Below are 56,065 nucleotides of genomic sequence, written 5' to 3'. Positions count from 1 at the left end.
CCAGCCTGGTGATCGGCGGCTCGGGCGACGACACGCTGACCTTCACCGGCGGCAAGGCGATCTATTACGGCCTCGACGGCGACGACGAGATCACCACCAGCAACGCCGCGAGCAACGTGTTCGGCGGCGCGGGTGACGACAGGATCGTCGGCGGCAACGGCAATGACCATCTCTACGGCTTCGATCTGACCGGTGACCCGAGCGCCGATGGCGACGACTATATCGACGGCGGCGCCGGCAACGATTATATTCAGGGCAATGCCGGCGACGACACGCTGCTCGGCGGCCTGGGCAACGACCGCATCAATGGCGGTGCCGACGACGACCTGATCTTCGGCGGCGAAGGCAATGACATCGTCAACGGCAACAAGGGCAACGACACCATCTCTGGCGGCGAAGGCAACGACATCCTCCGCGGCGGCCAGGGCAACGATCTCGTCCAGGGCGACGAAGGCAACGACATCCTGTTCGGCGACCTCGGCAAGGATACGCTGGTCGGCGGCACCGGGATCGACGTGCTGACCGGCGGTGCGGGCGACGACCTGTTCCGCTTCGCCGCGGGCGACGCGGCCTTCGACACCACCGGCGCGCTGGCCTATTTCGCCGACCAGATCACCGACTTCGCTATCGGCGAGGACAAGGTCGACATCGGCGGCTCGATCGGCATCGGCACCGGCAACATCGTCTATGCCCAGGCCGGCATCACCATCGCCTCGGCCGAGGCCGCCTATACCTATGCGCAGGGCCTCATCGACGGTGGTTCGGTCAACAAGATCGCGGCGATCCAGGTCGGCAGCGACACCTATCTGTTCTATGACGACAATGGCGGCGTGGCTGCGTCGATCAACGCCATGATTAAGCTCGACGGCATGACCGCTACCGACTTCACCGCTGATTCGATCTTCTCGGTCTAATCGAAAGGGGCAGGTCCGGGGGCTCGACCCTGGACCCACCCGGAGCGTGGTACCGCGTTTCCCTCCAGTTTCGCGGTATCACGCTCACCTCTTCCGGCCACGAAAGCGGCCGAAGCGATATACGAAGGTCTAGCCTATAACCTTCCACAACCGGAACGGGGAATTTTCCGGCAACCCGACTGGCTCCAGCCAGCCGGGTATTTTTCCGTCCATCAACTGCGCATAGAACCCGTTCGGCGACTGCGCCTTGTAGATGGTCGATTCGGCCATGCCGGGGCAGAGCAGCAGCATCGTCGCGCCGCGGCGCCTCATCACCGCGTGCGCCACCTCCGGCGAGGTCGCGCGGAAGCTGTGCTGGACGTCGAGGATGGCGTCGCCGTTGCGATGATAGGGGCCGGCGACCGCGCTGTGCTTCGTGATCGTGATCAGCCGCGGTCCGAGGTCGACGAAGGTCAGCATCGTCGCGGGCGGTAGTCGGTCGAGCTGGGCGAGCGAGGGAATGGTGGCGCAGCGGCGCGGCTGGCGATCGGTCAGCGCGCGTGCCTTCTCCTTGCGGACCTCCTTCGCTGGCCTGGGGATCATCGCCACGAACTGGGCGATCTGGCCCGACAGCGCGAAGAAGGCGAGCAGGGTGCCGCCGACCCGCACCAGCGCCGATCCCGAGTCGAGCAGGCGCGGCAGCAGCCACCAGCCGAGCGCAGTCGCGCCATAGACGCCCATCAGCTGCGCCTGCGGGCCGAAGCGCGACTGCCAGGCCAGCCCCGCCGTCGCCAGCAGGCTGAGCAGCGCGATCGTCGCCCAGGCCGGAGCCTGCGCGGTGCGGCGCGCGCGCCAGAAGGCGATGATCGCGCCGGCCGTGCCGATCAGCGGCAGCCAGGCGGTCAGCAGCGCGTCGCGCCACGGCTTGGTGGTGAGCGGCTTCACCTCGCGGATATTGGCGAACCACAGCCGATCGAGCTCGGGCGAGATCGCCTCGGGCCGGCCCAGGCATTGCGGGAAGTTCAGCGCGAAGAAGGCGGCGATGATGCCGCCGGCGACGGCGAGCGCGGCGAGGCGCCACCAGCGGCCCCGGATGGTGACGAGGCCGAGCAGCAGCATCAGCGCCGACGTCAGCAGCAGGGTCGACAGATAGACCGGCGACAGCACGTCGCACAGCATCTGCCGGTTGTCATGGGATGCGAAGCCGGCGTAGGCGAGTGCGCAGCCCCCCCCCAGCGCCACCGCATAGGCGCGCAGCCGGGGCGCCTGTTCCCGGTCCCAGGTCCAGCGCAGCGCGATCGATGCGCCCGCCACCGCCATCATCGGGATCAGCTCCAGCCCGATGCCGAGCGATACCGCGGTGGCCAGGCCCGCCGTGGCGCCGCCGCGCTGCGGGTGGCGGTCGGCGATCCCGGCGACGACGAGCGTCAGCATCGCCAGCTGCCAGCCATGATGGTCGATGCGCAGCGGCATCCACATGAACAGCGTGGTCTGTGCGCACAGCAGCACCGCGAAGGCGATCGGATAGGCGCGCGGATGGACGATCCGCCGCACCGTCAGGATCAGCGCCCACAGCGCCGGCGCCAGCGCCAGCATCGGCGCCACCGCGCAGGCGATCCGCTCGGCGGTGAACTCGCCGACCAGCGGTCGGAAGATCAGGATCAGCCCGGCGATCGGCAGGTCGACGATCCGCGACCAGTGGACGTTGAGCCCGCCGGGCGGTGCGAGCTTGTACTGACGCAGGTCGAACCAGCCCTGTCCGGCGAGCCAGGCCTTCACCTCGGCCAGCCGCAGATTGTCGTCGGTATCGCTGAGCCCAAGCCAGCGGACCTGGCCCCATTTATAATAGAGGAAATAGGCGCAAGCCCCGGCGAACATCAGCCAGAAGGCCGTGCGCCAGCGGTGCTCGACCCAGGCCATCAGCCGATCTTCGAACTGCGCGTCGTTCTCGTCCTGCATCGGCTCTCGATTAGGCCGCCCGGCCGCCCGCCGCAATCGACGAAAATCGTGCCCCGTTTCGCATCCGTTCGGGCGAGGTTCAGCTTCGTCATGCTGTCTTCGCCGCATCCGGGAACGGATACGGGGGGACCGGACTGGCAATTTCCGCCCCACGGGAGGCGCTCCTTCGGGGTTCCCTTTCCCCGGGGAGCGTGTTCCCCATGCCATCGTCAGGCGAGAGAGCGCTTCAGCTCGTCGATGGGGACGCTTGAGCCGCTTCCGCTTTTGTGGAATGGCGCGGCGATGCCGGAGGCGCCCTTCATACCCCGCGAGCGCATGCTCCTCCTCGGCCAGCTGGTCCGCTATGCGATCACCGGGATGCTCGCCTCCCTGGTCAACATCGGGATCTACCATGGGCTGGTGAAGCTGGCCGGCTGGGATCCCAACCTCGCCTGGACCGCGGGTTTCATCGGCGCGGCGAGCACCGGCTATGTCGCCCATGGCCAGTGGAGCTTCCGCGGCCATGGCGGGCGCGACCGGCAGGGGGTCCGCATCTTCCGCTTCGCCATCGTCTCGCTCGTCAGCTTCGCGCTCAACAGCCTGTGGGTCTGGCTGCTCGTCCGGCATCTGGACCTTCCGATCTGGTCCCCCTATCCTCTGGTGCTGGGCGTGACGCCGCTCCTCGTCTTCTGGCTGAACCGCCAATGGGTATTCGAATGAGCGGACCCGTCCTCTCGATCATCGCGCCGGTGAAGGACGAGGAGGAGGCGATCGTCCCCTTCGTCGCCCGGATGACGCGCGTGCTCGACGCGCTGCGCGATCCCGCGGGGGCGCCCATCGGCTGGGAGATCGTCTTCATCGACGACGGCAGCACCGACCGGACGATGGCGGCGATCCTCGTCGCGCACGATGCCGATCCCCGGGTCACCGCGCTGTCGCTGTCACGCAATTTCGGCAAGGAAGCCGCGCTGTCGGCGGGGCTCGATCATGCGCGCGGCGCGGTAGTGGTGCCGATCGACGTCGACATGCAGGATCCGCCCGAGGTGATCGGGGCGATGCTCGACAAATGGCGCGACGGCTATGAGGTCGTCTATGGCGTGCGACGCAACCGCATGACCGACTCGCTGCCCAAGCGGCTGACCGCCGACCTCTATTATCGCGCGCACAACTGGCTCTCGATGGACAAGATCCCCGAGCATGCCGGCGACTTTCGCCTGCTCGACCGCAAGGTCGTCGAGGTGATCAAGCGCATGCCCGAGCGCAACCGCTTCATGAAGGGCCTGTTCGCCTGGTCGGGCTTCCGCCAGACCGCGGTCGAATATGACCGCGCCGAGCGCGCCGTCGGCACCACCAAGTTCAACTATTGGAAGCTCTGGCAGCTCGCGATCGACGGCATCACCTCGGCCTCGACCGCGCCGTTGCGGGTCTGGTCCTATGTCGGCGCGGTGATCGCCATCGTCGCGCTGGTCTATGCGGTCTATATCGGCGTGCGCACCCTGATCTACGGCGCCGACGTGGCGGGCTATCCCTCGCTGATGGTCGCGACCCTGTTCCTCGGTGGCGTCCAGCTGCTCTCGCTCGGCATTCTCGGCGAATATGTCGGTCGCATCCTGGTCGAAACCAAGAAGCGGCCGATCTACATCGTCCGCCAGCGGATCGGCTGTGCCGATCCCGAAGCGAAGGGCGACGACTGATGGACCGCGCCACCTACGACCGCATGGCGGAGATCGACCAGGACCATTGGTGGTTCGTCGCCCGCCGCCGGATCATCGCCGCCCTGATCGAGCGCCACCGGCCGAAGCCGGGGCCGATGCGCATCCTCGAGGTCGGGGCGGGCACCGGCTCGAACCTGGACCTGCTCAAGCGCTACGGCACGGTCGACGCGATCGAGCCCGACGACGGCGCCCGGGCCTTTGCCGAACGGCGCAGCGGCCTGCGGATCAAGGGCGGCTATCTGCCGAACGTCCCGCTTGACGACGGCGCCTACGACCTGATCGTCCTGCTCGACGTGCTCGAGCATATCCCCGGCGACGTCGAGGCGCTGGCTCATCTGCGCGGCAAGCTTGCGCCGGGCGGCCGCATCCTCGTCACCGTGCCCGGGGCGCCATGGATGTGGAGCGCGCACGATGTCGCCCACCATCACCAGCGCCGCTATACCGGCGCAGGGCTGCGCGCCGTGTTCGGGCAGGCGGGGCTGAAGCCGCGCTTCATGACCCATTTCAACAGCGTGCTGTTCCCGCTGATCGCGGCGGTGCGGCTGATCCGCAAGGTCGGCGGCAAGGAAGGGGGCGACGACGCGATGCCGTCCCGCCCGGTCAACGCGATCCTGAAGGGGCTGTTCGGCGCCGAACGCTTCTGGGTCGCCAGCATGCCGCTTCCGTTCGGCGTCTCGATCGCGATCGTGGGCGAGCCGAAAGTCTAGGTCTTCGATAGGGCGCGCAGCCGATCGATCAGCGTACCGGCTTGAACCGGAAGGGCTCGGCGTCCTCCTGGATGCTGTAGAGCGCGCCGCGCTCGCCGCCGTTCCAGATCAGCTTCAGCGACGGATCGTTGATCGGCCAGTGCTCGCGCGAGGCGTTGATCAGCCAGAGATAGTCGAAGGCGTCGCGCGGGAAGAGCGCGATCGAGCTTTCGATGCTCCGCGAGCGAGGCGCCCGGCAGCGGCGCGGGCGCATCACCTGGGTCGGATCCTCGGCATAGCCCTTGGCGGGGGCATATTTGATCGACAGCAGCTGCGCGCCCGCCATCGTCCACTGGCCGTTGACGAAGGATTCGCGCCGGACGATCGCCATCGCGCCGAGATGTTCGAGTCGCGGCGACTCCCAGCGCGACAGGCAGGGCAGCTCGACCAGCGCGAAGATGCGGCTGTTGCGGTCGACATGATCGAGCGCGGCGAGCTGCTTCTCCTGATAGGCGGAGAAGCCGGCGAATTGTTCGGTCGCCTGCCAGACGCGGACACCGAAGACGAGCAGCGCGAACAGCGCGACGAGATTCAGCGCCGCCCGGTCGGTGAAGCGCGGCACCAGCCCGATCACCCCGATCGCCACGACATAGGGGGCGAGCCGCATGTCGGCATAGGCCGACCCGATGACGATGCGCGGCATCAGCGCATAAGCGATGATCAGCACGAGGGTGGCGACGCCGAGGGTGCGGCGCATGTCGACGCCGATGCCGCGCCAGCCGATCGACCCGATCCCGAACAGCACGAGCAGGATCAGCAGCGACACCAGCCCGATGTCGAACTCCATCCACTGGGTGCGCAGCGAGGAGACCAGATAGACATATTTGGCCTTCCAGTTGAACCAGTCGGCCGTTTCGCCCTGTACGTCGCCCGACCGCCACAGCACCATCAGCAGCATCGGCGGGGCGAGCGGCAGGCAGTGGAGTACCCCGCGCCACAGCGATTCGAGGAAGCCGCGTCCCTCGACGTCGCGCATCCGCACGATCTCGGCCGAAAAGGCCAGCAGGCCCAGCACGCCCCAGGCGAAGCCGTGCGCGAGCCACACCAGGCAGCCGATCGGCACGAACAGGACGGCGCGCAGCCGGATGCGCCCGATCCTTGCCAGATAGAGCCACAGCGCGAAGGCGTTGAGCGCCAGCGCCATGGCGAGGACATAGTTGATGAACCCCCATTGAAAGGGCCAGCAATAGGCGAAGGGCGCGACCAGCGCGGCGGTCGCCGGCAGCCGCCCGTGCACCTCGCGCGCGATCAGCAGCAGGCCGGTCAGGGTCAGCGCCGGCACGGCCATGACGATCAGCTTCACGCCGAGCTCGAGGCCGAAGATCTTGGCCATGGGCACGATCAGCAGGTCGACGCCCAGATTGCCCATCAGCGCCCATTGGAAGCTGAAATATTCGGTCAGCAGCGGCGAGGAGGGATCGGACAACTCGACCCTGTAGCGCCCCATATGCCCCATCAGGTCGACGAGCGGCGGCACTTCGGGTCGGATCAGCGGAACGATCGACAGGATCGCAAGGGCAGCGATATACCAGGGTCGCGTCCACCAGCCGGACGGCGGCGTTACGGGTGGTGTGGACCGGAACATCGAGTTTCGGCCTTATGTCGGGCGCGCGGGGACGGCAAGGGGCTCGCGCGATTCCGCCATGGAATATCGGCGCGCGCGGCTTGGCGGCGGGCCGGCGGGAACAAGCGGCCCGCGCCGCCCCGGCTCAGACCGTGAAGCTCTCGCCGCAGCCGCAGCTGCCCTTGGCGTTGGGGTTGTTGAAGACGAAGCCGGCGGTGAAGTCGTCCTCGACCCAGTCCATCGCCGATCCGATCAGGTAAAGGATCGACCCGCCGTCGACGTAGAAGGTGCCGCCCGGAGTCTCGATCTTCTCGTCGAACGGATCGGCCTCGGTGACATAGTCGACCGAATAGGCGAGTCCCGAACAGCCTCGGCGCGGGGTCGACAGCTTGACGCCGATCGCACCCTCGGGGGCATCCGCCATCAGCCTGGCGATACGCGCCTCGGCCGACGGCGTCAGCGTCAGCGCGGCGGGGCGCGGGCGGGCGGTGGTGGTCGTCATCGGCTCAAACTCCAGACCTGCCATCCCCGCACGAACGATGTGGGGTAGGCTTTCATCCTTACAACATTCCCAATTCTAGCTTCGCTTCGTCCGACATCTTGGCGGGATCCCAGGGCGGATCCCAGATCAGGTTGACCTCGGCCGAACCGACCCCCGGCACCGCGCCGACCCTCAGCTCGACCTCGCCCGGCATCGACTCGGCGACCGGGCAGTGCGGCGTGGTCAGCGTCATCGTCACCACGACATGGTGGTCGGGGGTCACGTCGACTCCGTAGATCAGCCCCAGCTCGTAGATGTTCACCGGGATCTCGGGATCGTAGATTTCCTTGAGCGCGCTGATCACGCCCTCGTAGACATCGCCGCCCGGCTCGCCCGCGCCCGCCTCGGCCGGCTTCTGCGACAGGAAGCCGTCGAGATAGTCGGGCTTGCGCTCCGCCCCACCGGCGTTGTTGTCCTCGTCGGCCATGTCGACCCGCGCCTTGGGCGGCGGCGCCACGGCGTCGACCTCCTCGACCACGATCTTTCCCGTCTCGCTCATCGAATCATCCATCGTCATCCGAAAATCCGCGTCACCCGTTCGATTCCCCGCGCCAGCGCCGCGACGTCGTCATCGTCATTGTAGATGCCGAAGCTCGCCCGCGCGGTGGCCGGAACGTCGAGATGCTCCATCAGTGGCTGGGCGCAGTGATGGCCGGCCCTGATCGCCACATCTTCCTCGTCCAATATGGTGCCGATGTCGTGCGGATGCACCCCCTCGATCGCGAAGGAGACGATGCCGGCAGAATCCTCGGGCCCGAACAGCCGCACGCTGTTGATCGCCGACAGCGCGGCGCGTGCCTTCGTCACCAGCGCCATCTCGTGCGCATGGATGAAGGCCAGGCCGATCGCGTCGACATAGTCGATCGCGGCGTGGAGGCCGAGCGCGCCGACGATGTTCGGCGTCCCCGCCTCGAAGCGCTGCGGCGCCGGCGCCCAGGTCGTCCCTGCGAAGCTTACCTTGTCGATCATCGATCCGCCGCCCTGCCAGGGCGGCATCGCGTCGAGCAGTTCGCCTTTCGCCCAGAGCACGCCGATGCCGGTCGGCCCATAAAGCTTGTGGCCCGAGAAGACGTAGAAATCGCAGCCGATGTCGGCCACGTCGACGGCGATGCGCGGCACCGCCTGGCAGCCGTCGATCAGGATCCTCGCGCCGACCCGGTGCGCCATTTCGGCCGCGCGCTTCGCGTCGAGCATCGATCCGAGCACGTTCGAGACATGGGCGAGCGCGACCAGCTTGTGGCGTTCGGTCAGCATCGCCTGCATCGCGTCGAGATCGATCCGGCCGTCGGCGGTGAGCGGACAGACGTCGATGGCTATGCCGGTGCGATCCTGGATCAGCTGCCAGGGCACGATGTTCGAATGATGCTCGAGCTGCGACAGCAGGATGCGGTCGCCGGGCTCGAGGTTGGCGATGCCCCATGTCTGCGCGACGAGGTTGATCGCCTCGGTCGCGCCGCGCACGAAGACGATCTCGTCGGCGGTGCGCGCACCCAGGAAACGGGCGACCCGCTGGCGCGCCGCCTCATAGGCGATCGTCATGTCGGCCGAGCGGCGATAGACGCCGCGATGGACGGTCGCATAGTCGCGGCCATAGGCCTGGGCGATCGCGGCGATCACCGCCTGCGGCTTCTGCGCGGTCGCGGCGGTGTCGAGATAATGCCAGCCCGCCGGAATCGCCGGGAAATCGGCACGGCGGCTGACCTCGGCGATGTCGATCACCTCGCTCATGCGTGCTTCCCCAGCCAGCGTTCGGCCTCGGCCTGGAAGACGTCGCGGACGGCGTCCTCGCCGATCCGCGAGACCGCGTCGGCGATGAACGCCTGGGTCAGCAGCGCCCGGGCGCGATCGGGGGTGATGCCGCGCGAGGTCATGTAGAACAGCGCCTGCGCGTCGAGTTCGCCGACCGTGGCGCCATGCGCGCACTTCACGTCGTCGGCGAAGATCTCGAGCTCGGGCTTGAGGTTGATCGTAGCGGTGCGCTTCAGCATCAGTCCGCGCAGCGATTGCTCGCCGTCGGTCTTCTGCGCGTCGCGCGCCACCTCGACCCGCGCCGCCATGCTCGCGATCGCCTGATCGTCGGCGACCGCGCGCCACAGCTGGCGGCTGGTGCCTTCGGGGCGGGCGTGGCGGACGACGACCGCCGCATCGTGGCGCTGGCTGTCGCGCGCGAGCAGCGCGCCACCATGCTCGGCGAAGGCGCCGGGGCCGTCGAGGGTGATCATCGCGTCGAGCCGGCTGCCCGCCGCCCCCGCGGCGAGGAGCGTGGTGACGAGGCTTGCGCCCGCACCGACCGTCGCCTCGTCGCGCAACGACACGAAGCCGCTCGCCTGGCTCAACCGGATCGCGCGCATCAGCCGTGCCGAGCGGCCGAGCTCGATCGTGGTGAGGCGGTTGGCCCAGCCGTCGCCGACATAGGTCTCGACGATGCTCGCCTGCGCGTCCTCGGCCAGGACGATGCGCGCGGGGACATGGCTGGCGCCGCCGGTGGCGACATGGACGATCTCGATCGGGCCGGGCGGGGTGGCGCCGTCCTTGTGGACGGTCAGCGTCCAGCCGGGCGCGGTGGCGAGGCGGCCGAGCGGGTGATCGGATCGCGCCTCGGTCAGGCCGACCGCGACCGGGCCGAGCCGGCTATGCTCGTCCTCGAAGGTCCCGTCGACGAACAGCAGGCGGGGGCCGCCCGAGTCATCGGCACCGATCCAGTGCGAATCGAGGCCGCTGGTCGTCCCTGTAGCAGGTGCTACGGACAGCGCTTCGAGCCCCGAAAGATCGGACCAGCGCCAGGCTTCCTGGCGGGTCGAGGGGAGGGCGAGGGTCACGCCGCGATCGCCCCATATCCCTCGCGCTCGAGCTCGTGCGCCAGCTCGGCGCCGCCGGTGCGAACGATGCGGCCCGCCGCGAGGACGTGGACGAAGTCGGGTTTCACATAGTCGAGCAGTCGCTGGTAATGGGTGATCAGCAGCACCGCCCGGTCGGGCTTGCGCATGATCGTGTTGATGCCGTGCCCGACGGTGCGCAGCGCGTCGATGTCGAGGCCGCTGTCGGTCTCGTCGAGGATGGCGAGCCTTGGGTCGATGATCCCCATCTGCACCATCTCGTTGCGCTTCTTCTCGCCACCCGAGAAGCCGACGTTCACCGGGCGCTTGAGCATGTCCATGCTCAGCCCCAGCGCATCGGCCTGCGCCTTGGCGCGCTTCAGGAAGTCGCCGCCCGACAGCGGCTCCTCACCCCGCAGCCGCCGCTGCGCGTTGAGCGCCTCGCGCAGGAACTGGACGTTCGAAACCCCGGGGATCTCGACCGGATATTGGAAACCGAGGAAAAGGCCGGCGGCGGCGCGTTCGTGCGGCGCCTTGTCGAGCAGGTCCTCGCCCTCGAAGGTCACGCTGCCTTCGGTCACTTCATAGCCGGGCCGGCCGGCGAGGACATAGGAGAGCGTCGACTTGCCCGCACCGTTCGGCCCCATGATCGCATGGATCTCGCCCGGATCGATCGTCAGCGACAGTCCCTTGAGAATCGCCTTGCCGTCGATTTCGGCGTGGAGGTTTTCAATCTTGAGCATCTTGAATCCTGTCGTCACCCCAGCGCAGGCTGGGGTCCATGTCTCTATCCACGAACGGCACCTGGCGAGATGACAGACATGGGTTCCAGCCTTCGCTGGGATGACGGAAAAGAATATCAGCCAACGCTGCCCTCCAGCGAGATGCCGAGCAGTTTCTGCGCCTCGACCGCGAACTCCATCGGGAGCTGCTGGAGCACCTCCTTGGCGAAGCCGTTGACGATCAGCGCGACCGAGGCTTCCTGGTCGAGCCCGCGCGACATCGCGTAGAAGAGCTGGTCGTCGCTGATCTTCGAGGTGGTCGCCTCATGCTCGATCTGCGCCGACGGATTCTTCACCTCGATATAGGGCACGGTATGCGCGCCGCACCGGTCGCCGAGCAGCAGGCTGTCGCACTGGGTGAAGTTGCGCGCGCCCTCGGCGGTCGGCGCCACGCGGACGAGGCCGCGATAGGTGTTGTCGCTGCGCCCGGCCGAAATGCCCTTCGACACGATGGTCGACTTCGACCCCTTGCCGAGGTGGATCATCTTGGTGCCGGTGTCGGCCTGCTGGCGGTTGTTGGTGACGGCCACCGAATAGAATTCGCCGACCGAATTCTCGCCGGCCAGCACGCAGCTCGGATATTTCCAGGTGATCGCAGAGCCCGTCTCGACCTGGGTCCAGCTCACCTTGCTGTTGCGGCCCTGGCAGAGCGCACGCTTGGTGACGAAATTATAGATCCCGCCCTTGCCCTCGGCGTCGCCCGGATACCAGTTCTGGACCGTCGAATATTTGATCTCGGCGTCGTCGAGTGCGACCAGCTCGACCACCGCGGCGTGGAGCTGGTTCTCGTCGCGCATCGGTGCGGTGCAGCCCTCCAGATAGGACACGTGACTGCCCTTGTCGGCGACGATCAGCGTGCGTTCGAACTGGCCGGTATTCTCCGCATTGATGCGGAAATAGGTCGACAGCTCCATCGGGCAGCGGACGCCCTCGGGAATGTAGACGAAGGTGCCGTCCGAGAAGACCGCGCAGTTGAGCGCGGCGAAATAATTGTCGTGCATCGGCACGACCTTGCCGAGCCACTTCCGGACCAGATCGGGATATTCTCGAATCGCCTCGCTGATCGAGCGGAAGATGACCCCCGCCTTCTCCAGCTCGGCACGGAAGGTGGTGGCGACCGAGACCGAGTCGAACACCGCGTCGACCGCGACCCTGCGGCTGCCCTCGACCCCGGCGAGCACCTTCTGCTCCTCGATCGGGATGCCGAGCTTCTCGTAGACCCTGAGGATCTCGGGATCGACCTCGTCGAGCGAGCCCAATGCCTTCTTCGCCTTGGGCTCGGCGTAATAATAGGCGTCCTGATAGTCGATCGGCGGGACGTTGAGCTTCGCCCAGTCGGGCGGCGTCATCGTCAGCCAGTGGCGATAGGCCTTGAGCCGCCATTCGAGCATCCAGGCGGGCTCGTTCTTCTTGGCGGAGATGAAGCGGACCGTGTCCTCGCTCAGCCCCTTGGGCGCGAAGTCCTGCTCGATGTCGCTGGTGAAGCCCCACTCATAGTTGGACGCCTTGTCGGCGGCGTCGATCGCGGCGCGATTCTTCTCGGTGCGGTCGCTGTCGATACGCGTGTCGCTCATGCCGGCACTCCCCTGGACGCGCCCGACAGCGTTGCGAGGCTGACGCCGTCAAGCGCCCCCCGGATGGTGGTGTTGACGACGCCCCAGTGCGGCTTGACCCGGCAGGCGCCTTCGAGCCCGCAGTCATGGCGCTGGTCGTCGACGCAGGCGGTCATCGCGATCGGCCCCTCGACCGCCTCGACGATGTCGGCGAGGCTGATCGCGCCGGCGTCGCGCGACAGGCGAAATCCGCCGCCGGTGCCGCGCGCCGAGGCGAGCAGCCCGGCCTGGGCCAGCCGGCCCATCAGCTTCTGCGCGGTCGGCAGCGGCACGCCGGTCTCGTCGGCGAGCAGGGTCGCGCTCAACCGCTCGCCCGGCGCATGGCGCGCGGCGGCGGAGAGCATCACGACCGCATAATCGGCTAGGCTGGAGAGGCGCATCGCGGTTTGGTTTCCAATCGGACGGATTCGATCCGATTGGGCAGATGGGCGCGCGAGGCCGCGAGGTCAAGGGGTCGATAGGCCGGTCGGGCCGCCCGGCCGGTCATTTCATCAGCACCAGTTCCTCGGCCATCGACGGATGGAGCGCCACCGTCTGGTCGAACTGCGCCTTGGTGAGCCCCGCCTTCACCGCGATCGCGGCGGCCTGCAGGATTTCCGGCGCGTCGGGACTGATCATGTGGATGCCGAGCACGACATCGGTGTCGGGATGGACGACCAGCTTGTAGAGCGAGCGCTCGTTGCGTCCCGCCAGCACGTTGCGCATCGGCCGGAAGTCCGAAGTGAAGATCTTCGGCGTGCCGAACTGCTCGCGCGCCTGCAGCTCGGTCAGGCCCACGCCGGCCATCGGCGGGTTGCTGAACACCGCGTTGGGAATCGCGCCATAGTCGACCCGGTGGGGCTTGTCGCCGAACACCGTGTCGGCGAAGGCCTGTCCCTCGCGGATCGCGACCGGGGTGAGCTGGACCCGGTCGGTGACGTCGCCGACCGCGTAGATCGACGGCACCGAGGAGCGGTTGTCCTCGTCGACGACGATCGCGCCCTTGTCGTTCATCGTGACGCCGACCGCCTCGAGGCCGAGGCCATCGGTCTTCGGACGGCGGCCGATCGCGTAGAGCAGCAGATCGGTGTCGCACCTCTCATGGTCCTTGAATTGGACGCAGAGCGATCCGTCCTCCTGCTTCTCGATCTTCTCGAAGCTGGCGTTGAAGACGAATTCGATCCCCTTCTGGGTCGAGATCTGGAACAGCCGGTCGCGGATCTGCTCGTCATAGCCGCGCAATATCTGGTCCGAGCGGTTGGCGACGGTGACCTTGCTGCCGAGCGCATGGAAGATGCCGGCGAACTCGTTGGCGATGTAGCCGGCGCCGGCGATCACCACCCGCTTGGGCAAGTCGTCGATGTAGAAGACCTCGTTCGACGTGATGCCGAGCTCCGCGCCGGGGACGTCGGGCACCACCGGCCAGGCACCGGTCGCGATCAGGATATATCTGGCGGTGACCTTGCGGCCGCTGGCCAAGGTCACCTCATGCGTGCCGGAAATGGTCGCGCGCTCGTGGAAGATCTCGACCTTGTTGTTGTCGAGCGTGTTCGTATAGAGCCCTTCGATCCGGTCGACGTCGGCGTTGACGTTGTCGCGCAGCACCTTCCAGTCGAAGCTGGTCTCGCCCAGCGTCCAGCCGTAGCGGGCCGCGTCGTGCAGGTCCTCGGCGAAGTGCGATCCGTAGACCAGCATCTTCTTGGGCACGCAGCCGCGGATCACGCAGGTGCCGCCGATGCGATGTTCCTCGGCCACGGCGACCTTCGCGCCATAGGCGGCGGCGACGCGCGACGCGCGCACCCCGCCCGATCCCGCACCGATCACGAACAGATCATAGTCGAACTCGGCCATCGGCCTTCCATCCTCCGGATAATGTGCGGCCGATATGGCGACTGTGGACCGCGGGCGCAAACCGATCCTGCCGATGAGAGTGATCGACCGGACGTGGAGTCACATCCTTCCCCGCAGGTACCGGATGGGCTTAGCCCAAGGCTCGCGCGATCAGGGCGCGGGTCGAGGGATCGAAGCGGTCGGTGCCCTCGCTCTCGATCGACCTGGCGATCTCCTTGCCCAGCTCGACGCCGAACTGGTCGAACGGGTTGATCCCCATCAGCACCGCATTAGCGAAGGTGCGGTGCTCGTAGAAGGCGAGCAGCGCGCCGAGCCGCGAGGCATCGACCCGGTCGAGCAGGATCGTCGTCGACGGCCGGTCGCCCGCATAGGCGCGCGCGGGATCGTCGTTGTCGCGCCCCGCCATCAGCGCGGCGCCCTGCGCGAAGCAGTTGACCAGCAGGGTGCGGTGGTGCGCCTCGTCGAGCAGGTGGTCGGGCTCGATCGCCGCCACGAACTCGACCGGCACCAGCCGCGTGCCCTGGTGGAGCAGCTGGAACACCGCGTGCTGCGCGTCGGTGCCGACCCCGCCCCAGGTGATCGCGGCGGTCGGGCCGTCGACCGGCGACCCGTCGGCCTTCACGCTCTTGCCGTTCGATTCCATCTCGAGCTGCTGGAGATAGGAGGGCAGCAGCCGCAGCCGTTCGTCATAGGCGAAGACGGCGCGGGTCTCGGCGCCGCGCACCAGCGAATAATATTGGTCGACGAAGGCCGCCAGCAGCGGGACGTTCGCCGCCGGCGGGGCGAGGCGGAAGTGGCGGTCCATCGCGGCCGCGCCCTCGAGCAGATCCTCGAACGCGTCCCAGCCGAGCGCGAGCGCGGCCGGGAAGCCGATCGACGACCACAGCGAATACCGACCGCCGACGCTTTCGGAAAAGGGCAGGATGCGGGTCTCGTCGACGCCCCATTCGACCGCCTTGTCGGGCGAGGCGGTCAGCGCGATCACGCGCGAATAGGGGTCCTCGACATTGTCCTCCTCCATCCAGGCCAGGACGCTGCGCGCGTTGAGCATCGTCTCGGTGGTGGTGAAGGTCTTCGATGCGACGACCAGCAGGGTCGCCTGCGGATCGAAGCGGCGGAACACCTCGTCGAGCGCGGCGCCGTCGACATTGGAGACCACCGCAACCTCGTAGCGGCCCGAATCGCGGCCCAGCGCGTCGACCAGCAGGTCCGGCCCCAGCGCCGATCCGCCGATGCCGACATGGAGGATGTGGCGGATCGGCCCGAACGCCTCGGCCTCGATCGCGTCGATCATGCCGCGCATCCGGGCGTGGAAGCCGCGCGCGCGGGCGACGCTGTCGGGGGCGCCCTGTCCGCGCTCGGCGGGATGTTCGGCGGCACGGCCCTCGGTGACGTTGACGATCGCCCCGGCAAACAGCGCGTCGCGCCGCCCGGCGAAATCGCTCGCCTCGGCCAGCGCCGCGAATCGCTCGATCAACGCCGACGACAGGTGGGTCTTGGAAAAGTCGAAGGTCATCCCCGACTCGTCGATCGAGAGGCGGGAGAGCCGGTCGGGCTCGGCGGTGAACAGCTCGGTCAGGCTGGTCGCCGGGGTTTCGCGGATAGCGCTCCAGGCGGCTTTGGCCTCCGTCATCGGTCGATTCTCCATAGTGCAATGCAGCGAATGGCGGATTTTGGTCGAATTCGCGGATTGTGGTTACCGATTATTCACCATTTCCCTCCACATCTTGCCTCGAAAGAGCATCCGAATGCCATCAGCATGATGCCGAGGGTGCCGCAAACGAGGTCGAATCGGGGGACCCCGCATGCAGGACGACATATTGCGCCTGGCCTATGAGGTCTCGCGCGTCACGGAAGAAAAGGTCGATCGCATCGACCGGGTGATGAAGCAGACCGGCATGCTGGCGATCAACGCCCGGCTGGAGGCCGCGCGCGCCGGCGAGGCGGGGCGCGCCTTTTCGGTCGTCGCGCAGGAGCTCGGCGCGCTCGCCAACGCGATTTCGGGGATCGGCGGCGAGCTGCGATCGGCGATCGCCTCCAACATCGCCTCGCTGCGCACCGCCGGCAGCCAGATGCTCGTCGACTTCAAGGGCACCCGTCATACCGATCTCGCCCGCTCCGCGGTCGAGATCATCGACCGCAACCTCTATGAGCGCTCGTGCGACGTGCGCTGGTGGGCGACCGACAGCTCGGTGACGCAGGTGCTCGAGGACCAGACCGGCGCCACCGTCGCGCTCGCGACCGAGCGGCTGGCGACGATCCTGCGCTCCTACACGGTCTATCTCGATCTCTGGGTCGCCGACCGGAGCGGCCGCGTGGTCGCGACCGGCCGTCCCGACCGCTATCCCGACGCGATCGGCCAGGACGTCTCGCACGAGGACTGGTTCCGCGCCGCGATGGGCACCCAGAGCGGCGACGAGTTCCGGGTGTGCGACATCTCGACCAACCCGACCCTGGGCCATGCCCAGGTCGCGACCTATTCGACCGCGGTGCGGGCCGGCGGCCACACCCGCGGCACCACGGTCGGCGCGCTCGGCATCTTCTTCGACTGGGCACCGCAGGCGGCGGCGATCCTCGACGGCATCGGGCTGTCGCCCGCCGAGCGCGCGACCTCGCGGCTGATGCTGCTCGACGCGACCCACCGCATCATCGCCGCGTCGGACGGGCAGGGTATCTGCACCGACCATTATCCGCTCCAGACCGAGGGGCGCGAGAGCGGCTATTACAGCCAGGACGGCAAGCTCGTCGCCTTCGCGCTGACCCCCGGCTACGAGACCTATCGCGGCCTCGGCTGGCTCGGCTGCATCGAAAGCGAGCTGAGCGAGGACTGATCCGAGCGACCCTTCGGCGGGAATGGCGAAGGGGCCGGCCGGACCGTCCTCCTTCACCAAGGTTGACGCGGGGCGCCGCGGAGCCGACATGCGCGCCATGCAGCGCGTGACCGCCAAGATCTGTGGGCTTTCGACGCCGGAGACGGTGGATGCCGCCGTGAGCCATGGCGCCAGCCATGCCGGCTTCGTCTTCTTCCCGGAAAGTCCCCGCCATGTCCCCTTCGAAAAGGCCGCGTCGCTGACGATGCGGCTGCCCCGCCATGTCGGCCGGGTCGGCGTGTTCGTCGACGCCGACGAGGCGGTGATCGACCAGGCGATCCGCATCGGCGGGATCGACACGATCCAGCTCCACGGCAAGGAGCCGCCCGAGCGGCTCGCCGCGTTGCGCGCCCGCCATCCCGGCGTCGGCGTCTGGAAGGCGATCTCGGTCCGCACCCGCGCCGATCTCGATGCCGCCGTCCACTATCATCCGGTCGCCGACCTGATCCTCTACGACGCCAAGACGCCCGAGGGCACGCTGCCCGGCGGCATGGGGCTGCGCTTCGACTGGACCCTGCTCGACGGCTTCCGCCATCCGCAGCGCTGGGCGCTGTCGGGCGGGATCGACCTCGGCAATGTCGCCGATGCCGCGAGCCGCACCGGCGCACGGCTGGTCGACACCTCGTCGGGGGTCGAGAGCGCGCCGGGCATCAAGGCTGTGGACAAGATCGCCGCCTTCCTTCAACGGGTCGCGACATTATGAGCGCACGATATCCCGATATCCGCCCCAACACGCTGAAGAACGGCCCCGACGAACGCGGGCAGTTCGGCCAGTTCGGCGGCCGGTACGTCAGCGAGACGCTGATGCCGCTGATCCTCGACCTCGAGCGCGAATATCGCGCGGCCCGGGCCGACCCCGCCTTCGAGGCCGAGTTCGACGACCTGATGACGCATTATGTCGGCCGCCCGAGCCCGCTTTATTATGCCGAGCGGCTGACCGAACATCTCGGCGGCGCCAAAATCTACCTGAAGCGCGAGGAGCTGAACCACACCGGCGCGCACAAGATCAACAACTGCGTCGGCCAGATCCTGCTCGCCCGCCGCATGGGCAAGACCCGGATCATCGCCGAGACCGGCGCCGGCCAGCACGGCGTCGCCACTGCGACCGTCGCGGCGCGCTTCGGCCTGCCCTGCACGATCTTCATGGGTGCGGTCGACGTCGCCCGGCAACAGCCCAACGTGTTCCGCATGAAGCTGCTCGGCGCCGAGGTGAACGCCGTCACCTCTGGCGCGCAGACGCTCAAGGACGCGATGAACGAGGCGATGCGCGACTGGGTCGCGAACGTCCACGACACCTTCTACATCATCGGCACCGCGGCGGGGCCGCACCCCTATCCCGAGCTGGTCCGCGACTTCCAGTCGGTGATCGGCCGCGAGGCGCGCGAGCAGATCCTGGCGGCCGAGGGGCGCCTGCCCGACATGCTGATCGCGGCGGTCGGCGGCGGATCGAACGCGATCGGCCTGTTCCACCCCTTCCTCGACGACGCCGGCGTCCGCATGATCGGGGTCGAGGCGGCGGGCGAAGGGCTCGATACCGGCAAGCATGCCGCCAGCCTCGCCGGCGGATCGCCGGGCGTGCTCCATGGCAACCGCACCTATCTGCTCCAGGACGAGGACGGCCAGATCACCGAGGCGCACTCGATCTCGGCCGGGCTCGACTATCCGGGCATCGGGCCCGAGCATAGCTGGCTGCACGAGATCGGCCGCGCCGAATATGTCCCCGTCACCGACGCCCAGGCGCTCGACAGCTTTCAGCGGCTGGCCAAGCTCGAGGGCATCATCCCCGCGCTCGAATCGGCGCATGCGCTGGCGGCGGTCGAGACGCTGGCGCCGACGATGGGCAAGGACCAGCTGATCGTCCTCAACCTGTCGGGCCGCGGCGACAAGGACATCTTCACCGTCGCCGAAGCGCTGGGGGTACGGATATGATTTCGACGATGATCCGTCATTCCCGCGAAGGCGGGTATCCATCGACGGCGGCCCGATGACCCGCCTCGCCGAAACCTTCGCCCGTACCCGCGCCGAAGGGCGTGCGGCGCTGGTCGCCTTCGTCACCGGCGGCGATCCGACCCCCGCCGACACGGCCGGAATCCTCGATGCGCTGGTCGAGGGCGGCGCCGACGTGATCGAGCTGGGCATGCCCTTCACCGATCCGATGGCCGACGGCCCCGCGATCCAGCGCGCCAATCTCCGCGCGCTCGGCGCGGGCACGACGACCGCCGACCTGCTCGCCATCGTCGCCGCCTTCCGACAACGCCACCGCCAGGTGCCGCTGGTGCTGATGGGCTATGCCAATCCGATGGTCCGGCGCGGGCCCGAATGGTTCGCGGCCGAGGCCGCCCGGGCCGGCGTCGACGGGGTGATCTGCGTCGACATCCCGCCCGAGCAGGATGCCGAGCTGGGCCCGGCGCTGCGCGCCTGCGGGCTCGACCCGATCCGCCTCGCCACGCCGACCACCGATGCGGCTCGGCTGCCGGCGGTGCTGGAAGGCGCGTCGGGCTTCCTCTATTATGTCTCGGTGGCGGGAATCACCGGCATGCAGCAGGCCGGACAGGCCAGCATCGAGGCGGCGGTCGCGCGCTTCAAGGCGGCCACCGACCTGCCGGTCGCGGTCGGCTTCGGCGTGCGCGGCCCCGAGCAGGCCGAGGCGATCGGCCGTGTCGCCGACGGCGTCGTCGTCGGTTCGGCGATCGTCGACCTGATCGCCGAGCATGGTGCCGCCGCCGCGGGCCCCGTCCGCGATTTCATCGCCACCCTCAGCGCGGCCGTCCGCCGCGCCGCCCAGGAGAAGGCCGCATGAGCTGGCTCGACAGCGTCCGCAAGAAGATCCCGTTCATCGCCAAGCGCGAGAGCCCGGACAATCTCTGGCACAAATGCCCGTCCTGCCAGCAGATGATCTTCGCCAAGGAATATGAGGAGAATCTGTCGGTCTGTCCGAAATGCGGCCATCATGGCCGGATCGGCCCCGACGCGCGCTTCGACCAGCTGTTCGACAACGGCGTCTTCACCCCGCTGCCGAGCCCGCAGGTGCGCGAGGATCCGCTGAAGTTCCGCGATTCGAAGCGCTATAGCGATCGCATCAAGGAAGCTCGTTCGAAGACCGGCGAGCAGGACGCGCTGATCAACGCGCGCGGTACGATCGAGGGTTTCAAGGCGGTCGTCGGCGTCCAGGATTTCGCTTTCATGGGCGGGTCGATGGGCCTCGCGGTCGGCGCCGCCTTCGTCGCCGGGATCGCGGCCGCGATCGCCGACAAATGCCCCTATATCATCTTCACCGCGGCGGGCGGCGCCCGGATGCAGGAGGGCATCCTGTCGCTGATGCAGATGCCCAAGACCACCGTCGCCATCGCCCAGCTGCGCGAGGCGGGCCTGCCCTATATCGTCGTGATGACCGATCCGACCACCGGCGGGGTCACCGCCTCCTATGCGATGCTGGGCGACATCCAGATCGCCGAGCCGGGCGCCTTGATCGGCTTCGCCGGCCAGCGGGTGATCGAGCAGACGATTCGCGAGAAGCTGCCCGAGGGTTTCCAGCGCGCCGAATATCTGCTCGAGCACGGCATGCTCGACATGGTCGTCGACCGCCACGACCTGCGCGCCGAGCTCGCCCGGCTGATCGACTATCTCTGCCCGGGGAAGAAGGCGGCGTAGGAGGAGCGGCGTGACGTCTTAGGACCAGGACGTAAGCAGATTCATGCCCGATCACGCCATCTCGACCGATCCCGCCGTACAGGCGCAGCTCGACCGGCTGTCGCTGCTGTCGCCGGGCGCCGACATCCTCGGCCTCGACCGGATCGCGCGGTTGTGCGCCCGGCTCGGCAATCCCGAACGGTCGCTGCCGCCGGTCTTCCATGTCGCGGGGACCAACGGCAAGGGATCCACCTGCGCCTATCTGCGCGCCGCGATCGAGGCGGCGGGATTGAGCGCACACGTCTTCACCAGCCCGCACCTGATCCGCTTCAACGAGCGCATCCGCATCGCCGGGTCGCTGATCGAGGATGCGACGCTCGCGGCCTTGCTCGCCGAGGTGCTCGACGCCTCGGAGGGGACAGGGGCCGACGGGATCGGCGCCAGCTTCTTCGAGGTGACGACCGCGGTCGCGCTGCTCGCCTTCAGCCGCACCCCCGCCGACGCCTGCATCGTCGAGGTCGGCCTGGGCGGCCGGCTCGACGCGACCAACATCATCGCCGCGCCCGAAATCTGCGGTATCGCCCAGCTCGGGCTCGACCATCAGAGCTTCCTCGGCGACACGATCGAGGCGATCGCGGGCGAGAAGGCGGGTATCGCCAAGCCCGGCGTGCCGATCGTCACCCTCCATTATCCCGCGACCGTCGCCAATCGGATCGGCCAGGCGATCGGCGAGGCGGGCGCGCAGTGGCACGTCAAGGGCGGCTCGTGGGACGCGGCCGCCTATCAGGGCCGGCTCCATTATCGCGACCAGCAGGGCAAGCTCGAACTGCCGCTGCCCGGCCTCGCCGGCCAGCACCAGGCGATGAACGCGGCGCTGGCGGTGGCGATGCTGCGCCACCAGGACGCGCTTGCCGTCCCTGCCTCGGCGCTGCGCGCCGCGATGGGCTGGGCGGACTGGCCCGCGCGGCTCCAGCATCTGCGCGGCGGCGCGTTGGTCGAGATGTTGCCGCCGGGGTCCGACCTGTGGATCGACGGCGGCCACAATCCGTCGGCGGGGCGGGTGATCGGCGATTTCCTGCGCGGCCATGTCGCGGCCGACCGGCCGCTCCACATCATCCTCGGCCTGCTCGCCAACAAGGATGCGGGCGGCTTTCTCGCCGCGATGGGCCGATTGCCGGCGCGCTTCCACATGGTGCCGGTCCCCGGCCATGAGCATCACGATCCGCGGACATTGGCCGAAACCGCCCGGCTCGCCGGTTTTCAGGCGGTTCCTGCGCCGACCGTCGAAGGCGCGCTCGCGACGATCGCCGCGGGGGGCGGCACGGTCCCGCCCGTCGTTCTGGTCGGCGGCTCGCTCTACCTCGCGGGTACCGTCCTCGCGGCCAACGGCACGGTCATCGACTGAGGAAGTCTCCTCTCTCCTTTGCCCCTGCCAGCGCAGGCGGGCATCTGCCTCCCTCGACCGCGCCTCATACTATTGCGATTGACTCGCAATAGCGGACATGCTTTTCTCTCCTGGCCGAGAGGGAGAGAAGTGCATGTCCGAAGGAACCGCCGCATCGACCGCCAGCCTGCTGCCGCATGGCGCGCCCGACGACAGTGGCGCGCGCCTGTTCCTGCAGACGCTGCGCCGAATGGGGGTGGGCGGGCTGGGCGACGCCTATGCGGTCAGCCTGCTGATCGGCGTGTTCGGCCTGTCCTTTCGCCGCCCGCTGGTGCTGACCCGCGCGCTGATGGCGGAAGTGGCGCGCGCCTCGCAGCGCTCGATCATGATCGCGCCGTCCTGCTGCTGCCGCATGACGCTCGCCGAGTCGATCCTGCTCGGCGCCGTCGCCACCGCGCGCGAGCAGCCGGCGATGGCGCACCAGCGGCTCTGCCAGCTTTGCGGGGTCGACAAGGCGCTGGGCATATTGTCCAGCGCGCAGGCGGTGGCGCAGGCTTTTGCCGACCTCGGCCGGCCGATCGAGGCCGCCTGGGCCTTCGCCGACTGAGGGCCTGCCCGACCAGGATTCCCACCTTCTTTTCGTCCCCAGGCGCGGGGCTTTGTGGCCCCGGCCGGCGGCGATATCGGATGCGATGGCGCCGCCGGGATGGCGTGCATGCACGAAACCAGCCGCCGAGACACTTTTACTGATAGCCCCCCGTCGCTATATCCGCGCTGGACTTTCGCATTCGCAGCATAGGGGCTCAGCTATGACGGCCGTCGGTCAGGACACTCTCAAGACCCGTTCCACCCTCAACGTCGACGGCAAGCACTATGCCTATTACTCGCTCGCCAAGGCGGCCGAGAAGCTCGGCGATATTTCCCGCCTGCCTTTCTCGATGAAGGTCCTTCTCGAGAACATGCTCCGCTTCGAGGACGGCGTCACCGTCACCACCGAGGACGTCCAGGCGATCGTCGACTGGCAGAAGGAGCGCACGTCGGAGCGCGAGATCCAGTATCGCCCGGGCCGCGTGCTGATGCAGGATTTCACCGGCGTTCCCTGCGTCGTCGACCTCGCCGCGATGCGCGACGCGATGAACGCGCTCGGCGGCAACGCGCAGAAGATCAACCCGCTCGTTCCCGTCCATCTCGTCATCGATCACTCGGTGATGGTCGACAGCTTCGGCACGCCCAAGGCGTTCGACGAGAATGTCGCGCTCGAATATGCCCGCAACGGCGAGCGCTACGAGTTCCTCCGCTGGGGCTCGAAGGCGCTCAACAACTTCAAGGTCGTCCCGCCGGGCACCGGCATCTGCCACCAGGTAAACCTCGAGAACCTCGCCCAGGCGGTCTGGTCCTCGGCCGACGGCTCGGGCGTCGAAGTCGCCTATCCCGACACCTGCGTCGGCACCGACAGCCACACCACGATGGTCAACGGTCTGGGCGTGCTCGGCTGGGGCGTCGGCGGCATCGAGGCCGAGGCGGCGATGCTCGGCCAGCCGGTGTCGATGCTGATCCCCGAAGTCGTCGGCTTCAAGCTGTCGGGCACGCTGAACGAGGGCATCACCGCCACCGACCTGGTGCTGACCGTCACCCAGATGCTCCGCGCCAAGGGCGTGGTCGGCCGCTTCGTCGAGTTCTACGGCCCGGGGCTCGACGCGCTGTCGCTCGCCGACCGCGCGACCATCGCGAACATGGCGCCCGAATATGGCGCGACCTGCGGCTTCTTCCCGATCGACGACGCCACCCTCGTCTATATGCGCCTTACCGGCCGTTCGGCCGAGAATGTCGCGCTGGTCGAGGCCTATGCCAAGCAGCAGGGCTTCTGGCGCGACGCGACCGCCGCCGATCCGGTGTTCACCGACACGCTCCACCTCGACATGTCGACCGTGCAGCCGTCGCTTGCCGGCCCGAAGCGCCCGCAGGACCGTGTCCTGCTCGCCTCGGTCGACGAAGGCTTCAACAACGAGCTGGCGTCGGGCTACAAGAAGGGCGACGAGAGCGAAAAGCGCGTCCAGGTCGAGGGCGAGGACTTCACCATCGGCCATGGCGATGTCGTGATCGCCGCGATCACCAGCTGCACCAACACCTCCAACCCGTCGGTGATGGTCGCCGCCGGCCTGGTCGCGCGCAAGGCCAACGCTTACGGGCTCAAGGCCAAGCCCTGGGTCAAGACCAGCCTCGCGCCGGGATCGCAGGTCGTCAGCGACTATCTCGACAAGGCCGGCCTGACCAAGGACCTCGACGCGATCGGCTTCAACCTGGTCGGCTATGGCTGCACCACCTGCATCGGCAATTCGGGCCCGCTGCCCGATCCGATCTCGAAGGCGGTCAATGCGAACGACCTCGTCGCGTCGGCCGTCCTCTCGGGCAACCGCAACTTCGAGGGCCGCGTCTCCCCCGACGTGCGCGCCAACTATCTCGCCTCGCCGCCGCTGGTCGTCGCCTATTCGCTCTTCGGCACCACCGCCAAGGACATCACCGTCGATCCGATCGGCACCTCGACCGACGGCAAGCCGGTGTTCCTGAAGGACATCTGGCCGACCACCGCCGAGATCTCGAACACCGTCGCCGCGGCGATCGACAGCGAGATGTTCTCGAGCCGCTACGCCAACGTCTTCCAGGGCGACAAGAACTGGCAGGCGATCGAGGTCGAGGGCTCCGACACCTATACGTGGCGCGCCGGCTCGACCTATGTCGCCAACCCGCCCTATTTCGAGGGAATGTCGATGACCCCGGCCCCGGTGCAGGACATCATCGAGGCGCGTCCGCTCGCCATCTTCGCCGATTCGATCACCACCGACCACATCAGCCCGGCCGGCTCGATCAAGGCCGACAGCCCGGCGGGCCGCTTCCTGACCGAGCATCAGGTCAGCAAGGCCGACTTCAACAGCTATGGCGCGCGCCGCGGCAACCATGACGTGATGATGCGCGGCACCTTCGCCAACATCCGCATCAAGAACCAGATGATCCCCGGCGTCGAAGGCGGCATGACCAAGCACATCCCCAGCGGGGAAGTGATGGCGATCTACGACGCGGCGATGAAGTACAAGGACGAGGGCACCCCGCTCGTCGTCGTCGCGGGCAAGGAATATGGCACCGGCTCGTCGCGCGACTGGGCGGCGAAGGGCACCAACCTGCTCGGCGTCCGCGCGGTGATCACCGAGAGCTTCGAGCGTATCCACCGCTCGAACCTGGTCGGGATGGGCGTGCTGCCGCTGCAGTTCGCCGAGGGCGTCGACCGCAACACGCTCAAGCTCGACGGCACCGAGACCTTCACGATCGAGAATGTCGCGACCCTCCGCCCGCGGCAGTCCGTCACCGTCAAGCTGACCCGCGCCGACGGTGCGACCGAGACCTTCGAGACCCGTTGCCGGATCGACACCGTCAACGAGCTCGAATATTTCCTCAACGGCGGCATCCTGCAGTACGTGCTGCGCAAGCTCGCCGCGTAACCGACATCGCCGAACATGCAAAAGGCCGGTCCGCAGCAATGCGGGCCGGCCTTTTGCTGTTCGGTCGGGGATGTTAGCGGCGCACGAACAGGCTCGCCGACAGGACGTGGTTGACCCGCCGCCGCCCGGAGGGCTGGTTGATATATTGGTTGAGATAGCCAAGCTCGATCGTCGAGGCGCCGGCCAGCGGGATCTCCGCCCCGGCGAAGCTGCGTAGCTGATCGAAGCCGCCGCGTGCGCCCCAGTCGGTGTCGTTGAGCGCGACGAACATCTCCGCATAGCCGAGCGCCGCCAGCCCGCTGCGCGCCACCGGGATCTCCAGCCGCAGCATCTCGCGCAGTCGCAGCCCCATGTCGCGACCGTCATTGCGCCAGCGCTGCTCGAAACGGGTGCGCGACGCGAGTTCGCCGTTCCAGGGCCTGCCCATCACCCAGCTGAGCTGCTGGAAGCTGCGATGCTCGTGCAGGTCGCGCGTTCCGTCGCGCGGGGTGAACACATGCGCATAGCCTTGGTAGAGCGACAGGCCGGGCCGCAGCGCCATGCCGATCGCCGGACGGAACAGGCCATGGTCGAGCCGGCCCGCCCCACTGCCGAAGCGCGGCTGCAGCTCGATGAAATGGACCAGCCGGCCGCTATGCCCCTGCAGCGTCAGGTTCACCCATAGCTGTTCGTCCTGCACGGTCTGCGCGCGGGCGCCGTTCCACGCCGTCGGCGCCGCGGTCGCCAGCAGGATCGACAGGCCGATGGCGGCCCGGCGCGATATCGTCTTCATGGATCGCCCTACCCGAAAAGCCGGGCTGCTACCGCCGGCGCATGTCTGGCCGGTTGCGGGGTTGCGCGTAAATATTGCCGGCGGCGATCGGGGCTCGTCGGTCGATCCCGCCGTACGCACCCGACGAAAAAAAGGGCCGGCCCGCACATCCGCGAACCGGCCCTTCCTTGCATTTGTCGCTCCGGCGGAGGCCGGAGGCGCCTCATGCCGGGGACGTCGCCGCGCTCATGCCGATGGAAGCCAGCTCAGGCGGCTTGCGGCGGCGCGAACTTGGTCAGATCGATCCCATCGACGGCCGCCTTATACTCATCGGCGCTCGGCGTGCGGCCGAGGATCGTCGACAGCACCACGACCGGGGTCGAGGCCAGCAGCGATTCTCCCTTCTTCTCGGGCGTGTCCTCGACGACGCGGCCCTGGAACAGGCGGGTCGAGGTGGCGAGGACGGTGTCGCCCTTCGCGGCCTTCTCCTGGTTGCCCATGCACAGGTTGCAACCCGGCCGCTCGAGATACAGGATATTCTCATATTGGGTGCGGGTGGCCGTCTTCGGATTCACATCGTCGAATTCGAAGCCCGAATATTTCTGCAGGATTTCCCAGTCGCCCTCGGCCTTGAGCTCGTCGACGATGTTGTAGGTCGGCGGGGCGACGACGAGCGGCGCCTTGAACTCGACCTTGCCCGCCGACGCCTCGATGTTCTTGAGCATCTGGGCAAGGATCTTCATGTCGCCCTTGTGCACCATGCAGGAGCCGATGAAGCCCAGGTCGACCTTCTTGGTCCCGCCATAATAGGACACCGGGCGGATCGTGTCGTGGGTGTAGCGCTTCGACACGTCCGGGTTGTTCACGTCCGGATCGGCGATCATCGGCTCGTCGATCACGTCGAGATCGACGACGATCTCGGCGAAATATTTCGCGTTGGCGTCGGGCGACAGCGCGGGCTTCTCGCCCAGGCGGATCTCGGCGATGCGGGTATCGGCCTTGGCGATCAGGTTCGCCAGCGTGCCGGCCGCATTGTCCATGCCCTTGTCGATCATGATCTGGATGCGCGCCTTGGCGATTTCCAGCGACCCGATCAGCGTTTCATCGTTCGAAATGCAGATCGAGGCCTTGGCCTTCATCTCGGCCGTCCAGTCGGTGAAGGTGAAGGCCTGGTCGGCGAGCAGCGTGCCGATATGGACTTCGATCACGCGGCCCTGGAAGACATTGTCGCCGCCCGCCTGCTGAAGCATCTGCGCCTGGGTCGCGTGCACGACGTCGCGGAAGTCCATCCAGGGCTTCATCGTGCCCTTGAAGCTAACCTTCACCGACTGCGGGATCGGCATGGTCGCCTCGCCGGTCGCAAGCGCCAGCGCCACGGTGCCCGAGTCCGCGCCGAAGGCCACGCCCTTGGACATGCGGGTGTGGCTGTCGCCGCCGATGATGATCGCCCAGTCGTCCACGGTGATGTCGTTCAGCACCTTGTGGATCACGTCCGTCATCGCATGATAGACGCCCTTCGGGTCGCGGGCGGTGATTAGGCCGAAATTGTTCATGAAGGACATGAGCTTCGGGATGTTCGCCTGCGCCTTCTTGTCCCACACGGACGCGGTGTGGCAGCCCGATTGGTAGGCGCCGTCGACCAGCGGCGAGATGACGGTCGCCGCCATCGCCTCGAGCTCCTGCGCGGTCATCAGGCCGGTGGTGTCCTGCGAACCGACGATGTTCACCTTGACCCGCACGTCCGAACCCGCGTGCAGCACCTTGCCCGGCGTGACGCCGACGGCGTTGCGGTTGAAGATCTTCTCGACCGCGGTCAGGCCCACGCCCTCGGCGGTGATCTCCTTGTTCGCGGCGTAGACCGGGATCGGATCGACCCCGAGGGTGCGGGCGGCGAAGGTCTGGAGCTTCTTGCCGAAGACGATGGCATAGGAGCTGCCGGCCTTCATGAACTCCATCTTCTGCGGCGTGAAGGCGGCGGCGATGTCGACCAGCTCCGCGCCATTTTCGTCGCACAGCTTCTTGTTCTGGACGTCGATCTTCAGGACGGTGCCGGTCTCGACCGAGAATTTCTCCTCAAGGACCGGATTGCCGTCATTGTTGATGATCGGCTTGCCGTCCGGACCGGTCTTCTTGACCCAGTTCTTCAGGTTGATGCCGATGCCGCCGGTCACGTCGACGGTGGTCGCGAAGATCGGCGAGATGCCGTTGGTGCCCCCGACGACCGGCGCGTAGTTGACGAAGGGCACATAGGGGCTCTGCTGCTTGCCGGTCCACAGCGCCACATTGTTGACGCCGGACATGCGCGACGAGCCGACGCCCATCGTGCCCTTTTCGGCGATCAGCATCACGCGCTTGCCGGGATGCTGCGCCTTGAGCGCGACGATCGCCTGCTGCGCCTCGGGCGAGATCATGCACTGGCCGTGCAGCTCGCGGTCCGAGCGCGAATGCGCCTGGTTGCCGGGAGACAGGAGATCGGTCGAGATGTCGCCTTCGCCGGCGATGAAGGTGACGACCTGGATTTCGTCCTCGACCTCGGGAAGCTTGGTGAAGAATTCCGCCTTGGCGTAGCTTTCGAGGATGTCCTTGGCGATGGCGTTGCCAGCGTTGAAGGCTTCGCTCAGCCGGTGCATGTCGGCGTCGTAGAGGAAGACCTGGGTCTTCAGCACCTCGCCCGCCAGCTCGGCGATCGCGGGGGCATCGCCGAGCGCGATGTCGAGCAGCACTTCGACCGACGGACCGCCCTTCATGTGCGACAGCAGCTCGAGCGCGAAGGCGGGCGTGATCTCGGGTACGACCGCATCGCCCAGGATGATCTGCTTCAGGAAGCTGGCCTTGACGGCCGCCGCGCTCGTCGTGCCGGGCAGCGTGTTGTAGATGAAGAATTTGAGCGCATCGGCCCGGTGCTCGTTACCGGCATCCTTGATCAGGGCGATGATCTCGAAGATGAGGCCGCCGTCGTCGATCGGCTTGGGCGCAAGCCCCTGAATTTTCCTGCTTTCGATTTCGGCGAGGTAATCCAGGTAGACGCTCATGATAATCCCACCCCAATGAAGTGCACGGAGCCCGGCGCAAAGGCGCCCACCGGCGTCGATCCGGCCTCGGCTGACGGGGGCTCCGGTACGCCAACCAGGCTGGACTGACAAGGTGCCGCAGGGGGTTTCCTGCGACGGCGTCGGCGCGGACGGCGCGATGGATCGGCAAGGGCGGCCGCGGGTTTAGTCCCCATGTCGGATTATGATTTCTATTATTGGCCCCTGCCCTTTCGCGGCCAGTTCATCCGCGCCATCCTGGCCCATGCCGGCAAGAGCTGGACGGAACATGGCGAAGACGCGATCTCCGCGCTGATGCAGGCGGACCCCGGCGACCAGCCGGTGCCGTTCATGGGACCGCCGCTGCTTGTCGACAAGCGGACCGGCTTCGCGCTGGCGGAGATGCCCGCGATCGCCCTCTATCTCGGCCGGGCGCTCGATCTGATGCCCGCCTCGGCCGAGGGGCAGGCGATGACCATGAGGATCGTCAACGACGCCAACGACGTGATCGACGAGATCACGCTCGACGGCGGCCGCGAGATGTGGACGCCCGAAAAATGGCGCGCCTTCGTGCCCCGCCTCCGGCGCTGGATGCGCTTCTGGGAGATCACCGGCACGCGCCACGGCCTCGAGCCCGACACGGGCTTCGTGCTGGGCGGGACGGCGCCCGGCATCGCCGACATCGCCACCGCCACCCTGTGGTCGACGATGCGCGACCGCTTCCCGGTCATCGGCGAGATGCTCGACGACGCGGCGCCGCGGATCGCCGCGCTGTGCCGCAGGATGTCCGACCTGCCCGCGCTCGCGGCCCTGGCCCGCAGGTCCGACGACCTTTACGGCGACGGCTATTGCGGTGGCGAGATCGAGGCGTCGCTGCGCACGGTGGCCGGCGGATAGCCGCTCCGCTCCAGCACCGCTTCGGCGTCCTCGAAGTCGAGCATGGCGCGGATCGCCGCGCGCTTGTCGGGGGCGGCGTCATAATAGCTCTGCCAGATCCGCATGCCGATCCAGTAGCCCAGCTCGTAGGGCCAGCCCGGCGGCGCGTTCCCGTAGTTGCCGAGCCAGCGGAGATAGGCCGCCACCGCCGCCTTAGGCTCGGGCTCGGCGCCGAGGTCGATGCCGCGCGTCTTCGCCATGTCCTTGCGGAACTCGGACCATAGCCCGGCCTCGCGCGGGGCGGCCCAGGCGGCGCGCTCGGGGTCGGGCACCTGGCCGGTGACGATCGCCGCGACGAAATCGGCGGCGCCCTCCTCCAGCGCGCCGGTCAGCAGCGGCTCGGGCGCCCGGGTCGCGGGGTCGCGCTGCAAGGTGTGGACCGTCTCATGCGCGAAGAAGCGGCGCAGGATCGCGCGGAAGCCGTCGACGGTCCTGTCCTGCGCGCACAGCACCTCGAGCCCCAGCACCTGCGCGCCTGGACCCGCCGTGCCGCCCGAATTGCCCGCACCGAAGACGAGGTAGATCTGCGGCAGCTTCCGCTCGGGCAGCAGCCCGTGCAGCGCGAGATAGATGGCGCGCAGGTCGGTCACCGCCGCCTTCGCCGCCGGCAGGCATTCGCGGATCGCGCGGTCATAGGCGGCGGGATCGCGCGCGACCGCCTTCGCCAGCCGCGCGGCATCGCCGATCCGGCCGGGCGTGAACACCGCCACGCCGTAGCTGGCACCGTCGAGATAGCCCTTCTGGAGCTGCGCGGCGGTCGGCTTGCCCCCGGTCGCGGCGAACAGGCGCGCGAAGCGGTCGGCATCCTCGGCGTGGATCTCGACCGTCAACGCATCGGCGGGCGGCGGCGGCGCCACCTCCAGAGGCCCCGCCGCCGCCCGTCCGGCCAGGAGAAGCCAGCCGACCGCCGCGATCCATCGCCGGGCCGTCGTCTGTCCGTCCCCTGCGCGCATCGGCCGTCTCCCTGCATCCGTCGCGCCTGCTTAGCGCAGGGCCGGTCACGGGCAAGACCGTCATCCGACCCGCATGATCCACGCGGGACGCTGATCCGCCGACAAGACAGGGCCGGCCCGCGCCATGCGGACCGGCCCTTTTCCCTGGGATCGGCCGGGTTGGGGCCTCTAGCGCCGATACCAGGAAACCCATCGGTCAGGCGGCGTCACGGCCGCGCGGCGTAGCTGTTCGCGCAGGCTGTCCGCGAAACGCATCGCCCAGCGGGCGCGGAGGCGCAGGCGGGACCAGCGATATTGGTTGAGGACGCTGCGGAAGAAGGGATCGTGCGGCGACAGGCGAAACGCCTGTTTCGCGACCGCGACGGCCTTCCTCCGCTGCTTCGTCCGCCAGAGCATATGGCTCAGGAAATGATGGATATGCGCGTCCCCGGGATGCCGGGCGGCGAGTTGCCGGGCGAGCGCCAGCGCCCCCGCGAGGTCGCCCGATTGCGCGAGCGTATGCGCGTGCGGAAGCGCATAGCATGGTATGTCGCCGGACAGTCTGCGCGCGCGGGCATGGGCCGGCAGCGCCTCGGCATAGCGTCCGGCGGCGGCCAGCTTGGATGCGAGGATATGGAGTAACAGGTCCGTACCGGGGGAGCGGTCCGCTGCGCGCTGGGCCAGCGCAACCCCGAGCCGTGGCCGCCATGCGGGCTGACGCCGCGCCAGTTCGCTCAGGTAGATCGGATCGTTCTTGCGCGGCGCGTCGAGGCTGCGCGCGGCGGCTGCCAGGTCGAACGTGCCATCGAGCATGTCGCCGATCAGGCCCGCCAGCGCGCCGATCGACTGCAGAAATGTGGTCGCCGGATGCGCGGTGTAGGGCAGCGCAATGCCGCGGCAAGCGATGTCGGCCTCGATCAGCCGCACATGCGCGCCGTCGCTGCTGGCGGGATCGTAGACGATCACCGGATCGGCGGCACAGCGGATCGTCCCGTCGAGTTCCGGCCGCCATGCGATACGGTTCGCGTCGTCCCCCCACCGCCGCTCGAACGGCACCTTGCGCGGATCGAGCGAATATTGCGGCGAGAGGGCGAGGCAGGCCTGCGCGCCGAGCGCGTCGGCGAAGCGTATCGCCGCATAGCCGCCCATGCTCGACCCGTAGGTCATCACCCGCCGCCGCCCGGCGGCGACGGTGCGCGCCGCGGCGAGCGCGTCACGCATGTCCGGATATTGGTACCAGTCGTTTCCTCGGCCCAGGAAGGTCAGCACCGAGATGCCGCGCGACGCCAGGAAATCCTCGGCGAAGCCGGGCCGGTCGAACCGGCCGGTGATACCGTAATGATCGAAGGTGACGACCAACAGGTCCGGCCGGTGCGACGGGCGCTGCCGGACCAGAAGATTCTCGCTGGCGTACACGACCTCCTGCCGGCTCTCCATCATGTCGGTCCCCTGCGCTTCGCTGCCCGCCCTCGACCCTGGCTGCGACGCGCGCGCCGTGCGACCGCTTCTTCGTGAACAGGCGAATGGGCGATCTGGCGAACGGGCGGACGGCATATCGGCTCTTGATGAAGCCGCGCGCTTGGAACAGAAAACGGCGATGGACGTCGACGATCTCCTCAAACGGCCCGAACGCTGGGCCAGCGTGCTCGGCTGGGCGACGCTGGCCGGGCTCGAATTCGGCCTGATCGGTCCGTTCGGCAGCTATGCCTCGCACGTCTTCACGCGAATCGCCTACTGGACCCTGCTGTTCTGGGTCGGCGGCCTGCTGCTCTGGCCCTGTGTCGTCGCCGCGCTGGCGCTCGGGCCGCGCCGGGGCTTTCCGCCGCTCTTCTCGGGCGTCGCCGTCATCCTGCTCGCCTGCGTGCCGCTGGCGATGCTCGGCGCGATCGGCACGCACCTGTTCTGGCCGGCGCGGGCGGCGGCGATGCATGGGCTCGAATGGTACGGCCTGACGATCGTCGTGGCGCTGCCGGCGATGGCCGGGCTGCTCTGGGTCGAACTGGGCGGGACGCGCCTGATCGCCGCCTGGCGTGGCCGGACCCCCGCCGGCGCCCCCATTCCGGCGCCCGTCCTCGCCCGCGTCCCGGCCCCCATCCCGGCCACCACCCTGCCCGATCATCTGCTGGCCGGCGCGCTGTGCCTGCAGATGGAGGACCATCATGTCCGGGTGCACCTGCACGGCCGGTCGGTGCTCCACCACGCGGTGATGCGGAAGGTCGTCGGGGCGCTCGACGAACGGCGCGGCCTCCAGGTCCACCGCTCCTGGTGGGTGGCGCGCGACGCCGTCCGCGGCTGGCAGCGCGACGGCCGGTCGATCGGCCTGATCCTCGTCAACGGCCTGCGGGTGCCGGTCGCCCGGAACCGCGTGGCGATCCTGCGCGCCTGCGGCTGGCTCGACGGCAACGAAGAATGACGATCGCGGAAAGACGGGACGTGCCGGCCATGCAGCATGAGGAAACCGCCGACCTTCCCTATCTGCGCAAGGTGGTCGGGGCGTCGATGGCCGGGACGGTCGTCGAATGGTATGAGTTCTTCCTCTACGGCACCGCCGCGACGCTGGTGTTCGGCAAGCTGTTCTTCCCCCAGACCGGCAACGAGCTCGACGGCATCATCGCCGCCTTCGGCACCTATGCGGTCGGCTTCATCGCCCGGCCGCTGGGCGGGATCGTGTTCGGCCATATCGGCGACAGGATCGGCCGCAAGTCGCTGCTCCAGTTCAGCCTGATGCTGATCGGGGTCTCGACCTTCCTGATGGGCTGCCTGCCGACCTTCGACGCGATCGGCTATTGGGCGCCGGCGCTGCTGGTGGCGCTGCGCTTCGTCCAGGGCTTCGCGCTGGGCGGCGAATGGGGCGGGGCGGTGCTGCTCGTCGCCGAGCACAGCCCCAACCGCAGCCGCGCCTTCTGGGGCAGCTTCCCGCAGGCCGGGGTGCCGATGGGCAACCTGCTGGCGACGATCGTCCTGCTGCTGCTGTCCGCCACCCTGTCGAGCGCCGAATTCCTGGCCTGGGGCTGGCGGGTCGGCTTCTGGCTGTCGGTGATCATCGTCGCCATCGGCTATTATATCCGCACCAAGGTCAGCGATTCGCCGATCTTCGAGGCGGCGAAGGCGGAAGCCGAGCAGCGCGCCGATGCGGGCTACGGCCTGACCGAGGTGTTCCGCCGCTACCCGCGCGGGGTCTTCACCGCGATGGGCCTCCGGGTGGCCGAGAACATCCTCTATTATATGGTGGTCACCTTCTCGATCACCTATCTCGCCTATATCGGCGTCGACACCACCGAGATCCTGGCGCTGCTGTTCTGCGCGCACCTGCTGCACGTCGTGCTGATCCCGCTGATCGGCCGGCTGGCGGACCGGATCGGACGGCGGCCGGTCTATATCGTCGGCGCGGCGCTCACCATCGCCTGGCCGTTCGTCGTCTTCCCGCTGTTCGATACCGGCCGCGCGCCGATCATCCTGGGCGGCATCATGATCGGCATGGTCGTCCACGCCTTCATGTACGCGCCCCAGCCGGCGATCATGGCGGAGATGTTCCCGACCCGGATGCGCTATTCGGGGGTGTCGCTCGGCTATCAGGTGACCGCGATCTTCGCCGGTTCCTGGGCGCCGCTGATCGGCACCGCGCTGCTGCGCGGCTATGGCAGCTGGCACCCGATCGCGCTCTACGTCGCCGCCGCCGGCGCGATCAGCCTGGTCGCGGCGCTGATCATGACCGAGAGCAAGGGCGTCTCGCTGCTCGCGATCGACCAGGCCGACCGCGAACGGCGGGCCTGACCGGCCGCCGCTCCGAAGGCGCGGCCCACCCCCCGGCGGACGGCTTTCCACCCCCCATTTCCGGGTGCATGGGGTTGCCTGTTCGTTTTTTTACTTTTTTCGTTTTGCGCAGGCTGGTCCGGGGTCGGAGACCGCGGCATCTGACGTGGGAGAACGACCCGGCGCCGCCGGTGGCAAGCTGGGCAGGGAGGCGCATCGCCATCCCCGACACGCGATGGCGCTCGATTATCCAATGATGAGAAGGAGCCTGCCTTGGCGTGCGGGGGGAAGCCCCGGGCCCGGCGGCCCCACAACAGCAAGCCGGATCCTACATCGCAAGCGCGATCCGGTTCGCGACCGCGCTAATCCTGATCCTGAGCGCTTTCTATATCGAGTACGGTTCCGTAACATTAAAGCTTCGAATCAGGGAGAGTATGATGGCTAGCATGAGTGGAAATTGGATCAATGTTCGTCCAGGTGACCCGGCATTTAATGTGCTCACGAATATGTGCGACTACTTCGAGTTGGGTAATTCGTCGGGGAACGATGTCTGGCTCGAAGGACGGATTGTCGAGGGGGAATTTGTTTTCAACGGCCGGCTTTATCTGAAGAATGGGAAACTGGGCACCTTAATCGATTCATTTCCAAAGGGGCCAGTTCAGGAGGGGTGGACGCAGCGGCGGAAGTTAGACGCAGACGGGTATGAGCTGCTGGACGAGCATGGAGAAGTTATTTTTGGCTACCATGTCGATGGCAAAATCTGCGTTGTCGACGTGAACCTGTACAAGGCCAATGGCGAACTAGCTGCCCACGGTGGGCAAGGAGGGATGGTTTCACACGTCCCCACTAAGCTTGGGCGAAATGGTATCATTATCGGATAGTACTTTAATCCCGTCACGTCGTGCATCACGCCGTCGGGCGTAAGGTGGGTCTACGAGCAGCTCCACTGGCTAGTAATAGTTTAAACGGTTAAATGGACGCTCACAGCGGCGCATTGGCATTCATTAATATTGGTTTATCGGAAAAAGCGGTGGATTCACTTGGGCCTGAAACCAACACATACTGATTAAAAAGCATCTCCCGGAACCTACCCCCGCCCCGGCGCGGTTTCGGGCAGGCGCCAGAACAGCGGGAGGATGACGATCGCGACCAGGGCGATCATCGCGCCGGGGACGATCGCCCAGCCGGTCGCGTCGATCAGCAGGTGGGCGACCAGCGGGGTGAGGCCGCCGAAGATCGCGGTCGCGGTGGTTGCGCCGAGGGCGAGGCCGCTGAGCCGGCCCTCGCCGGGCAGCAGCTCGGCGGTGGCGACCGCGCCGACCGCGCTCACCGCGCCGCCCAGGCAGGCGAGCAGCACCGCACCCGCCAGCGCCTGCCACAGGCTGCCCTCGGCCATCAGCCAGAACAGCGTCATCGGCAGGACCGCGCCGCCCAGGCCGACCGCGATCAGGATCGGGCGGCGGCCCAGCCGGTCGGACAGCGCGCCGACCAGCGGCGTGACCGCGATCACTGCCACCGCCGCGACGGTCGACAGCCCCAGCGCGCGGGCCTCGTCCATCGCGCCCACCGCGTGGAGGAAGGTCGGCACATAGGTGATGCCGACATAATAGGTGATCGACCCCAGCGCCGAGATGGCGAAGCCCCGCGCGATGGCGCCGCGATGGCGGGTCCGGGCGTGGTGGAGCGGGCGGGCGGGAACGGTGCCGTGGGCCCGCTGCCGTTCGAACTCGGGCGATTCCTCCATCGTCGAGCGCGCGACGAGGATCGCCACCGCCATCGCCGCGCCGACCAGGAAGGGGATGCGCCAGCCCCAGCCGTCGAGCGCCGCCTGGTCCATCGACGCCACCACCACCGCCGAAAGCCCGACCGCGAGCAGCCCGCCGACCTCGCTCGCCGCCGAGGCCGAGGAGGTGATCAGCCCGCGACGCCGCTCGGGCGCGCCTTCGAGCAGATAGGCGACCACCCCGGTATATTCGCCGCCGACCGCGAAGGCGGTGAGGCAGCGCAGCAGGAACAGCAGCCATCCCGCCATCGGCCCGATCCGGGCATAGGTCGGCAACAGCGCGGTCGCGAGCATCGCCAGCGCCATCAGCGCCATCGACAGCAGCATCATCCGCCTCCGCCCGAAGCGGTCGCCGACATGGCCGAAGACGAGCGCGCCGAGCGGCCGCATCAGATAGGCGAGCGCGAAGCCCGCCAGCGTCTCGACCAGCGATCCCGCCCCGCCGCCGAAGAACACCCGTGACAGGACCGTGGTCAGGTAGAGATAGAGGGTGAAATCATACCATTCGACGATGGTCGAGAGGCCGGCGATCGCCATCGACCGGTTCGAGACGGGCCGTGTCACGCCGCCCCCGTCGCTCCCACCGATCGCGCGCCCATCCATCGCGCCCCCGCCCATCGCGAATCAGGCCTTTTCCGCCAGGCCGTCCTTCATCCAGCCGGGCATGATCGCGGGATCGAGCCCGTCGACCTGCCGCCGCTCGACCGTCCCGTCGGGCAGCATCACCAGCCGCCGGTTGACCTTGGCGCGCCAGTTCATCCGCGCGGTGTTCTCCTGCCCGACATAGCAACCCTTGGTGAAGCTCACCCCGCCGAGCAGGTCGGCATTGCATTCGAGCCAGAGATTCCTGTCCGATCCCAGCTCGTCGACGCCTTCCGGCACGCCGAGCGCGCGGCGATGCTCGTGCCAGCCATGGGCGGCGCCGTCCGCGGGCGCGATCCAGCGGCGGCCGAGCGCGGGCAGGCGCGGATCGGGCACGCCCCGGTCGCCCTCCGCCGCCCAGTGGACCGCGAGTCCCTCGTCGCGCGCGATCGCGATCGGCCTGCGCAGCCGGTAGAGGCTCAGCCGCCTGACCAGCGCATCGGCCTGTTCGCTCTCGGCGTCGATCAGCAGGTCGTCGCCGCTGTCGGGATCGGCCCAGACGATGAAATCGAACAGCGCCTTGCCTTGCGGCGTCAGCAGTCCCGCCCAGACGGGGAGGGGCCCGGCGACGTCGCTGGTGACGAGGCCTTGCAGGAAATCGCGCACCCCCTGTCCCGAGAGACGGATCAGGGCGCGGTCGGAAAGGGTGGTGCCGGACATGGAGCGAAGGTAGGAGCTTCCCATCCGGAAGTTAACCCGTGAAGGTGGCTGCAATGACCTACGACATGATCCTGAAGAACGGCACCGTCTGGACGGTCGGGGGTCCGGTGCAGGCCGATGTCGGCGTCACCGCCGGCAGGATCGCCGCAATCGGCAGCGCCAGCGCGCTGGGCGGCGACGCGGGCGAGACGATCGACTGCACCGGGCTCGACGTGCTGCCGGGGGTGATCGACAGCCAGGTCCATTTCCGCGAGCCGGGACTCGAGGCGAAGGAGGATCTCGAATCGGGCAGCCGCTCGGCGGTGCTCGGCGGCGTCACCGCGGTGTTCGAGATGCCGAACACCAAGCCCAACACCGATTCGGCCGAGGCGATCGCCGACAAGCTGGCGCGCGCGAAGAACCGGATGTGGTGCGACCACGCCTTTTACGTCGGTGCGACCACCGAGAATGCCGAGGCGCTCGCCGAGCTCGAGATGCTGCCCGGCACCGCGGGGGTGAAGATCTTCATGGGATCGTCGACCGGCAACCTGCTGGTCGCCGAGGACGAGCATCTCGCCCGGGTGCTGCGCGCCGGCAAGCGCCGGGTCGCGATCCATGCCGAGGACGAGCAGCGGATGATCGCGCGGCAGGGCGAGCGGGTCGAGGGCGATCCGTCGAGCCACCCGGTGTGGCGCGACGACGAGAGCGCGCTGCTCGCCACCCGCCGCATCCTCAAGATCGCGCGCGAGACCGGGCGCAAGATCCACATCCTCCACATCACCACCCCCGACGAGCTGGCGCTGATCGCGCAGAACAAGGACATCGCCACCTGCGAGGTGACGCCGCAGCACCTGACCCTGGCCGGCGAGGAGGCCTATCCCCGGCTCGGCACCCATGCGCAGATGAACCCGCCGATCCGGTCGGGCGCGCATCGCGACGGGCTGTGGCGCTACCTGCGCCAGGGCGTGCCCGACGTGCTCGGCTCGGACCATGCGCCGCACACGATCGAGGAGAAGGCCAGGACCTATCCGGCCAGCCCGAGCGGCATGCCCGGCGTCCAGACGCTGCTGCCGCTGATGCTCGACCATGTCGCCGCGGGGCGGCTGTCGCTCCAGCACCTGATCGAGCTGACCTCGGCCGGCCCGCAGCGGGTGTTCGGGCTCAGGACCAAGGGCCGCATCGCGCTCGGCTACGATGCCGACTTCACCGTCGTCGACCTCAAGGCGCGCTGGACGATCGAGCAGAGCTGGCTCGCCTCGCGCTGCGGCTGGTCGCCCTTCGCCGGCATGGAGATCACCGGCAAGCCGGTCGGCACGATCATCCGCGGCAACCGGGTGATGTGGGAGGGCAGCCTCGCCAACGCCGCGATCGGCGCGCCCGTCCGCTACGACAGCGTGCCGCTGGGCTGAATCCGCCGGGCTGAATCCGCCGCCGCGATCGCCGCCGCCGCTCGTGAGCCGCGTCTGGGGTGATGACGAAGCCGGACGGGACCGCTAAGCGATCGGCATGTCGCTCTATGCCGCCCTCCGCCCGCTGGTCTTCACGCTCGACGCCGAACGCGCCCACCGCGCGACGATCCGCGCCCTGCGGCTGCGGCCGCGGCGGGCGATCCCGGCATCGGACCCGCGCCTCGCCAGCGCGGTGGCGGGGCTGCGCTTCCCCAATCCGGTCGGCCTCGCTGCCGGGTTCGACAAGGACGCGCAGGTGCCCGACGCGATCCTCGGCCTCGGCTTCGGCTTCGCCGAAGTGGGGACGCTGACCCCCTTTCCGCAGGCCGGCAACCCGCGCCCGCGCCTGTTCCGGCTGGTCGAGGACCGCGCGGTGATCAACCGCATGGGCTTCAACAATGGCGGCCAGGCGGCGGCGCTCGAGCGGTTGCTGCGGCGCAACGACCGGCCCGGCATCGTCGGGGTCAATATCGGTGCGAACAAGGACGCCGCCGACCGCATCGCCGACTATGCCAATGGCGTGCGGGTGATGGCCGGCGTCGCCCGCTATCTGACGGTCAACATCTCCTCGCCCAACACGCCGGGGCTGCGCGCGCTGCAGGATCGCGGCGCGCTGACCGAGCTTCTCGCGGCGGTGATGGCGGCGCGGGCCGCCGGGGGGGGCGTCGCCGCGCCCCCGGTCTTCCTCAAGGTCGCCCCCGATCTCGAGCCCGCCGACATCGACGACATCGCGGAGATCGCGGGCGAGTTCCGGCTTGACGGGCTGATCGTGTCGAACACCACCATCTCGCGCCCGGCGCTGCGCAGCGCCCATGCCGGCGAGGCGGGCGGCCTGTCGGGGGCGCCGCTGAAGGCGCTGGCGCAGCAGCGCATCGCCGATTTCCGCGTGGCGACCGGCGGCGCGATCCCGCTGATCGCGGCGGGCGGCATCGCCTCGGCCGAGGACGCCTATGCCCGCATCCGCGCGGGCGCGAGCCTGGTCCAGCTCTATTCGGCGCTGGTCTACGAGGGGCCGGGGCTGGCGCGGCGGATCAATGCCGGGCTGGTCGCGCTGCTCGACCGCGACGGCTTCGCGACGATCGGCGAGGCGGTCGGGAAGGGCTGAGGCGCCCCTTCCACACCGTCATGCCGGCGCAGGCTGGCATCTCGTGAGACAGGGGGGCCGCACCTCTCCTGAGATGCCAGCCTACGCTGGCATGACGTCCGTGGGTCTGAACATGACGTCCGTGGGTGTGAACATCACGCCCGTGGGTGTGAAAGCGAGGGTGAGGCGAGGTCGCGGCTCCCCATAGGAAAAGGCCCGGAGCGTGCGCCCCGGGCCTTCCCGTTCCTCTCCCGAGAGGGACCGAACCGTGCGCTTATGCCGCGAACTGGTTCATCGTGTTGTGGATGCCGCCGGCCTTCAGCGCGGCTTCGCCTGCGAAATATTCCTTATGGTCGTCGCCGATGTCCGAGCCGGACATGTTCTGGTGCTTCACGCAGGCGATGCCCTGGCGGATCTCCTGGCGCTGCACGCCCGCGACATAGCCGAGCATGCCGGCGTCGCCGAAATATTCCTTGGCGAGGTTGTCGGTCGACAGCGCCGCGGTGTGATAGGTCGGCAGCGTGATCAGGTGGTGGAAGATGCCCGCCCGCTTCGCCGCGTCGCGCTGGAAGGTGCGGATCTTCTCGTCGGCCTCGGCCGCCAGCTCCGACCCGTCATAGTCGACGCTCATCAGCCTGGCGCGGTCATAGGCCGACACGTCCTTGCCCGCTTCGGCCCAGGCGTCGAACACCTGCTGGCGGAAGTTGAGCGTCCAGTTGAACGAGGGCGAGTTGTTGTAGACCAGCTTCGCGTTCGGGATCACCTCGCGGATGCGGTCGACCATGCCGGCGATCTGCTCGATATGCGGCTTCTCGGTCTCGATCCACAGCAGGTCGGCGCCGTTCTGCAGCGAGTTGATGCCGTCGAGGACGCAGCGGTCCGCGCCGGTGCCCGAGCGGAACTGGTAGAGGTTCGAGCGCAGCCGCTTCGGACGCATCAGCTTGCCGTTGCGGTTGATCACGACGTCGCCGTTGATCGTGCTGGTGTCGGTGATCTCCTCGCAGTCGAGGAAGCTGTTATACTGGTCGCCGATGTCGCCCGGCTCGGCCGAGAAGGCGATCTGCTTGGTCAGGCCGGCGCCGAGCGAGTCGGTGCGGGCGACGATGATGCCGTCGGTGATGCCCAGTTCGAGAAAGGCGTAGCGGCAGGCGCGGATCTTCGCGACGAAGTCCTCGTGCGGTACGGTGACCTTGCCGTCCTGGTGGCCGCACTGCTTCTCGTCGGACACCTGGTTCTCGATCTGCAGCGCGCAGGCGCCGGCTTCGATCATCTTCTTGGCGAGCAGATAGGTCGCCTCGGCATTGCCGAAGCCGGCGTCGATGTCGGCGATGATCGGCACGACATGGGTCTGGTAATTGTCGATCGCGTGGACCAGTCGCTGCTCCTCGACCTGGTTGCCGCTCTCGCGCGCCTTGTCGAGCTCGCGGAACATCAGGCCCAGCTCGCGGGCGTCGGCCTGGCGCAGGAAGGTGTAGAGCTCCTCGATCAGCGCGGGCACGCTGGTCTTCTCGTGCATCGACTGGTCGGGCAGCGGACCGAAGTCCGAACGCAGCGCGGCGACCATCCAGCCCGACAGGTAGAGATAACGGCGCTTGGTGGTGCCGAAATGCTTCTTGATCGAGATCATCTTCTGCTGGCCGATGAAGCCGTGCCAGCAGCCCAGCGACTGGGTGTAGCTGGCCGGGTCGGCGTCATAGGCGGCCATGTCCTCGCGCATGATCTTCGCGGTGTAGCGGGCGATGTCGAGGCCGCTCTGGAAGCGGTTCTGCACCCGCATGCGGGCGACCGCTTCGGCGCCGATGCCGGCCCAGGGCGATCCCTGGCTGCGGATCAGCTGTTCGGCCTGCGCGATTTCGTCCTGGTAGGTCATGTCACTTCCTCGGTTGTACGAGCCCAATGGCATGGCAGAACCGCGAAACGCGCGCCGAGTCAGCCCGATATTGTCAGAAAATCGGGTCGGATAGTCGGTTTTCGGTGTGGTAAAGAAGAAAAGTTGTAAGGATATTTACACGGAGTCGGCGCCGGTTCGGGCCGCGGCTCCGTTACGGAAGGCGGCGAAAAGCGGCGTCGCGTTAAAGCCTTGGAAACCGGCCTGGCCCTAGACTCGCGCCTTCGAAACAGACCCCGGAGTAGGCGATGCTTGGCAAGACGATCGAGGAGGGCACGTCCGCGCGCCCGCCGCGCGATCGCGGCGACCGGTTGACCGCCGGGGTGACGATCGCCGCGGTGCTGCTGGTCTGCGCCTCCGGCTTCACCGTCACCGGATCGGTGCTCCGCTCGCTCCGCGGCGAGCTGTCGGTCACCGACAATCTCATGATCTCGGTGCTGCTGCTCAACGTCGCGCTCAGCCTGCTCGGCTGGCGCCGCTACCGCGCGCTCCAGCATGAGGTGGCGCGGCGCCGCGCCGCCGAGGCGCGGGCGAGCGCGCTGGCGACGAGCGACCCGCTCACCGGCCTGCTCAACCGCCGCGCGCTGGGCGAAGGCGGCGCCCGGCTGATCGAGGCGTCGCTCGGCCGCCAGCGGCCGGTCGCGATGCTGATGATCGACCTCGACCATTTCAAGTCGATCAACGACCTGCACGGCCATCTCGCCGGAGACCAGCTGCTCCGCGCCGCCTCGGCCGCGATCGTCGCGCCGCTGCCGGCGCAGGCGCTGGCCGCCCGCCTCGGCGGCGACGAGTTCGCCTGCGCCTTCGCGTTCGATCCCGACCAGCCCGGCGCGGTCGAGCATGTCGCCGACGCGATCCTCGCGCGGATGGCCGAGCCCTTCCTGATCGGCGGGGTCGAGGCGCGGATCGGCGCCTCGATGGGCATCGCCCGCACCGAGGCGGGGTGCCGCACCGTCGACACGCTGATGCGCCGATCGGACATCGCGCTCTACGCGGCCAAGCGCGCCGGCCGCAACCAGCGCGCCTGGTTCGATTCGAGCATGGAGCGCGAGCTGGAGCTGCGCAACGAGATCGAGCTGGGCCTGCGCGCGGGCATTCCCTCGGGCCAGATCGTCCCCTGGTTCGAGCCGCAGGTCGACATGACCAGCGGCGCGCTGACCGGTTTCGAGCTGCTGGCGCGCTGGGACCATCCCGACCATGGCATCGTCGAGCCGGCGATGTTCATCCCGGTCGCCGAGGAATCGGGCCTGATCGGCGAGCTGTCGATGTCGGTGATGCGCGCCGGGATCGAGGAGGCGCGCCATTGGGACCCGTCGCTGCTGCTCGGGGTCAACATCAGCCCGTCGCAGATGCGCGATCCCTGGCTCGCCCAGAAGATCGTCAAGCTGCTGACCGAGACGAGCTTCCCCGCCGAGCGGCTCGAGGTCGAGATTACCGAGGCGGCGCTGTTCGAGAATCTCGGCTTCGCGGTGGCGATCATCGCCAGCCTGAAGAACCAGGGCATCCGTATCGCGCTCGACGATTTCGGCACCGGCTATTCGAGCCTGACCCACCTGCGCGCGCTGCCGCTCGACCGGATCAAGATCGACCGCAGCTTCGTGCTGCGCATGACCCAGGACGCCGACGCGGCGGCGCTCGTCCGCATGATCGTCTCGCTCGCGGAGAGCCTGGGCGTCTCGGCGATGGCGGAGGGCGTCGAGAATGGCGAGATCGCGGCGATGCTGACCGGGATCGGCTGCACCAGCGGCCAGGGCTGGCATTTCGGCCGCCCGGCCCCGGCGCGGACGACGCGCGGCCTCCTCGCCGGGCGCGGCCTGCTCGGCGCGGCCAGCCCGAGCGCCGTGGCGGGGGAGGTGGTCGCGATGCGCCAGGGCCGCCGCAAGCGGGCGTGAGCTTCGACGGCACCAAGCCGTCATGCCAACGCAGGCGGGACCTTGTGTAAGAGCCCATCTCCATTCGCTTCATCGTCATCCCGGCGAAAGCCGGGATCTCTCTGCCTTTCCGCCCTTCGGGAAGAAAGACGAAGATGAAGGGAGATCCCGGCTTTCGCCAGGATGACGGGGTGGGCACGGTATCGGCACGGTGGACTTGTCGCGCCCGAATCCCTAGATCGCGCGGGCGATGCAGGTCCGCTTTCACAAGATGCATGGTCTCGGCAATGATTTCGTCGTGATCGATGCGCGCGCCACCGCGCCGGTGGAGATGACCGCCGCGCGAGCCCGCGCGCTCGCCGACCGCAAGACCGGGGTCGGGTGCGACCAGCTGATCCTGCTCGAGCCGTCCGAGGTCGCCGACGCCCGGATGCGGATCTTCAACGCCGACGGCGGCGAGGTCGAGGCGTGCGGCAACGCCACGCGCTGCGTCGTCAGCCTGCTCGGCGGCAGCGCGCGGATCGAGACGGTCGGGGGGCTGCTCGAAGGGCGCAGCCTCGACGGGCAGGTCTCGGTCGCGCTCGGCGAGCCGCGCTTCGACTGGGACGCGATCCCGCTGGCCTATGCGATGGACACCCGCGCGATGCCGGTCGGCTGGGACGAGCTCGCGTCGCCGATGGCCGCCAATGTCGGCAATCCGCATGTCGTCTTCTTCGTGCCCGAGACCGACGCGGTCGCGCTCGACCGGCTCGGCCCGCTGATCGAGACCGACCCGCTGTTCCCCGCGCGGATCAACGTCAACGTCGCGACGGTCGACGACCGGTCGACGATCCGCCTGCGCGTGTGGGAGCGCGGCGTCGGCCTGACCGACGCCTGCGGCACCGGCGCCTGCGCGACGGCGGTCTCGGCGATCCGCGCCGGGCTGGCCGATTCGCCGGTGACGGTCATCCTGCCGGGCGGCCCGCTGACGATCGACTGGGCGCCGGGGCGGCCGATCACCATGACGGGCCCCGCCACCCATGTCTTCACCGCCGAGATCGACCTGAGCGCGTTCGGAAGCGCCGCCCGCGGATGAGCGGTCCCGAGCTGATCACCCTGGGCTGCCGGCTCAACATCGCCGAGAGCGAGGCGATGCGCGCGGCCGCCGCCGATGCCGACGACCTGATCATCGTCAACAGCTGCGCGGTCACCGCCGAGGCGGTCAAGCAGGCGCGCAAGGCGATCCGCCAGGCCGCGCGCCGCCGGCCCGAGGCGCGGATCGTCGTCACCGGCTGCGCCGCCCAGACCGATCCGGCGGGCTTCGCGGCGATGCCCGAGGTGGCGCGCGTGATCGGCAATGCCGAGAAGGGCCGGGCCGAGCTGCTGTTCTTCGACCGGGGCGAGCGCGCCGACGTCCATGTCTCGGACATCATGGCGGTGCGCGCGACCGCGCCGCACCTGGCCCCCGCCTTCGCCGCCCATGCCCGCGCCTTCGTCGAGGTGCAGAATGGCTGCGACCATCGCTGCACCTTCTGCGTCATTCCCCATGGCCGCGGCAACAGCCGCTCGGTCCCCGCCGGCCTCGTCGTCGAGCGGATCGCCGCGCTGGTCGACCAGGGCCATGGCGAGGTGGTGCTGACCGGGGTTGACCTGACCAGCTACGGCCCCGACCTGCCGGGCGCCCCGACCCTCGGCCAGCTGGTCGAGCGCATCCTGACCCATGTGCCGGGGCTCAAGCGGCTGCGGCTGTCCTCGCTCGATTCGATCGAGATCGACGACCGGCTGTTCGCGCTGCTGACGCAGGAGGCGCGGGTGATGCCGCACGTCCACCTGTCGCTCCAGGCCGGCGACGACATGATCCTCAAGCGGATGAAGCGCCGCCACAGCCGCGCGCAGGCGGTGGCGACCGTCGAGCGGCTCCGGGCGGCGCGGCCCGACATCGCGATCGGCGCCGACCTGATCGCCGGCTTTCCGACCGAGGACGAGGCGATGGCCGCGAACAGCGCCGCGCTGATCGACGATTGCGACATCGTCTTCGGCCATGTCTTTCCCTATTCGCCGCGCCCCGGCACCCCCGCCGCGCGCATGCCGCAACTCGACCGCGCGACGATCCGGCGGCGCGCGGCGGCGCTGCGCGCGCGGGCCGAGGCGCGGCGCACCCGCTGGCTGCGGACGCTGGTCGGCACCCGCCAGGCGGTGCTGGCCGAGCGCGGCGGCGCGGGCCATGCGCCCAATTTCGCGCGGGTGCGTTTCGACGGGGCGGCGCCGCCACCGGGCAGCATCGCGGACATCATCATCACCGGCCTCGACGATGACGGGCTGACGGGACTATGGGCGGACGGGACGGCATGAGCGACGCGCGCTGGCACGAGAAGCTGTTCGGGGGCTTTCGCAAGACCTCCGACAAGCTCGGCGAGAATCTGACCGGGCTGTTCGGCAAGGCCGCGCTCGACGATGCGACCCTCGACGAGATCGAGGAGGCGCTGATCGCGTCCGACCTCGGTCCCGCGACCGCCGGCCGCATCCGCGCGCGGCTCAAGGGCGAGATGTTCGACAAGGGCCTCGACGAGCGGGCGCTGCGCGAGATCGTCGCGCAGGAGATCGAGAAGGTGCTGGCCCCGGTCGCCAAGCCGCTCGAGATCGAGGCCTTTCCCCGCCCGCAGGTGATCCTCGTCATCGGCGTCAACGGATCGGGCAAGACGACGACGATCGCGAAGCTGGCGCATATGCTGCAGGAGCAGGACTATGCGGTGATGCTGGTCGCCGGCGACACCTTCCGCGCCGCCGCGATCGGCCAGCTCAAGGTGTGGGCCGACCGCATCGGCGTGCCGATCATCAGCGGGCAGGAGGGCGGCGACGCGGCCGGCCTGGTGTTCGAAGGCGTGAAGCAGGGGACCGAGAAGGGCATCGACGTGCTGATCGTCGACACCGCCGGTCGTCTGCAGAACAAGGCTGGCCTGATGGACGAGCTGGCGAAGATCAGGCGGGTGCTCGGCCGATTGAATCCGGCCGCGCCGCACGACGTCCTGCTCGTCCTCGACGCGACCACCGGACAGAATGCGCTGAGCCAGATCGAGATCTTCAAGGAGACGGCGGGGGTGACCGGGCTGATCATGACCAAGCTCGACGGCACCGCGCGCGGCGGCGTGCTGGTCGCGGCCGCCGAGCGCACCGGCATGCCCGTTCATGCGATCGGCATCGGCGAGGGCGTCGACGACCTCAGGCCCTTCGACCCGGCCGAGGTGGCGCGCGCCATCGCCGGGCTCGAGCGGCTGAAGTGAGGACCGAGGTGGCGCCGAATCCCTCCGAGAAGCGCGAGCCGACCGCCGGCCTGAAGCTGGCGATCGATCTCGGCCCGCTGCTGGTCTATCTGGTCGTCTATTGGCTGACCAAGAATGTCGTGCTGTCGACCGGCATCTTCATGGCGGCGACCTTCGCCGCGATCGCGGTGTCCTGGTTCACCACCCGCCGCGTCTCGGCGATGCTGCTCTTCTCGGGCGCGATGGTGCTGGTGTTCGGCGGGCTGACCGTCTGGCTCCACGACGCGACCTTCATCAAGATGAAGCCGACCGCTTATTATGTGATGGTCGCCGCGATCCTCGGCTTCGGCCTCGCCACCGACCGGCCGACCCTGAAGGCGGTGCTGGGGCAGGCCTATCCGGGGCTCAGCGACCTCGGCTGGACCAAGCTCACCCGCAACTGGGCGCTGTTCTTCGTCGCGATGGCGATCGCCAACGAGGCGGTGTGGCGATCGACCAGCATGGAGTTCTGGCTCGGCTATAAATTATGGGGTGCGATGCCGGCGACCATCCTGTTCGCGCTCGCCAATGTGCCGATGCTGATGAAGCATGGCCTGGCGACCGACAAGGCCGAGGACGCCGCGCTGCCGCCGCAGGGCTGACCGGGGGGCGATCGGCCGCGAAAGACCGATAAAGCGCTGAAATTCACGGAAGTTTCATCGTTCTGTCACGCCCGGCTTACCCCTCGTTTACCAGACGGGGCCTAGAGGTCGCGGGCAAGGAGCCCCGACGATGAGCCGCCATCCAGCGATTGCCAGACCGGTGCCGCCCGATCGGACGTCCGGGGCGATTCCCGACCCGATCGCGGCGGCGATGACGATCGACACGATCGCCGCGACCGCGAACCTGCGCGAGGTGATCGCGCGCTTCCGCGAGCAGCCCGACCTGGAGGTGCTGCCGGTCGTCGAGGATGACGGCCGCCCGGCCGGCGCGGTGCTCGAACGCGACATCCGCCGGCTGCTGCTCAACCCCTTCGGCCATGCGCTGCTCTGCAACCACAGCCTCTATCGCCGGCTCGACGGCTTCGTCAGCCAGGTGCCGGTCGCCGACGCCGGCATGGGCCTCGGCCATCTCTTCGCGCTGATCTCGGGCGGGGAGGGGCACGACGCGGTGATCCTGACCGAGGACGGGCGCTTCCGCGGCGTGGTCAGCGGGCGCAACCTGCTGCGCATGGCGGCCGACCGGGAGGCAGGGCTGGCCGCCGGCCGGGCCGCGCGGCTGCGCCGGATCCGCGAGGCGTCGGAGGCGATGCGTGCCGAGGCGGCGCTGCTGTCGCGCGAGATGACGGGCGCTTCCGAGCAGCTCGAGGATGCCGCGCGGACGATGAACGACCGGGCCGGCGACGCGGGCGCGAAAGGCCTGTCGGTGATGGCGGCGGCGGCGCAGGCGGCCGACAATGTCGGCGCGATCGCCGACCAGGGCCGCACCCTGGTCGAACAGCTCGAATCGCTCGGCCGCGAGGTCGGCCAGGCGCGCGCCTCGACCGCGCGGGTCAGCGCGCTGGTCGAGGAGGGCGGCCTGAAGGCACGGCAGCTCCACGACGCGACCCGCGAGATCGGCGCGGTGGTCGAGACGATCGACACGATCGCGCGGCGGATCAACCTGCTCGCGCTCAACGCGACGATCGAGGCGGCGCATGCCGGCGCCGCCGGTCGCGGCTTTGCGGTGGTCGCGGCCGAGGTCAAGGCGCTCGCCCAGCAGACCCGCGAGGCGGCGCGGCACATCGCGGGGCGGATCATGGGGGTGCGCAGCGGGGTGGGCGAGGTCGCCGCCGGCCAGGCCGGGATCGAGGCGGCGATGACCACGCTCGACAGCCTGTCCTCGACGATCGACGACACCGTCCTCAGCAACCAGGCGGCGGGGGCGCGGATCAGCGCCAATGTCCGCGACGCGGCGGGGGCCAACGCCCATATCCGCGAACAGGCGGCCGAGATCAGCGCGACGGCGAGCGATGCCGCCGCCGGATCGGGCGCGGTGCTCGACATCGCGCGCTCGCTCACCGTCGGCGCCGACCGGCTCCAGCAGCGGCTGGGCCGGTTCCTCGCAGAGATAGAGATGGCGTGAAGGCCCCTCTCCCGTCGGGAGAGGGGGTATCAGTTTAAGCCTCGACGAGCTGGTCGCCCCTGGCGACCGCGTCGCCGTCGACATTCTGCGAGACGAAGTCCCAGTTCACGACGGTGCCGAGCACGGTCTTGGCGAAGCGGGGGCGTTCGTTGCGATAATCGATATAATAAGCATGTTCCCACACATCGAGCGTCAGCAGCGGCTTGACGTTCTCGATCGCGAGCGGGGTCTCGCCGTCGTGGAGCGAGGTGATCTTGAGCGCGTCGCCGGCCAGCACGAGCCAGGCCCAGCCGCTGCCGAAATGGCCGACCGCCTCGTTCGCCAGTTTCTCGACCAGCGCCTCCTGGCTGCCGAAGCTCGCCTCGATCAGCTTGGCGAGCTTGTCGGACGGACGGGTCGATCCCTCCGGGGCGAGGCACTGCCAGAAGAAGTCGTGGTTCCAGATCTGGCCGGCATTGTTGGCCAGCGGCTTGTCGCCCTGGTCCTTGGCGAGACGGATCACCTCGACCAGCGACTTGCCGGCGAGTCCCTTCTCGTCGATCCAGCCGTTGACCTTGTCGACATAGGCCTTGTGATGCTTGCCATGGTGATAGTCGAAGCTCTCGGCGGACAGCACCGGTTCCAGCGCCGCGCGATCAAACGGCAGGGGGGGAAGGGCGAACGCCATGGAAATTCTCCGTATGGATAGGGGGGTGGAATGTTTCCCTAACGATCCTAAGCACATGCAGGTCCAGGAGAATCGCACATTTCCGTCGCGTTTTTGCGGCGCAACATCGCTCCGGCATCATAATGTGTGACAAGGGCGCAACGAATTCTTACACTGCACGCCGGAAGCGATCCGCATAGGTCAAGGGCGCGGGCGCAACACGCAGGGGAACGCCATGGATAAATTCTTCGCCAATCTGCATCTGGTGCTGATCGTCGGCCTCGTCGCCGCGATCGCGCTGATCGCCTATGTCCATCCGGACCAGTCGCTGCTGGTCAACTATGTGCTGCGCTGGCTGCACGTGTTCTTCGGCATTACCTGGATCGGCCTGCTCTATTATTTCAACTTCGTGCAGATTCCGACCATGCCGTCGGTGCCCGCCGAGCTGAAGCCGGGCGTCAGCAAGTACATCGCCCCCAAGGCGCTGTTCTTTTTCCGCTGGGGCGCGGCCTTCACGGTGCTGACCGGCCTCGCGGTCGCCTATGTCACCGGCTATCTGCACCAGGCGCTGGCGCTGCAGGCCGACTATCGCCTGATCGGCATCGGCATGTGGCTGGCGCTGATCATGGCCTTCAACGTGTGGTTCCTGATCTGGCCGGCGCAGAAGAAGGCGCTGGGCCTGGTCGAGGCCGACGCCGACACCAAGGCGAAGGCCGCGAAGACCGCGATGATCTTCTCGCGCGCCAACACGCTGCTGTCGATCCCGATGCTCTACGCGATGACCAACGCCAATCTCGGCTGAGCCATCCCATAGCTGACGGAACAGGGGCCGGGGGAGCGATCCTCCGGCCCTTTGTCGTGAACCAGGACGGGCTCCTCCGTCCCGCCTCTCCCTGCGTCATTCCAGCGAAAGCTGGAATCTCGCGAGACAAGGGCGGGACACAGCCTCCCGAGATTCCCGCTTTCGCTGGAATGACGGGGAGAGAGGAGGCGTCAGTGCCGCAGCATTCGGCGCCGCGCCGCGCGCGCCAGTCGTGCGAGCGGCTCGGGCAGCCGGTCGAGCGGTCCGGGTGCCGATATGTCGGTGCGCGAGGGCCGCTGGTGGGCGACCGGCGGCATCGCCAGCCAGGTCGCGAGGTCGGGCCGGGCGCGGCGGAACCAGTTATAGGCGCCGTCGACATCCATCGGCCCGCCGTCGGGGCTGCCCGGCGGCCGGGCGAGCATCGCCTCGAGATAGGCGGGCAGGCCGTCGATCGCGGCGGGGCCGAAGCCCAGGCAATGGGCGAGCCGGATCGTCAGGCCGGGATCGGCGCGCAGGATCGGACCCGCCGACAGGTCGAGCGCACCCGGCCCCTCGGGCAGCGCATGGCCGCCATTGAAGAAGGCGAAGCCCTCGCGGTCGAGCCGGTCGAGCAGCGGCGGCAGGCGGCGGCCGATCGCGCCGACGAAGTCGCAATCGTCCTCGAGCATCAGGATGCGGCCCAGGCCCTGCGCGCGCGCCTCGCGCAGCACGGCGAGCTGGCTGAGGAAGGCCCCGTGCGCGCCGATGCTGCGGAACCCGGCCGCATCGGCCGGGCGGATCGCCGCGAACAGCCGCACCCGCGGATCGTCGAAGCCGGTGCCGATCCGCGCCAGCTCGGCCGCCATTTCGCGCCGCCGGTCGGCGCGGTCGGGCAGGTTGATGACATAGATCCGGTCGAAGCTGCGGAAGATCCGGTCCGGGGTCATCCCTGGCGGTCGAGCAGGTCGTGGCGGCGCAAGGCGTGGCGGAGCTGGTCGTAGCTGAGCTTGAGCGCGGCCGCGGTGGCGCGCTGGTTGAAGCGGCAGCGCTTCAGCGCATCCTCGAGCAGCCCCTTCTCATAGGTCAGCACCGCCGCACGGAAATCCTCGCAGCTCACGGTTGGGGCCGTGGGACGGGCGGCGGCAGGCGCCGGCGGGGCTGGCGCATCGCCGCCCTCGGCGCGAGGCGGCGCGACGGGCCTGGAGGCGGCCGGGCGCCACGGGCTGTCGAACGGATCGAACTGGATCGCGTCGATCGGCCGCTCGGGATCCTCCCAGCGATAGACCGCGCGCTCGACGACGTTGCGCAGTTCGCGGACGTTGCCGGGCCAGTCGTGGGTGGCCAGCGCCTCGGCCGCCTGCGGGCCGAAGCCGGGCCAATAAGGCCAGTCGAGTTCCGCCGCCATGCGCCGGCCGAAATGATCGGCCAGCACGGGCACGTCGCCCTCGCGGGCCCGGAGCGGCGGCAGGGTGATCACCTCGAAGCACAGCCGGTCGAGCAGGTCGGCGCGGAAGCGGCCCTTGTCGACCAGATCGGGCAGGTGCTCGTTGGTCGCGGCGACGATGCGGACGTCGACCCGCACCGGGCGCGACGCGCCGATCCGGGTGACCTCGCCATATTCGACCGCGCGGAGCAGCCGCTCCTGCGCGCCCATCGACAGCGTCGCCAGCTCGTCGAGGAACAGGGTGCCGCCGTCCGACTCCTCGAACCGGCCGGCGCGCGCCTTGGTCGCGCCGGTGAAGGCGCCCGCCTCATGGCCGAACAGCTCGGCCTCGATCAGCGTCTCGGGAAGCGCGGCGCAGTTCATGATGACGAGCGGCCCGTCCCAGCGCGGCGACAGACGGTGGAGGCGCTCGGCGACCAGCTCCTTGCCGGTGCCGCGCTCGCCGATCACCAGCACCGGGCGGTTCAGCGCGGCCGCGCGGCTGGCGCGCTCGACCGAGTCGAGGAAGGCCAGCGACTGGCCGATGAACTGGGCTTCGCGCTCCATGGCCGACAGTTGGCGCATTTTGCCAAGTTGTGGCAACAGAAAATTGTACCGGCCGTGGCGGTAAGGGGCGGAAAGCGCGGATTTCCGCCGGAACGGGAATTGGCACGGTCCCTGCAAAGAAGATGGCAACACCGGCGCAGGCCGGAACGAAACGCCAGCCCAGGGACATAAGTCATGTTCAAGTTCGACAAGATCGACCTCCAGCGCATCACCGTCTCGACGATCGGTGCCGCGGTCCTGTCGGTTATCTGCGTGACCGGTGCGGTTGCCCCGGCGCGTGCCGATGTGGCGGCCGCCAAGGTCGTCCAGATCGTCGACTAAGCCGTGGCGTCCGGGTCCAACGGGTATAGGATATCCGCCGGGCGCTTCTCCGACACAGTATCGCCAGCAGTGCAGAGCGTAAGCCAAGGAGCCTGAAGATGGGGATTTTCTCCCGAACCCGCGACATCATCGCCGCCAACGTCACCGACCTGCTCGACAAGGCGGAAGACCCGGCGAAGATGATCCGCATGATCATCCTCGAGATGGAGGAGACGCTGGTCGAGGTCCGCGCTTCCGCGGCGCGCACGATCGCCGACCAGAAGGAGCTGCGCCGCCAGATCGCCAAGCTCGATACCGTCCAGGCCAACTGGCTGGAAAAGGCCGAGCTGGCGCTGTCGAAGGACCGCGAGGACCTCGCCAAGGCCGCGCTGATCGAGAAGCAGAAGGCCGCCGACCTCGGCGAGCAGCTGCACGACGAGATCACCCTGCTCGACGAGGCGCTCAAGGCGTCCGAGGGCGACATCGCCAAGCTGCAGGGCAAGCTGCGCGAGGCGCGGGCCCGCCAGAACAGCATCGTCACCCGGCTCGAATCGGCGAACAACCGCGCGAAGATGCGCGAGATGTATGCCGGTGCGAAGGTCGACGAGGCCTTTTCGCGCTTCGAGCTGCTCGAGCGCCGGGTCGACTATGCCGAGGGCCGCGCCGAAGCGGCGGGCATGGGCGCCGCGCCGAAGACCCTCGAGGAGGAGATCGCCGAGCTGCGCTCCGCCGACAAGGTCGATGCCGAGCTCGCCGCGCTGAAGGCGAAGGCCAAGGGAGCCTGATCGATGGAAGACACCCTCGTCCCGATCGTCGTCGTCGGCATCCTCTTCCTGGGCCTGCCCTGGCTGGTCTTCCACTATGTCACCCAGTGGAAGAAGAATGGCGGCCTGACGGTCGAGGACGAGAAGCTTCTCGACGACATGCACGACATGGCCCGCCGGCTCGACGAACGGCTCGGCACGCTGGAGCGGATCCTGGACAGCCAGGATCCCGCCTGGCGCCCCCGCCAGAGCGTCGACCGTGCCCATGAGGAAGAGTGGCGCCGCGAGCCTTGATCGCAGGCCGCCGCCAACAGGAAGGAGTTCGAAATGTCCGCTCGCCGCACCAAATTCTACCTCGACAAGCGTAACCGCAAATGGCTGGGCGTCTGCGCCGGGCTCGCCGACTATACCGGGATCGACGTCACGCTGGTCCGGGTCGGCACGGTGCTCCTCACGCTGATCGGCGGTTTCCCGTGGACGGTGGTCGCCTATCTGGTGGTCAACTGGCTCGCCAACGACAAGCCGGGCGAGTTCTACGGTGCCAGCCGCGAGGACGACAAATTCTGGCAGACGGTGCGGGCCCGGCCGGGCGCCTCGGTCCGCGACGTCCGCGCCAAGTTCCGCGACATCGATCGCCGAATCGCCGACATCGAGACGCATGTGACCAGCCATAATTCGGCGCTGGCCCGCGAGATCGACGCGCTGCGCTGATTCGCGACCGGATGTTTCAAGCATCCGCACGAACGTTGGAATAAGATTACGCACTTCGCGCCGTTCGTCGACGCCCCATGGCGTTTGTCGAAAAATTCGACAAACATCGGTGTAAACGGTGATCGGCTCAGAGTTTAGGGGTTTGAACGATGACGTTGCCATTCGAAGCCTTCGCTCCGGTTGCCGCCCTGCTCGGCATGCTCGGCCTGGCCGCCTGGGTGTTCACCACCTGGCTCCGGATCCGGCACGGCTATCCGCTGGAGAACAGCTGGGGCAAGGCGGTCTATCCGCGCACCAGCGACGAGACCAGCGAGCGGATCAAGCTGCTCTCCGGCGAGAACGCGCAGCTCCGCGCCGAGCTGTCGGCGATCAAGGAGCGGCTCGCCACCGTCGAGCGGATCGTCACCGATAGCAGCTATCGTCTCGATCGCGAGATCGACGCGTTGCGCGGCCCGGCCAACTGACGCGAGGGAGACGCGACAATGTCCAATATCTTCCCCTTCACGGTGCTGAGCATCCCGATCCTCGCCATCGTCGCCTGGGTGCTCACCGACTGGTTCCGGCTGAAGGAAAAGCGGATCGAGGCGATCTCGGCCGAGACCGCCGAGAAGGCCGCCCAATATGTCGCCAAGACCGAACGGCTCGAGCAGCGGGTCGCGGTGCTCGAACGCATCCTGACCGACCGTTCCGCCCTGTTGGCCGACGAGATCGACCGGCTGCGCGACCAGCCGCTGAACTGAACCGACCACAGGAGACCGACAATGCCGGAGATCGGCGTCTTCACCATGATCGTGCTGATCGTCGCGATTTCGGCGATCGCCAGCGTCTATCGCGCCAAATATGGCGTCGTCCGCCGCGGCAAGGGCGAGGACTTCGTCCGCCCCGACGACGGCGAGAACGAGCGGCTCCGGGCCGAACTGCGCGCGCTCAAGGAGCGGGTCGCGGTGCTCGAGAGGATC

The 56,065-nt window shown here is 68.3% G+C and carries 53 protein-coding genes (2 of these 53 only partly in view); 32 read left to right on the top strand and 21 right to left on the bottom strand.

The genetic code is table 11. The annotated features are described in order from the left end of the window. Window positions 1-914 carry the 3' portion of a calcium-binding protein gene (locus ASE22_RS16660; protein ID WP_082545348.1) on the top strand. 235 nt of this gene lie to the left of the window's left edge, so the window shows 914 of its 1,149 coding nt (coding positions 236-1,149); the start codon falls outside the window, past its left edge; the stop codon is at window positions 912-914. Window positions 915-1,043: 129 nt separating this feature from the next. On the opposite strand, the gene ASE22_RS16655 is transcribed toward ASE22_RS16660, so the two are convergent. Next, a complete protein-coding gene (locus ASE22_RS16655) occupies window positions 1,044-2,852 on the bottom strand; it encodes a hypothetical protein (protein WP_056362067.1) in 1,809 nt (602 codons plus the stop codon). Window positions 2,853-3,134: 282 nt separating this feature from the next. On the opposite strand from ASE22_RS16655, the gene ASE22_RS16650 reads away from it, so the two are divergent. From ASE22_RS16650 to ASE22_RS16640, 3 genes are read left to right on the top strand one after another with little or no spacing between them, the layout of a single operon-like run. Then, entirely contained in the window at window positions 3,135-3,551 is a 417-nt protein-coding gene (locus ASE22_RS16650; RefSeq protein ID WP_056362545.1) for a GtrA family protein, read from the top strand. Further along, window positions 3,548-4,525 (top strand): glycosyltransferase family 2 protein, encoded by a 978-nt coding sequence (locus tag ASE22_RS16645; protein ID WP_200933106.1) that lies wholly within the window; start codon window positions 3,548-3,550, stop codon window positions 4,523-4,525. The genes ASE22_RS16650 and ASE22_RS16645 overlap by 4 nt, the downstream gene beginning before the upstream one ends. After that, entirely contained in the window at window positions 4,525-5,253 is a 729-nt protein-coding gene (locus ASE22_RS16640) for a class I SAM-dependent methyltransferase (protein WP_056362061.1), read from the top strand. Before ASE22_RS16645 ends, ASE22_RS16640 begins: the two co-directional genes overlap by 1 nt. Before the next feature lie 28 nt (window positions 5,254-5,281). On the opposite strand, the gene ASE22_RS16635 is transcribed toward ASE22_RS16640, so the two are convergent. The 10 genes from ASE22_RS16635 to pgi form a co-directional block, all read right to left on the bottom strand. Further along, entirely contained in the window at window positions 5,282-6,877 is a 1,596-nt protein-coding gene (locus ASE22_RS16635; RefSeq protein ID WP_056362058.1) for a hypothetical protein, read from the bottom strand. A gap of 124 nt (window positions 6,878-7,001) precedes the next feature. Continuing rightward, window positions 7,002-7,358 (bottom strand): HesB/IscA family protein, encoded by a 357-nt coding sequence (locus ASE22_RS16630; protein ID WP_056362055.1) that lies wholly within the window; start codon window positions 7,356-7,358, stop codon window positions 7,002-7,004. A gap of 58 nt (window positions 7,359-7,416) precedes the next feature. After that, window positions 7,417-7,896, bottom strand: a complete 480-nt coding sequence (locus ASE22_RS16625) for an SUF system Fe-S cluster assembly protein (protein ID WP_056362544.1) — start codon at window positions 7,894-7,896, stop codon at window positions 7,417-7,419. A gap of 14 nt (window positions 7,897-7,910) precedes the next feature. Continuing rightward, window positions 7,911-9,125, bottom strand: coding sequence for a cysteine desulfurase (locus tag ASE22_RS16620; RefSeq protein ID WP_056362052.1), 1,215 nt, complete (start codon window positions 9,123-9,125; stop codon window positions 7,911-7,913). Beyond that, window positions 9,122-10,216 (bottom strand): SufB/SufD family protein, encoded by a 1,095-nt coding sequence (locus ASE22_RS16615; RefSeq protein WP_056362049.1) that lies wholly within the window; start codon window positions 10,214-10,216, stop codon window positions 9,122-9,124. Before ASE22_RS16615 ends, ASE22_RS16620 begins: the two co-directional genes overlap by 4 nt. Further along, window positions 10,213-10,956: a Fe-S cluster assembly ATPase SufC gene (gene sufC, locus ASE22_RS16610; RefSeq protein ID WP_056362541.1), complete on the bottom strand. Its 744-nt coding sequence runs from the start codon at window positions 10,954-10,956 to the stop codon at window positions 10,213-10,215. The genes ASE22_RS16615 and sufC overlap by 4 nt, the downstream gene beginning before the upstream one ends. Before the next feature lie 116 nt (window positions 10,957-11,072). Further along, window positions 11,073-12,569 (bottom strand): Fe-S cluster assembly protein SufB, encoded by a 1,497-nt coding sequence (gene sufB / locus ASE22_RS16605; RefSeq protein ID WP_056362046.1) that lies wholly within the window; start codon window positions 12,567-12,569, stop codon window positions 11,073-11,075. Then, complete coding sequence (locus ASE22_RS16600; protein ID WP_056362044.1) at window positions 12,566-12,988, bottom strand: SUF system Fe-S cluster assembly regulator; 423 nt, start codon at window positions 12,986-12,988, stop codon at window positions 12,566-12,568. Before ASE22_RS16600 ends, sufB begins: the two co-directional genes overlap by 4 nt. Window positions 12,989-13,091: 103 nt before the next feature. After that, the gene (gorA, locus tag ASE22_RS16595) at window positions 13,092-14,438 is read right to left on the bottom strand and encodes a glutathione-disulfide reductase (RefSeq protein ID WP_056362042.1); all 1,347 of its coding nucleotides are present in this window, start codon (window positions 14,436-14,438) and stop codon (window positions 13,092-13,094) included. A 130-nt stretch (window positions 14,439-14,568) separates the two neighbouring features. After that, window positions 14,569-16,071 carry a glucose-6-phosphate isomerase gene (gene pgi / locus ASE22_RS16590; protein WP_056362539.1) on the bottom strand — a complete coding sequence of 501 codons (1,503 nt, stop codon included), beginning with the start codon at window positions 16,069-16,071 and terminating at the stop codon, window positions 14,569-14,571. A gap of 172 nt (window positions 16,072-16,243) precedes the next feature. On the opposite strand from pgi, the gene ASE22_RS27870 reads away from it, so the two are divergent. The 8 genes from ASE22_RS27870 (at window position 16,244) to acnA (ending at window position 25,816) form a co-directional block, all read left to right on the top strand. Then, window positions 16,244-17,269 carry a cache domain-containing protein gene (locus ASE22_RS27870; protein WP_056362040.1) on the top strand — a complete coding sequence of 342 codons (1,026 nt, stop codon included), beginning with the start codon at window positions 16,244-16,246 and terminating at the stop codon, window positions 17,267-17,269. An 88-nt stretch (window positions 17,270-17,357) separates the two neighbouring features. Continuing rightward, window positions 17,358-18,011, top strand: a complete 654-nt coding sequence (locus ASE22_RS16580; protein WP_082545371.1) for a phosphoribosylanthranilate isomerase — start codon at window positions 17,358-17,360, stop codon at window positions 18,009-18,011. Continuing rightward, on the top strand, window positions 18,008-19,237 hold the full coding sequence (trpB, locus tag ASE22_RS16575; RefSeq protein WP_056362038.1) for a tryptophan synthase subunit beta: 1,230 nt from the start codon (window positions 18,008-18,010) through the stop codon (window positions 19,235-19,237). The genes ASE22_RS16580 and trpB overlap by 4 nt, the downstream gene beginning before the upstream one ends. 55 nt (window positions 19,238-19,292) lie before the next feature. Then, the gene (trpA, locus tag ASE22_RS16570; RefSeq protein ID WP_056362036.1) at window positions 19,293-20,108 is read left to right on the top strand and encodes a tryptophan synthase subunit alpha; all 816 of its coding nucleotides are present in this window, start codon (window positions 19,293-19,295) and stop codon (window positions 20,106-20,108) included. Then, window positions 20,105-20,959, top strand: a complete 855-nt coding sequence (gene accD / locus ASE22_RS16565; RefSeq protein WP_056362033.1) for an acetyl-CoA carboxylase, carboxyltransferase subunit beta — start codon at window positions 20,105-20,107, stop codon at window positions 20,957-20,959. The genes trpA and accD overlap by 4 nt, the downstream gene beginning before the upstream one ends. Window positions 20,960-21,002: 43 nt before the next feature. After that, the gene (locus tag ASE22_RS16560; RefSeq protein WP_056362031.1) at window positions 21,003-22,343 is read left to right on the top strand and encodes a bifunctional folylpolyglutamate synthase/dihydrofolate synthase; all 1,341 of its coding nucleotides are present in this window, start codon (window positions 21,003-21,005) and stop codon (window positions 22,341-22,343) included. 133 nt (window positions 22,344-22,476) lie between these two features. After that, window positions 22,477-22,929, top strand: a complete 453-nt coding sequence (locus ASE22_RS16555; protein WP_056362029.1) for a DUF6628 family protein — start codon at window positions 22,477-22,479, stop codon at window positions 22,927-22,929. A gap of 202 nt (window positions 22,930-23,131) precedes the next feature. Then, window positions 23,132-25,816 carry an aconitate hydratase AcnA gene (acnA, locus tag ASE22_RS16550; protein WP_056362025.1) on the top strand — a complete coding sequence of 895 codons (2,685 nt, stop codon included), beginning with the start codon at window positions 23,132-23,134 and terminating at the stop codon, window positions 25,814-25,816. A gap of 73 nt (window positions 25,817-25,889) precedes the next feature. Here acnA and ASE22_RS16545 read toward each other — a convergent pair whose 3' ends face one another. Both ASE22_RS16545 and ASE22_RS16540 read right to left on the bottom strand, forming a co-directional pair. Then, window positions 25,890-26,588, bottom strand: coding sequence for a DUF2490 domain-containing protein (locus ASE22_RS16545; RefSeq protein WP_056362023.1), 699 nt, complete (start codon window positions 26,586-26,588; stop codon window positions 25,890-25,892). 245 nt (window positions 26,589-26,833) lie between these two features. Then, a complete protein-coding gene (locus ASE22_RS16540) occupies window positions 26,834-29,599 on the bottom strand; it encodes a bifunctional aconitate hydratase 2/2-methylisocitrate dehydratase (protein WP_056362019.1) in 2,766 nt (921 codons plus the stop codon). Window positions 29,600-29,791: 192 nt separating this feature from the next. Here ASE22_RS16540 and ASE22_RS16535 point away from each other — a divergent pair, with 192 nt between their 5' ends. After that, on the top strand, window positions 29,792-30,493 hold the full coding sequence (locus tag ASE22_RS16535) for a glutathione S-transferase (protein ID WP_056362016.1): 702 nt from the start codon (window positions 29,792-29,794) through the stop codon (window positions 30,491-30,493). On the opposite strand, the gene ASE22_RS16530 is transcribed toward ASE22_RS16535, so the two are convergent. Together ASE22_RS16530 and ASE22_RS16525 are read right to left on the bottom strand one after the other, a co-directional pair. Then, window positions 30,442-31,485, bottom strand: coding sequence for a hypothetical protein (locus ASE22_RS16530; protein ID WP_056362013.1), 1,044 nt, complete (start codon window positions 31,483-31,485; stop codon window positions 30,442-30,444). The genes ASE22_RS16535 and ASE22_RS16530 overlap by 52 nt on opposite strands. 168 nt (window positions 31,486-31,653) lie before the next feature. Next, window positions 31,654-32,904 (bottom strand): tetratricopeptide repeat protein, encoded by a 1,251-nt coding sequence (locus tag ASE22_RS16525; RefSeq protein ID WP_056601616.1) that lies wholly within the window; start codon window positions 32,902-32,904, stop codon window positions 31,654-31,656. A 157-nt stretch (window positions 32,905-33,061) separates the two neighbouring features. Between ASE22_RS16525 and ASE22_RS16520 the strand changes: the two genes are divergently transcribed. From ASE22_RS16520 to ASE22_RS16510, 3 genes are all read left to right on the top strand, one after another. Next, the gene (locus tag ASE22_RS16520; protein ID WP_056362008.1) at window positions 33,062-33,877 is read left to right on the top strand and encodes a LytTR family DNA-binding domain-containing protein; all 816 of its coding nucleotides are present in this window, start codon (window positions 33,062-33,064) and stop codon (window positions 33,875-33,877) included. Window positions 33,878-33,906: 29 nt separating this feature from the next. Continuing rightward, window positions 33,907-35,238 carry an MFS transporter gene (locus tag ASE22_RS16515; protein ID WP_056362532.1) on the top strand — a complete coding sequence of 444 codons (1,332 nt, stop codon included), beginning with the start codon at window positions 33,907-33,909 and terminating at the stop codon, window positions 35,236-35,238. 416 nt (window positions 35,239-35,654) lie between these two features. Next, complete coding sequence (locus ASE22_RS16510) at window positions 35,655-36,098, top strand: hypothetical protein (RefSeq protein WP_156407252.1); 444 nt, start codon at window positions 35,655-35,657, stop codon at window positions 36,096-36,098. A 206-nt stretch (window positions 36,099-36,304) separates the two neighbouring features. Here the strand turns inward: ASE22_RS16510 and ASE22_RS16505 are convergent, their stop codons facing one another. Both ASE22_RS16505 and ygfZ read right to left on the bottom strand, forming a co-directional pair. Further along, a complete protein-coding gene (locus tag ASE22_RS16505; RefSeq protein WP_200933119.1) occupies window positions 36,305-37,537 on the bottom strand; it encodes an MFS transporter in 1,233 nt (410 codons plus the stop codon). An 87-nt stretch (window positions 37,538-37,624) separates the two neighbouring features. After that, window positions 37,625-38,302 carry a CAF17-like 4Fe-4S cluster assembly/insertion protein YgfZ gene (gene ygfZ, locus ASE22_RS16500; RefSeq protein ID WP_056362002.1) on the bottom strand — a complete coding sequence of 226 codons (678 nt, stop codon included), beginning with the start codon at window positions 38,300-38,302 and terminating at the stop codon, window positions 37,625-37,627. 53 nt (window positions 38,303-38,355) lie between these two features. On the opposite strand from ygfZ, the gene ASE22_RS16495 reads away from it, so the two are divergent. Further along, a complete protein-coding gene (locus tag ASE22_RS16495) occupies window positions 38,356-39,690 on the top strand; it encodes a dihydroorotase (protein WP_056362000.1) in 1,335 nt (444 codons plus the stop codon). A gap of 97 nt (window positions 39,691-39,787) precedes the next feature. Next, complete coding sequence (locus tag ASE22_RS16490) at window positions 39,788-40,834, top strand: quinone-dependent dihydroorotate dehydrogenase (protein ID WP_056361998.1); 1,047 nt, start codon at window positions 39,788-39,790, stop codon at window positions 40,832-40,834. A gap of 253 nt (window positions 40,835-41,087) precedes the next feature. Here ASE22_RS16490 and ASE22_RS16485 read toward each other — a convergent pair whose 3' ends face one another. Further along, window positions 41,088-42,683: an isocitrate lyase gene (locus ASE22_RS16485; protein WP_056361995.1), complete on the bottom strand. Its 1,596-nt coding sequence runs from the start codon at window positions 42,681-42,683 to the stop codon at window positions 41,088-41,090. 266 nt (window positions 42,684-42,949) lie between these two features. On the opposite strand from ASE22_RS16485, the gene ASE22_RS16480 reads away from it, so the two are divergent. The 6 genes from ASE22_RS16480 to ASE22_RS27920 all read left to right on the top strand — a co-directional run bounded on the left by ASE22_RS16480 (window position 42,950) and on the right by ASE22_RS27920 (window position 49,914). After that, window positions 42,950-44,593, top strand: coding sequence for a putative bifunctional diguanylate cyclase/phosphodiesterase (locus ASE22_RS16480; protein ID WP_056361992.1), 1,644 nt, complete (start codon window positions 42,950-42,952; stop codon window positions 44,591-44,593). A gap of 229 nt (window positions 44,594-44,822) precedes the next feature. Then, a complete protein-coding gene (gene dapF, locus ASE22_RS16475; RefSeq protein WP_056361988.1) occupies window positions 44,823-45,647 on the top strand; it encodes a diaminopimelate epimerase in 825 nt (274 codons plus the stop codon). Continuing rightward, complete coding sequence (mtaB, locus tag ASE22_RS16470; protein ID WP_056361985.1) at window positions 45,644-46,903, top strand: tRNA (N(6)-L-threonylcarbamoyladenosine(37)-C(2))-methylthiotransferase MtaB; 1,260 nt, start codon at window positions 45,644-45,646, stop codon at window positions 46,901-46,903. The genes dapF and mtaB overlap by 4 nt, the downstream gene beginning before the upstream one ends. Further along, window positions 46,900-47,832 carry a signal recognition particle-docking protein FtsY gene (gene ftsY / locus ASE22_RS16465; RefSeq protein WP_056362527.1) on the top strand — a complete coding sequence of 311 codons (933 nt, stop codon included), beginning with the start codon at window positions 46,900-46,902 and terminating at the stop codon, window positions 47,830-47,832. Before mtaB ends, ftsY begins: the two co-directional genes overlap by 4 nt. Before the next feature lie 8 nt (window positions 47,833-47,840). Continuing rightward, window positions 47,841-48,452: a septation protein A gene (locus ASE22_RS16460; protein ID WP_200933107.1), complete on the top strand. Its 612-nt coding sequence runs from the start codon at window positions 47,841-47,843 to the stop codon at window positions 48,450-48,452. A 130-nt stretch (window positions 48,453-48,582) separates the two neighbouring features. After that, window positions 48,583-49,914: a methyl-accepting chemotaxis protein gene (locus ASE22_RS27920; protein ID WP_321163631.1), complete on the top strand. Its 1,332-nt coding sequence runs from the start codon at window positions 48,583-48,585 to the stop codon at window positions 49,912-49,914. A 34-nt stretch (window positions 49,915-49,948) separates the two neighbouring features. Here ASE22_RS27920 and ASE22_RS16450 read toward each other — a convergent pair whose 3' ends face one another. Then, complete coding sequence (locus ASE22_RS16450) at window positions 49,949-50,581, bottom strand: superoxide dismutase (RefSeq protein ID WP_056361979.1); 633 nt, start codon at window positions 50,579-50,581, stop codon at window positions 49,949-49,951. A 214-nt stretch (window positions 50,582-50,795) separates the two neighbouring features. On the opposite strand from ASE22_RS16450, the gene ASE22_RS16445 reads away from it, so the two are divergent. Then, window positions 50,796-51,362: a urate hydroxylase PuuD gene (locus tag ASE22_RS16445; protein ID WP_056361976.1), complete on the top strand. Its 567-nt coding sequence runs from the start codon at window positions 50,796-50,798 to the stop codon at window positions 51,360-51,362. 191 nt (window positions 51,363-51,553) lie between these two features. Here the strand turns inward: ASE22_RS16445 and ASE22_RS16440 are convergent, their stop codons facing one another. Both ASE22_RS16440 and pspF read right to left on the bottom strand, forming a co-directional pair. After that, complete coding sequence (locus tag ASE22_RS16440; RefSeq protein WP_056361974.1) at window positions 51,554-52,288, bottom strand: hypothetical protein; 735 nt, start codon at window positions 52,286-52,288, stop codon at window positions 51,554-51,556. Then, complete coding sequence (gene pspF / locus ASE22_RS16435; protein WP_056362521.1) at window positions 52,285-53,331, bottom strand: phage shock protein operon transcriptional activator; 1,047 nt, start codon at window positions 53,329-53,331, stop codon at window positions 52,285-52,287. Before pspF ends, ASE22_RS16440 begins: the two co-directional genes overlap by 4 nt. A gap of 174 nt (window positions 53,332-53,505) precedes the next feature. Between pspF and ASE22_RS26855 the strand changes: the two genes are divergently transcribed. The 7 genes from ASE22_RS26855 to ASE22_RS16405 form a co-directional block, all read left to right on the top strand. After that, window positions 53,506-53,652 (top strand): hypothetical protein, encoded by a 147-nt coding sequence (locus ASE22_RS26855; RefSeq protein ID WP_156397168.1) that lies wholly within the window; start codon window positions 53,506-53,508, stop codon window positions 53,650-53,652. Window positions 53,653-53,750: 98 nt separating this feature from the next. After that, window positions 53,751-54,416, top strand: a complete 666-nt coding sequence (gene pspA, locus ASE22_RS16430; RefSeq protein WP_056361971.1) for a phage shock protein PspA — start codon at window positions 53,751-53,753, stop codon at window positions 54,414-54,416. A gap of 3 nt (window positions 54,417-54,419) precedes the next feature. Continuing rightward, window positions 54,420-54,689 (top strand): envelope stress response membrane protein PspB, encoded by a 270-nt coding sequence (gene pspB / locus ASE22_RS16425; protein WP_056361968.1) that lies wholly within the window; start codon window positions 54,420-54,422, stop codon window positions 54,687-54,689. A gap of 33 nt (window positions 54,690-54,722) precedes the next feature. Further along, the gene (gene pspC, locus ASE22_RS16420; RefSeq protein ID WP_056361965.1) at window positions 54,723-55,106 is read left to right on the top strand and encodes an envelope stress response membrane protein PspC; all 384 of its coding nucleotides are present in this window, start codon (window positions 54,723-54,725) and stop codon (window positions 55,104-55,106) included. A gap of 149 nt (window positions 55,107-55,255) precedes the next feature. Next, window positions 55,256-55,570 carry a hypothetical protein gene (locus tag ASE22_RS16415; RefSeq protein WP_056361963.1) on the top strand — a complete coding sequence of 105 codons (315 nt, stop codon included), beginning with the start codon at window positions 55,256-55,258 and terminating at the stop codon, window positions 55,568-55,570. 18 nt (window positions 55,571-55,588) lie between these two features. After that, entirely contained in the window at window positions 55,589-55,846 is a 258-nt protein-coding gene (locus ASE22_RS16410) for a hypothetical protein (RefSeq protein ID WP_056361960.1), read from the top strand. 21 nt (window positions 55,847-55,867) lie between these two features. Further along, a protein-coding gene (locus ASE22_RS16405; RefSeq protein WP_056361957.1) for a hypothetical protein crosses the window boundary here: on the top strand, window positions 55,868-56,065 show its 5' portion. The gene runs 66 nt beyond the window's last position; only the first 198 of its 264 coding nucleotides appear in the window; the start codon lies at window positions 55,868-55,870; its stop codon lies off the right edge, out of view.

The sequence above is a fragment of the Sphingomonas sp. Root720 genome, assembly GCF_001428605.1.
Classification (GTDB): Bacteria; Pseudomonadota; Alphaproteobacteria; order Sphingomonadales; family Sphingomonadaceae; genus Rhizorhabdus.
The sequence above is the reverse complement of the archived record's forward strand: the minus strand, read 5'-3'. Positions and strand labels throughout refer to the sequence as shown.

Bases quoted from the DNA above. Each gene is read 5' to 3' on its own strand.
- ASE22_RS16655 (WP_056362067.1), bottom strand. From the start codon at position 2,852: ATGCAGGACGAGAACGACGCGCAGTTCGAAGATCGGCTGATGGCCTGG.
- ASE22_RS16650 (WP_056362545.1), top strand. From the start codon at position 3,135: ATGCCGGAGGCGCCCTTCATACCCCGCGAGCGCATGCTCCTCCTCGGC.
- ASE22_RS16645 (WP_200933106.1), top strand. From the start codon at position 3,548: ATGAGCGGACCCGTCCTCTCGATCATCGCGCCGGTGAAGGACGAGGAG.
- ASE22_RS16640 (WP_056362061.1), top strand. From the start codon at position 4,525: ATGGACCGCGCCACCTACGACCGCATGGCGGAGATCGACCAGGACCAT.
- ASE22_RS16635 (WP_056362058.1), bottom strand. From the start codon at position 6,877: ATGTTCCGGTCCACACCACCCGTAACGCCGCCGTCCGGCTGGTGGACG.
- ASE22_RS16630 (WP_056362055.1), bottom strand. From the start codon at position 7,358: ATGACGACCACCACCGCCCGCCCGCGCCCCGCCGCGCTGACGCTGACG.
- ASE22_RS16625 (WP_056362544.1), bottom strand. From the start codon at position 7,896: ATGAGCGAGACGGGAAAGATCGTGGTCGAGGAGGTCGACGCCGTGGCG.
- ASE22_RS16620 (WP_056362052.1), bottom strand. From the start codon at position 9,125: ATGAGCGAGGTGATCGACATCGCCGAGGTCAGCCGCCGTGCCGATTTC.
- sufC (WP_056362541.1), bottom strand. From the start codon at position 10,956: ATGCTCAAGATTGAAAACCTCCACGCCGAAATCGACGGCAAGGCGATT.
- sufB (WP_056362046.1), bottom strand. From the start codon at position 12,569: ATGAGCGACACGCGTATCGACAGCGACCGCACCGAGAAGAATCGCGCC.
- ASE22_RS16600 (WP_056362044.1), bottom strand. From the start codon at position 12,988: ATGCGCCTCTCCAGCCTAGCCGATTATGCGGTCGTGATGCTCTCCGCC.
- gorA (WP_056362042.1), bottom strand. From the start codon at position 14,438: ATGGCCGAGTTCGACTATGATCTGTTCGTGATCGGTGCGGGATCGGGC.
- pgi (WP_056362539.1), bottom strand. From the start codon at position 16,071: ATGACGGAGGCCAAAGCCGCCTGGAGCGCTATCCGCGAAACCCCGGCG.
- ASE22_RS27870 (WP_056362040.1), top strand. From the start codon at position 16,244: ATGCAGGACGACATATTGCGCCTGGCCTATGAGGTCTCGCGCGTCACG.
- ASE22_RS16580 (WP_082545371.1), top strand. From the start codon at position 17,358: ATGCGCGCCATGCAGCGCGTGACCGCCAAGATCTGTGGGCTTTCGACG.
- trpB (WP_056362038.1), top strand. From the start codon at position 18,008: ATGAGCGCACGATATCCCGATATCCGCCCCAACACGCTGAAGAACGGC.
- trpA (WP_056362036.1), top strand. From the start codon at position 19,293: ATGACCCGCCTCGCCGAAACCTTCGCCCGTACCCGCGCCGAAGGGCGT.
- accD (WP_056362033.1), top strand. From the start codon at position 20,105: ATGAGCTGGCTCGACAGCGTCCGCAAGAAGATCCCGTTCATCGCCAAG.
- ASE22_RS16560 (WP_056362031.1), top strand. From the start codon at position 21,003: ATGCCCGATCACGCCATCTCGACCGATCCCGCCGTACAGGCGCAGCTC.
- ASE22_RS16555 (WP_056362029.1), top strand. From the start codon at position 22,477: ATGTCCGAAGGAACCGCCGCATCGACCGCCAGCCTGCTGCCGCATGGC.
- acnA (WP_056362025.1), top strand. From the start codon at position 23,132: ATGACGGCCGTCGGTCAGGACACTCTCAAGACCCGTTCCACCCTCAAC.
- ASE22_RS16545 (WP_056362023.1), bottom strand. From the start codon at position 26,588: ATGAAGACGATATCGCGCCGGGCCGCCATCGGCCTGTCGATCCTGCTG.
- ASE22_RS16540 (WP_056362019.1), bottom strand. From the start codon at position 29,599: ATGAGCGTCTACCTGGATTACCTCGCCGAAATCGAAAGCAGGAAAATT.
- ASE22_RS16535 (WP_056362016.1), top strand. From the start codon at position 29,792: ATGTCGGATTATGATTTCTATTATTGGCCCCTGCCCTTTCGCGGCCAG.
- ASE22_RS16530 (WP_056362013.1), bottom strand. From the start codon at position 31,485: ATGCGCGCAGGGGACGGACAGACGACGGCCCGGCGATGGATCGCGGCG.
- ASE22_RS16525 (WP_056601616.1), bottom strand. From the start codon at position 32,904: ATGATGGAGAGCCGGCAGGAGGTCGTGTACGCCAGCGAGAATCTTCTG.
- ASE22_RS16520 (WP_056362008.1), top strand. From the start codon at position 33,062: ATGGACGTCGACGATCTCCTCAAACGGCCCGAACGCTGGGCCAGCGTG.
- ASE22_RS16515 (WP_056362532.1), top strand. From the start codon at position 33,907: ATGCAGCATGAGGAAACCGCCGACCTTCCCTATCTGCGCAAGGTGGTC.
- ASE22_RS16510 (WP_156407252.1), top strand. From the start codon at position 35,655: ATGGCTAGCATGAGTGGAAATTGGATCAATGTTCGTCCAGGTGACCCG.
- ASE22_RS16505 (WP_200933119.1), bottom strand. From the start codon at position 37,537: ATGGCGATCGCCGGCCTCTCGACCATCGTCGAATGGTATGATTTCACC.
- ygfZ (WP_056362002.1), bottom strand. From the start codon at position 38,302: ATGTCCGGCACCACCCTTTCCGACCGCGCCCTGATCCGTCTCTCGGGA.
- ASE22_RS16495 (WP_056362000.1), top strand. From the start codon at position 38,356: ATGACCTACGACATGATCCTGAAGAACGGCACCGTCTGGACGGTCGGG.
- ASE22_RS16490 (WP_056361998.1), top strand. From the start codon at position 39,788: ATGTCGCTCTATGCCGCCCTCCGCCCGCTGGTCTTCACGCTCGACGCC.
- ASE22_RS16485 (WP_056361995.1), bottom strand. From the start codon at position 42,683: ATGACCTACCAGGACGAAATCGCGCAGGCCGAACAGCTGATCCGCAGC.
- ASE22_RS16480 (WP_056361992.1), top strand. From the start codon at position 42,950: ATGCTTGGCAAGACGATCGAGGAGGGCACGTCCGCGCGCCCGCCGCGC.
- dapF (WP_056361988.1), top strand. From the start codon at position 44,823: ATGCAGGTCCGCTTTCACAAGATGCATGGTCTCGGCAATGATTTCGTC.
- mtaB (WP_056361985.1), top strand. From the start codon at position 45,644: ATGAGCGGTCCCGAGCTGATCACCCTGGGCTGCCGGCTCAACATCGCC.
- ftsY (WP_056362527.1), top strand. From the start codon at position 46,900: ATGAGCGACGCGCGCTGGCACGAGAAGCTGTTCGGGGGCTTTCGCAAG.
- ASE22_RS27920 (WP_321163631.1), top strand. From the start codon at position 48,583: ATGAGCCGCCATCCAGCGATTGCCAGACCGGTGCCGCCCGATCGGACG.
- ASE22_RS16450 (WP_056361979.1), bottom strand. From the start codon at position 50,581: ATGGCGTTCGCCCTTCCCCCCCTGCCGTTTGATCGCGCGGCGCTGGAA.
- ASE22_RS16445 (WP_056361976.1), top strand. From the start codon at position 50,796: ATGGATAAATTCTTCGCCAATCTGCATCTGGTGCTGATCGTCGGCCTC.
- ASE22_RS16440 (WP_056361974.1), bottom strand. From the start codon at position 52,288: ATGACCCCGGACCGGATCTTCCGCAGCTTCGACCGGATCTATGTCATC.
- pspF (WP_056362521.1), bottom strand. From the start codon at position 53,331: ATGGAGCGCGAAGCCCAGTTCATCGGCCAGTCGCTGGCCTTCCTCGAC.
- ASE22_RS26855 (WP_156397168.1), top strand. From the start codon at position 53,506: ATGTTCAAGTTCGACAAGATCGACCTCCAGCGCATCACCGTCTCGACG.
- pspA (WP_056361971.1), top strand. From the start codon at position 53,751: ATGGGGATTTTCTCCCGAACCCGCGACATCATCGCCGCCAACGTCACC.
- pspB (WP_056361968.1), top strand. From the start codon at position 54,420: ATGGAAGACACCCTCGTCCCGATCGTCGTCGTCGGCATCCTCTTCCTG.
- pspC (WP_056361965.1), top strand. From the start codon at position 54,723: ATGTCCGCTCGCCGCACCAAATTCTACCTCGACAAGCGTAACCGCAAA.
- ASE22_RS16415 (WP_056361963.1), top strand. From the start codon at position 55,256: ATGACGTTGCCATTCGAAGCCTTCGCTCCGGTTGCCGCCCTGCTCGGC.
- ASE22_RS16410 (WP_056361960.1), top strand. From the start codon at position 55,589: ATGTCCAATATCTTCCCCTTCACGGTGCTGAGCATCCCGATCCTCGCC.